The sequence below is a fragment of the Bacillus sp. D386 genome (assembly GCF_006346415.1).
This window is the reverse complement of record NZ_VEMV01000003.1, coordinates 230,685-288,355: the sequence shown is the minus strand read 5'-3', so window position 1 is coordinate 288,355 and position 57,671 is coordinate 230,685. Positions and strand designations below refer to the sequence as shown.

The window sequence follows — 57,671 nt, the reverse complement described above, 5'->3', positions numbered from 1 at the left end:
AACCACGTGTGACACCATATCCTTTACTTGATTTTCGTCTGATACATCTACTTTCAAAAATTCAACGTTTAACTCTTTGGCAGTTTGATTTCCCAACTCCTCGTTGAAGTCTGCAATAACAGGGATTCCACCTTTGTTGAGAATAGCTTTTACCGCTTCTTTACCAATTCCGTTTGCCCCTCCAGTTACAATAGCTACTTTACCTTTGATTTCAAACATACTAACTTCTCTCCCTTTTTCTTATTTAAATACTTTCTAAAGAAAGATTATTTGACCATTTATTATCCACAAATAGTAGAGCTATTGCTTGATTTTTTGGTCCCTGCATATAAACTTCACAATAGTAGACTTCAAGATAACTAAAAAGGGGCACAAACGCTTGGTGCTAATCTCCGTTTGTACCCCATTATATTGAAATTTACTATTCATATGGACTTATTCATGCTATCTATTACATCCGAAGAGAGATTCGAACTCCCGACCGACGGCTTAGAAGGCCGTTTATCTATGCCTTTACGTTATCTCGTTACTCCTCCCGCCCCACATTAAAATACCTAGCCTCCGGATGCGAAAAGACCATCGCGGAAACAGATGCTTCAGGATTCATCATAAATCCCTCTGTCAACTGAATTCCGATATCCTCTGGTTTCAGCAACCTGAATAGCTTTTCTTGATCCTCGAGATTCGGGCAGGCTGGATACCCGAATGAATAACGCTGACCGGTATACTTAGCACTCAATCGTTCTTTCATGGTCATATCGATAGAGTCATGGATTCCCCAAGCATCCCTCATAAGATGGTGGACTCGTTCAGCTAAGCCTTCTGCACATTCGAGTGCGAGTGATTGGATGACATGGCTCTTTAAATACTGTCCTTCTTTTTTCCATCCTTCTGCTATTTCTTTTATACCTTTACCTGCAGTGACAATCATCAATCCCACATAATCCTGTACACCTGACTCTTGGTCCTTCACATAATCAGATAAACACAGATAAGGCTTTTTGGACTGTCGCGGAAAATCAAATGTTTCGAGGACTTCATCCGGATTAGCTGGGGAACATATTTTTAGAATTTCTCCATCACTTTTTGCAGGAAAATATTGATACATCGCTGATAATTTAATCTGATTGTTTTCGAGAATCTCATCAACTATGGCTGCAAGTTCTAATAATTTTGGATTCTCTTCCTCAAACAACCGATCCACTTTCCCCTTCATCCCAAGGTGATGGCCAAATAACATTTGTTTATTCACATATGGGTACACCAGAGATAGTGGGTAATCCTGCAGAATATGCCGGTTTAAGTCCTCGGGGACTGGTATATTCTCTTGATCCTTCACTGTTTTATCACGGTTTTCTGTAACTTGAATATCCCTTTTCGTTTCAATCGAAATCACTGCTGCTTGCTCATTCGTTTCTGCCTCTAGCTGAGCGAGAAAGGATAGCCTTTTCTCATCGTCATGGAGCTGATTGATTAAATCGAGTCCATTCATGGCATCCTTTGCATAAAAGACCGGTCCATTATATTCAGGAGCAATTCGCCCTCTAGTAAATTTCCTGGTAAGAGCTGCTCCACCTACTACAATCGGAACATCAATTTCCGCTTCTCTTAAATCCTGAGCGGTAATAACCATCTGTTGGGCTGATTTTACCAACAAGCCTGACAAGCCAATAATAGTTGGGTTCTCATTTCGGACGGATTCAATCAAGGTTTGCGGAGCTACTTTAATGCCTAAGTCAACCACTTCATAGCCATTATTACTCATGATGATATCAACGAGATTCTTCCCGATATCATGTACGTCCCCTTTCACGGTTGCCAGCACCATTTTTCCTTTTGTAGACGTTGTACCTGATTTAGTCATCAATGGTTCAAGCTGCGAAACGGCTGCTTTCATGGCTTCCGCGCTTTGCAATACTTCAGCTACGATTAACTGGTTATCATTAAATAGTTCTCCAACCTTCGACATACCGGCCATTAATGGACCGTTGATGATATCAAGCGGCTCCATCCCTTTTTCAAGAGCTTCATCAATATCCTCCTTCAACCCGTCCTTTGTCCCTTCGATAATGTATTCAGGCAGGCGCTCCATTAATGGAAGTTTTTCTTTCGTTTCCTTTTGAACAGGCTTTTTTGTCCTATAAAAAGCAACAAACTCAGCAAGAGATTCTTCTGAGTTATGAAACAAAAGATTCTCTGATAATTTAACTTCCTCCTCAGGGATTAACGCAAATCGGGTTAATTTTTCTGTATTGACAATCGCATAGTCCAAGCCAGCCTTTGTACAGTGGTATAAATAAACGGCATTCAGGACCTCTCTTCCCTCATTCGGCAGTCCAAACGATACATTACTGATACCTAAAATCGTTAATGTTCTCGGAAGCTCTTTTTTAATGGCCGCCAGTCCCTTTACCGTTTCCGCAGCTCCTTCCCGGTATTGTTCATCACCAGTACCAACCGGAAAAACAAGCGGGTCAAAAATAATATCCTCCGGTACGATTCCATACTTTTCTGTTAACAGTTGATACGATCTCTGGGCAACCTCCAGTTTTCGTTCTTCTGTTACGGCCATCCCTTTTTCATCAATTGTTCCAACAACCAAGGCTGCACCATACTCTTTTGCCAATGGAACAATTTTCTCAAAGCGTTCTTCCCCATCCTCTAAATTTATCGAATTAATGATTGCTTTACCCTGAGAATGGCGGAGTGCTTTTTCGATGACCATTTCATCGGTTGAATCGATAACAAAAGGCACCTTTATTTTTTTAGCCGCTTCTTTCATGAATTCTTCCATATCAGACACTTCATCGCTATCTGGATCAGCTAGGCACACATCTATTACATGGGCTCCTTTTTTGACTTGCTGTCTAGCAATCTCGGAAGCTTCTTCAAATTTCCTGTCCTTAATCAGATTCTTAAACTTTCTGGATCCAATCACATTTGTCCGTTCACCTACAAATAAAGGTCTCATTGAATCATCATAGATTAAGGCATCAATACCAGAGACAGCATGATTACCCTGTTTGCCATTAATTTGCCTCGCTTCAATTCCGGTAACCGCTTCTTTAATAGCTCGAATATGATCAGGAGTCGTTCCGCAGCAGCCGCCAACAAGATTAATCCAACCTTTTTCGGCAAATTGCTTGATCTTCTTGCTTAGGGAGGAAGGCGATTCATTATATTGGCCATTTTCATCTGGTAATCCCGCATTCGGGTAACAGCTTACTGCAGCAGTGCTTAATTCAGATAAAGACCTGATATGGTCAGCCATGAACTCTGGACCAGTTGCACAATTAAGCCCGATTGCAAGAGGATTCATATGCTCACACGATATATAAAAAGCTTCAATGGTTTGACCGGCTAGAGTAGTCCCCATTGGTTCAATCGTTCCTGAGATAATTAATGGAACTTCCCTGCCTAAAGATGAGAATGCTCTTTTCATTCCAATATAAGCTGCTTTCACATTTAATAAATCCTGCGATGTTTCCAAGAGAAGCAAATCAACTCCCCCATCAAGCAGGCCCTTCGTTTGCTCTTCATATGAATCTGCCAATTGTTCAAAAGTGGCTCCGCCTGTTACGGATAAGGTTTTGGTCGTAGGTCCCATCGAACCTGCAACAAAGCGAGGGCTGTCAGGACTGTCAAACTGTTCTGTTGCTTTTCGAGCCAATTGAGCTGATTCTTTATTCAGCTGATATGCCAGGTGACCAAGATTATATTCATCCAGTACAATTGGAGTTGCCCCGAATGTGTTTGTTTCAATAATATCCGCACCTGCTGCCAAGTACTCTTCATGAATCGATTGGATTACATCCGGGCGGGTTAGCGTTAAATACTCATTACACCCATCGTATTGTTCCCCGCCAAAATCATCCTCTATTAATTGATGCGCCTGAATCATGGTTCCCATTGCTCCATCTAGAATAACTATTCTTTCAGCCAATAACTCTTTCAATTTTTCTGTTCTCATGATAGATGCACTTCCTTATTTACAACTGATTTCTGTTCTTTGATGTACCGAACCAAATGCCCGCTTAATTCATATTTCATAAAAGGTGTAATAATATAGATACCGTTAAATAGTTCACTTGCCGCGTCCACTAATTCTTTTGAAATGGCAAAGCTTTCGCGAGCACAGGCTTCCTTATCCGTTCCGGCTCTTTCCATCGCCTCTCTAACATGAACCGGCAATGAAATACCTGGCACTTCATTATGTAAAAACTCTGCATTCCGGTGACTCGTTAAAGGCATAATGCCAATAAAAATCGGCTTTGTTATATGCCTGGTTGCCGCGTATACTTCCTCTAATTTTTCAATACTAAACACGGGCTGGGTTAAGAAATAATCAGCTCCAGCCTGAATTTTCTTTTCCATTCGCTGTACGGCTTTATCTATGTACTTTACATTTGGATTAAAGGCAGCTGCGATATCGAAATTCGCCCGGCTACCCAGCGATTTTCCTGAATAGGAGCGCCCCTCATTCAATTGCTTAACCAATGAAATCAGGTCCATTGAAGAAAGATCATATACAGAAGTCGCGCCCGGAAAATCACCAATTTTTGAAGGATCCCCAGTCACCACCAACACCTCTGATAATCCAAGGGAATGCATGCCCATTAAATGAGATTGCAAGCCAATCAGATTATGATCTCGACAAGTTAAGTGAACAAGAGGCACCGTATTTAACTTTGATTGTAAAATCGACGCTACCGCAAGATTGGATATTCTCGGTGACGCCAATGAATTATCCGCAAGTGTAATCGCATCGGCACCCGAATCTAATAGGTAGCGACTTCCTATTAAAAAATCCTCCAGGCCGAACGTCTTTGGCGGGTCCAACTCCACGATAACCGTCGTTTGTTTTTTTGCCTTACCTGAAATTGTATCTGGACCTTTTCGTTTATATTGAATGATTTCATATGATATAGGCTGATGCTTCGGCTTGGCTACAAAATCTTTCACCTTTACAGGATGAAGATCTTCGATTCCTTTACGAATGGCCTGAATATGGGCAGGAGTTGTACCACAGCATCCACCTAGCAGCCGGACCCCCTGCTTCACAAGCTGCCTTGAACTATTAATGAAATAATCCGCTTCTGTCGAATAGACATATCTTCCATCTGATAAATCAGGTAAGCTGGCGTTTGGATAAGCCGCATAATAGGTATCTTCCAATAAAGGTACTTCTTCGTATGAGCGAATCATATGATAGGGACCCATCCGACAATTGATGCCTACCACATCAGCGCCTGTTTTTTTCATAAGAGAAAACGCCTCACTGACATGCATACCATTTTGCAAAAGGCCTGTTTCATGCAGAGAAATATTCGCGATAAGAGGAAGATCACTCATTTTTCTAGCCGACTCTATTACCGTTAATAATTCGTCTAAATCATAATAGGTTTCAAGTAAAATGCCATCCGGCTTTTCTTCCAATAAAGCGGTCAGCTGTTCATCGAAATATCCCTTAATTTCAGTTAATGTTAATTCTGATTTCCGGAAACTCCGTAAGCCGCCAATCGTCCCAATAACGAAGGTGCTTGGATCAGCCGCATCTTTCGCTATTTTAATTCCAGCTCTATTAATTTGAGAAACTTCCCTTTCAAGGCCATAGCGCTTTAATTTATGGAAATTTGCGCCGAATGTATTCGATTGAATCACATCAGCACCAGCTTCAATATAACTTCTATGCATCTTTTTGATCTGATTGGGGTTTGTCAAATTAAGCTCTTCAAAGCAACTATCAATTCCAAATGAATATAAAAGTGTTCCACTCGCCCCATCTGCGACTAGAATTTTTTCATTTAACGTTTCCAGTAGTTTCACTGTCTTTCCCCCTAATTAGTTGGTTAATGTCTCTGATGAGGAAAACAGACTAATAGAAAAGAGCTTTCATCATGAAAGCCCTCTTTCCTAAGGTCTCTCATCTCTCAAGCATTGCTTGCTGGATTTAGCACCTTGGATTACCATCCAGGTTGCTGAGATTTCAACGGGCCAGTCCCTCCATCTCTCTAGATAAGAATATGAAATTATATATTTACTTAATTTACTATAAATTTTCAGTTATTTCAATCTATTTTGATAATTAATCCAAAAGAGTTAACGATTTAGTATTTTGGGTATGTATGGGGTAGGAGTGATGTTAGATGAAGGAAATAATAACGAATCAGTTTAAAAATCCAACTGGTGTCCTCGGAAAGATTGCAGGTAAAATAATGGCCTATGAAAATGAGGAATTATACGAATGGACATTTGATCAATTGACTATTACCCCAAATGACACACTGCTAGAAGTTGGTTTTGGCCCAGGTGAAGGAATGCACATGCTTTTTGAGAAGTACCCTACCATCCAAATAGATGGTGTCGATCCATCAGAAGAAATGGTGAAAAATGCGAGCAAACGAAATCAAGAACAACTCAACCGCAATCAGCTTCGTTTGTTTAATGGAACTGTTCTCGGGATTCCCAATCCAATGGTGTACGATAAAATATTTAGTGTAAATAGCTATCCATTATGGGAAGATCAAGAGGCTTGTATTCAAAAAATACATTCTTTATTAAAAGAAAATGGAAAACTGACTATAACCGTGCAGCCAAGGCAGGAAGAAGCAACCGAAGAACAGGCTCATGCCTTTGCCGAAGAGATTAGAGAGGTGCTAACTAATACAGGCTTTAAGTCTATTAAGGTTCAAACGAAACCACTCAAACCGTGCTTATCTATAAATGTCACAGCCATCAAATAGCCCTTTTTATGAATATTAGAAATTCCACTCAAGCTTAGACACTCTTTCTATCTGACCCTTTTCAACCTATAAAAACCATAAGCTCCTCCATCAGTTTTGATTGAATTTCTATTATTTAGGGTATATTATAAACATATACACATATATTAAAAAACCAGAGAGCTGGATACTCCCTGGTACAACTACTAGCGAGTGGTATGCAAATAGTTTAGTTCTTAGAGGAACCACCCTTATGCTTTGGTCGGCGCGGGGTGGTTTTTCGTTTGCCCTTTAGCTGAAGATTGGCGAATCGCGTGGCGATGCCGGCAGCAAGGGTCGTGAAAAAGATCATTGCTACATCTTTTGCCAGAGCTATTAGAAAATCCATAAGTATATCACCTCCCTCCTCCTTTATATAAGGAAAAGAAGGTGCATACCACCCGCACCAAGTAGTTGCATGAAAATTATACCATATATGTTATTGATAACATAATGACTCTGGTTGTCTTTTTTAGGTGATTGAAAATTCCTATCCCTTGCTAATGGATCTCTTTTATTTGCTCTCTGTTCACAAGTATTGTTGCTGATGACTTAAAGAAAGACAGCTTTTTTATTGTCGCAATTATTCAACTAATGCCCCATGTTTTTCTCCTATTAAATTGATTTTTATCAATTCCTTATTCTTATGTAAAACTCTTTTTCGTTATCCTGAACCTTTACTGCCATAAGAAGTTCAACACAAAAAGGCATTCAACGATTATCACTTAATATTACCTTAATTAAAAATTATACTTTTTCTTCTTCAGCTATCCCAACATAACATCGTTAACCGATATTGCGGTTTTACCGCTACGCCTATTTCACACTGAAGTAACTAACTTTGGCTGCTGCATTAAGCGAAATGGGAACCCTATAAGAAAAGGAGCAGCCTAAGCAACCCCTTTTAAATAACATCAATAATTTCCCTTGTTCACAGGCCTAATAAGCACTCCTAATTTAACTATTAGTTTAAACACCCAATAAAAGAAAAAGAAGTTAAACAAAAAGCCAAACGAGACTAAAGAAAACAGCATTCCACCATGATAAACTAAAATATCAGCAGGAAAACCGAAATAATAATCACCAATACTCTTATCAAATCGATAACCTAAGGTAGGAACAACTACAACAATAATAGTTGATATAAGACTTACTATTGATAATTTTAGTTTTTGGGCATTAAATTTGTTGATGTTTAAAAACGCAACTATTACTAAACCATTGATTAACAACCCAATAATCAAATCAATCATACTAAAATCCCCTTGTTTACTTATTCCAGAATTTTTCTTTATAAATTATTATAACAAATATTTCCTTAGAAACCTTTTGTTATTTTCAGACAGCCAAGATTTCCATAAAAAATAGCCGTCCATAAGCCATTATGGCTTATGGACAGCCTATTACGATTTCGAACCTTTTGTTTTCCGATATTCCCCAAACGTAAATACAGTAGCAATGATAGCAAGCCATGCACATCCTGCAATATACCCTGCAATTACATCACTCGGATAATGGACACCCAAGTAGATTCGGCTGTAGCCCATCGTTAAAATCAAAAAAATACAAATCGCATAGACAGCCAATCTAATGGGCCAATTCTTCGTGATTCTGGTAGTTATGATCATAAGTGCGCCGTATAGGATAAAGGATGACATAGCATGACCGCTCGGAAAGCTGAAGCCATTTACCTCGATCAATGGATTCAATGTTGGTCTCTCCCGCTGGAAAATCCATTTTAAGTAATGGTTAACATAACCGCCCGATAATGTCGTGATGATTAAGAATATGACACTTAATACACGTTTTTTAAATAATAAAAACACAGAGAATAGGATAACCAATAGAATATTGCCATCAACTGATCCAAGATTAGTTATAAAGGTAAGTACTTTTGTGCTTAATTCATTAATACTCCCCTGCACAGCCTGGATGATTGTCATATCAAAATGATAAAGCTCATTCTCATTTATGTTCTCTGCAATATCTACGAATAGGATGGTACACACAATAAAGAGGGCGATTAATACGAAAAAGGTGATTACATGAACATTTAAAAAGGTATTCGTCTGCTTCTTCATTTCTGCCCTCCTATTCTAATATGTATTAGCTCAGCCTATTTTAGATTCTACAAATGCTTTAGCATGTTGTTGGAATGCTGAATAAGCATCTGCCTCTTCTTTATAGACTTTCCTTTCTCCAAAGCTAACATGTAGTGTATCCAAATTTAACTGAATAACCGTTTCATACTCATACGTTGCATTGCCAATCAAATCAATCCACGTTTCATCTGGCAAATCATGGACCTGGCACAGTACCATTCCGCCTGGATTATAGACGTGCAGAACTGCTTCATCAGCCAACTCATCAATCCATTTCGTAACAAGGCTTGAAGCTGACATTGCCGTTCCGCAAGCATCCGTAAAGCCAACACCTCGTTCAAATGTGCGAACAAAAATGGATCCTTCCTCCAGACGGGACACGAAGCTGACATTCACACCATCTGTAAACCAGTCATTCTCACCATTCAGCATAGTTGCTATTTTCTCTTGTTTATCCGAATGGATTACCTCTTTATCAACAAGACTGATCAGATGTGGATTTGGTACTGACAGGGTTGTGAACGTAAGATTCTCGTCAATAAACGGCAGTTTTTGATTGATGATTTCGTCCATTTCAGTATTCATGGGCAATGCACTCGTTGCCTTGATAACCGGAGATATTTCGACGCGGTATGTAGGGATATCCTTATACATGTCCGGCTCTTTCTTAACCTGCAGGGTGGCTTTCATCGTTTCTATCAGCAGGTTATTTTTCTTCAATTTTTCTTGAACATACCGACCTACACAACGGAGTCCATTCCCACACATGGATGCTTCTGAACCATCTGCATTAAAGACTCTCATTCTGGCATCTGAGGCCTCACTGTTTAACACAAAGAGAATTCCATCTGCTCCCTCTGTGCCCGTCCGCTTGCACATATTTATAGCCAATTGGCTTCGTTCTTCATCTGTTAATGACAGCTTGGTATCCATTTCATCGATTAAATAAAAATCATTGTTAGAACCATGTACTTTAATTATCTTTATATCCATTCTCCTGCTCCCTTCAAACAACATTCTCTTCACTATTTCACCATTATAAAACATATTGTGCAACAAGCTAAAGTTTAGCGACGTTTATAGGAGTGGTCAGTGGTTTTGCTGCTGAAGGTAATCAAGGCAAAAGCAATAGCCTATTCTCTTTTCATCCTCTGTTGCTCCTTCCGTAAATGTCAGGAGAGGTGTATTGGGATCAAGAAAATGTTTACTGTAGTATGCCGGCATCCATCCGCAAGAATAATGTACAATTTTCCGCTTATCATATGTTTGTTCAACAATGAATTCAGATCCATGAAGGATTTCACCGCCATATTGCCGGATTCCATATGGGTTTGCCACATTGCTTGTACTTTTTTTTCCCAGTTGTTTAGATTGCTTATACCTGCCTAATTGTTCTTTCTCAGACGTTAAAATTTCAATATCCCCATTTAACCCAAAACGGCTTCGATACTCACATAATACATGGCCGTTGCTGTCAGATAAGATATATCTTCTCGGTAAAAAAATAAGCAATGAAGCTGGAATAATCCACATCCAAATATTTTCCCGTTTATCTTTAAGAGATCCAACCAGATTACCTTCTGGTGAGAAAATAGCCATATGAAGGGTCGGGGCTGGTAAAAATCCAAGGAAATATTGGCTGTTCGTCAGCGGTGAGCCTTCCTCATCAGCCACTTTCGCTTCCGGAAGTTTCTTCATTCTGCTTTTCAGTCTGAAATTACGATTGATAGAAAAAAGAACCAGCACTATAAAAGGACAGGTAACACACGCAGCTAATATGATATCGAATCCATTCAACCAGGCAAACAAAAAACAGAGAAGACCGACTACAAAGTATGCAACTAATTCTGCTGTATATATGCTATGAATTTTTTGGTAATAATGCTTAGTAGTCAAGGATTTTTCACCGCCAATTTTTTAAACCTGATAACCATCCATACATTCTATGCTGGACATGTCCAAAATAGTAACGGATTTAAAAAAGACCCGGCAGAAATAATGCCAAGGTCTTTAGCTATTGCTATTTCAATATTCGAAGTGTTAATGGGATTTGATAATATTCTCCAGAATATGCCTTTACAGCAGCCACTATTGTAAATACCAACACATATATTCCAATCAGCCAAGCAAGGATAAAACCAATACCGATGAACGCCAATATAAATGCTATAAAGGTGTAAATCGTATAGCTGATTAAAAAGTTTAAATATTCCTTACCATGGTAATCGATAAAATCTGAATCATTCTTTTTAATTAACCATATAACGAGTGGCCCAACCAGCACTAAGAAAAAACTGCTGACATAGATGGCTACTGCCCATAATTTATCATTTGTATTTTGCATCATTAAAACCTCCCGTATCTTTATATAAATTTATGCGATTCATTCAACATTTAGGTTTCAAAGCTTTCATGATTTCTTTTAGTTCTTCATACACTCTATACAGAAACTATAGACAAGTATAAAAATTTGGTTTTGTAACCTGCATGAGGAGGCTGGCTAATTTGTTTGAAGAATGGAAAGCAATAGTACTGGGGATCATCCAGGGTCTTACTGAATTTCTCCCTATCTCCAGTACGGGTCATTTATATTTAGGGAGACATTTATTCGGTCTTGATGAAGCAGGATTATTACTGGATACCCTGCTTCATACAGGGACACTTATTGCATTGCTGATCTTTTATGGGCATGAAATTATAAAACTTCTTAAAAAACCATTTTCAAAAATGACATTCCTTTTGATAATCGGGACAATCCCTGCAGTATTAGCAGGTGTACTATTCAATGATTATTTTGAAGGCATTTCTAAATCCGGGGTTACAATTGGTTGGGAATTCCTTATAACTGGAATTGTTTTATGGTATGCAGATATTATGCCCAAACAAAATAAAAATTTAGAGAGCATTACTTATAAACAAGCGTTATTTATTGGAACTTTCCAGGCGGCCGCCATTTTCCCAGCCATCTCTCGATCCGGTTTTACGATGGCAGCTGGACTCTTCAGCGGGCTTAACCGTGAAACCGCTGCTTACTTTTCCTTCCTTCTCTCCATACCGGTAATATTCGGAGGAATATTATTTAAGAGTAGAGATTTATTGACAGGACCCGTCGAAGCAATTTCATTCCAAGGTTTATTTCTCGGTACAATTTTTTCTGCTATATTTGGTTATCTTGCTGTTTCCTGGATGATTAAATATATTAAAAATCATTCCTTAAAGCCTTTTGCTATCTATGTCATTCTATTGGGAGCTGTCATATTAATACTTCAGCACCTAAATATATTCTAACTTTATTTTTACGATAAATAGGCATTAAATTCCGTTAAAAAAATGTACAAAAAATGACGAAAAAAAACTATTTCATTTTACTAAAAAATCTTGTATGATACTTTCAGAAATAGTTTATTTTTGAAAATTGTATAAGCGAAAATTAGGGAAGGCAAATGGTGCGCCACCAGTAATGGTCCTAGTGGGTTCGATTCCCACCCCGAAATTTTTTGATATTACATTAAAAAATTTCGAGGGGAAATCGCAGTTAGCGGCTGCCCTCATACGGAGGGATCTGTATGTTGAAAAAACGTGAATTATCTGATTGTCCTGTATTGTTTGATTTAATGATTCACCCCGATGTCTTCCCTTTTGTGCGCCATAAAACGCATCAATATGAAGAATATCTCTTTCTTACTAAACAAATGATTGAAGCTGAGGAGCGTGGCGAACTGATTTCACGTACCATTCTCGATGAGTGGGGAAATCCAATTGGCACGATAACGCTTTATGATGTATCCAATCAGGCTGGCTTTTTAGGTACTTGGTTAGGGAAACCCTATCATGGAAAAGGATATAACCAATTGGCTAAACAGCATTTCTTTGAAGAATTGTTTTTTGAGCTTGAGATTGAAACGGTCTTTCTGAGAATAAAGAAAGAAAATATTCGTTCTTTTAAAGCAGCTCAAAAGATGCCCTATACTATGCTTGCAAACGAAAGTCGAAAAACCTTATATGAAGAAATCAACTCAGGGGAGTATTCATTTGATTTATTCGAGATAACAAAGGACCACTTCACTTTATCACAAATGCGACAACCAGCAGAGGTGTCTGTATTTGATATAAAAGAAGCTTAAAAAAGGTGTTATGCATAGTCTGCCTAATAGACTGTGCATACACCTTTTTTCGTAATAGCGGCCTTATTCTTTTGTTATCTTTTGCTGTTCGTATAATTTTCTCAAGATATATGTTTTGTACAACTCCAGCTTTCTCCGTTCAACAGGATGCCTTCTTATACCATTTTCTTTTAGCTTGGCCACATACCAACCCTTTGAACCTATGTATGCCATTCTCTCCTCACTCCACTCTGTTTTATTCGTTATACAATATATGAGTGATTTTAACTAATATGACACATAACTGAATAAACATAATCCAGCCAATTTAAGTAAAAATTAAAGTTTAAAAAGCAGAATTATTTTGTGGTATAATTTTTTATTGTCATACTTACTTTATACGGGGGGCATGGATATGAATTTATCTATTTTTACAAAGAGTAACTTTTCAAGAATAATTTCGGTATTCCTCCCGATATTAATTACACAGCTGGGACTGTTCGCTATCAGCTTTTTTGATACGTTTATGTCCGGGCAAGCAAGTCCTGAAGACCTAGCTGGAGTAGCCATAGGCACGTCTATATGGAGTCCTTTCTATAATGGACTTGCCGGCATTTTACTGGGAGTAACACCAATCGTCGCCCACTTAATTGGGGCTAAAGAAAAAGCGGATAAAATTCGCTTTTCTGTTATGCAGGCGATTTATGTAGCTGTCGCAATGTCCATCATTCTAATTGGCGCTGGTGCTTTAGTGCTTAAACCGATATTAACAGGCATGAATCTTGAGCCGGATGTTTATCAAATAGCCTATGGTTATTTAGTTGCTTTGGCATTCGGAATCTTACCAATTATGATTTACAATGTACTTCGTTCATTTATTGACGCACTAGGGAAAACTACCGTCTCCATGCTAATCACCCTTATTGCGATCCCAGTCAATGTGGTACTTAACTATATGTTTATCTATGGAAAGTTAGGTGTTCCGGCATTTGGCGGTATTGGTGCAGGAATCGCTGCATCAATTACTTATTGGGTTATCACTCTGGTTGCAGCAGTGATTATCATTAGATTACAGCCTTTCTCCGGTTTTGGCATTTTAAAATCATGGCCATTGCCCGTTTTTAAGGAATGGGTTGAATTAATGAAAATTGGATTCCCAATAGGTATGTCTATCTTTTTTGAAACCAGTATCTTTGCAGCAGTTACGCTGGCTATGAGCTCATATGATACGATTACGATTGCATCACATCAGGCTGCCATGAACTTCTCATCCTTCTTGTATATGGTACCACTTAGCTTTGCGATGGCATTGACCATCATTGTCGGCCATGAGGCAGGTGCCAAGAACTATAAAGCAGCTAAAGAATATTCAATACTTGGTGTTTTTTGTGCGATTGGTTTTGCAGGCATTAGTGCTATCTTCTTATTTATTTTCAGAGATTATATTGCTCTTCTATACACTAAAGATCCTGTGGTAGCTTCATTAACAGCTCAGTTCTTAATTTACGCCATCTTCTTCCAGCTTTCCGATGCTCTTCAGGCACCAATCCAGGGTGCTTTGAGAGGCTATAAGGATGTGAATATCACGTTCTTTATGTCCCTGTTATCCTATTGGATTATAGGGCTTCCACTTGGCATATTCCTTGCTAATTATACCGACCTTGGAGCATTTGGTTATTGGATTGGATTAATCTCCGGCCTAGCTGTTGGGGCAACTGGTTTAACATTGAGATTGTTATACGTTCAAAAAAGAAAATTTGTGCACACTTCAAATAGCTAACCATACAAAAAGTTCGCTTGAATAAACCAAGCGAACTTTTTTATTTACTATCTATTACGATGATTTTTCAGACAAAGTTACACATACTAAATTTTCAAGGCCAAGCTGCTTATCTGGTTTTTGATAAAACATCCTGCCCACCTGTTACTGGAATAACCGTTCCTGTAATAAAGTCAGCTTCTTCCGCACATAGAAACGAAATGACACGTGCGATATCACCGCCAGTTCCAGGCCTTCCAACTGGAACATTTTCTGATACTATACCTTCTTCTACACGAAAGCTTTCCTTCCAAGGATCCACAATATCCCCTGGACAAACCATATTGGCTGTGATTCCATACTCCGCCTCTTCCAAAGCCAGCGTTTTTGTCAAGGAGGTTAATCCCGTTTTGGAAGCAGCAAAAGCAGAACGGTATTTCCAGCCCGGAGCGTGGTCTGACTGATCAAACCCCATGGTAATAATTCTTCCCCATTTATTCACTCGCATATAGGGAATAACCAATCTGGCTAAGTAAAACATACTCGATAAATTCCCATTAATAAGATATTCCCATTCTTCTTCCATATATTCCATCATTGGTTTACGTTCCTGTATATATGGACCAGCATTATGTATCAGAATATCAATTCCACCACATAATTCATAGCATTGATGAATTAGTTTGCGATGATGATCTTGAACTGTTACATCATATGGCAAAGCATAAGCTTGCACGTTGTAGTTTTGAGCTAATTCCTGCATATCTTGGATGGCACTGTTTTGATTAGTACGATAGGTCGTAATGACATTTATCCCATCCATAGCTAATTGCCTTGCTGTAGCTCTGCCCAGTCCTCTTGCTGAACCAGTAATTAAAGCCGTTTTCCGAGTCAACTTCTTCTCCCCCTACAGGCAGTATTTACTATCTGTATTATACATTGAAAGATGACATTTCCGTTAATCAAAAGCTGACTTCTGCATTAACGACAATTACCCTTATCGCATATAGTAAGTTAACCTAATATGTCTCTTGAAAGTCGAGGTGATCAATTGTTTCCGTGGAACCTTTTTCCCAAAAATCAAAACCAAATGCCAGATTGGATGAAGTTCCTTAATCAGCCAGGTATGGAAAAGCAGATGGAACAATTATTCTCCATGCTATCACCTGATCAATTAGGAGGAATGATCAACCAACAATTTAAATCAAGTCCAGAACCAGATGAGCAAACGGTGGTCCATTCAAAACATTCCGTAGATATTCTGGAAACACATGATTATCTTTTCATTAGAATCCCAATAAAAGAGGATCATTTACCTAACGTTAAGGTATACCATACTTCTACAAAGCTTCTCCTATCCGGATTACCCCCGGATCCAGAGGAGAAACACTCTTTTCATCTACCTGCTCCGGTAAAAAAAAAGGGAGCGAAATCTTCATATCGGGATGAAATCCTGGAAATCATTCTCTTTAAGGTAAATGAATCAAACTATTCAGAAATTTCTATTCCTGAATGGTAAAAAAACTGGCTTGGATGACAGGGCCAGTTTTTTACTATCCTTCATTTTTCTCCCTGTAAAAATACAAGAACTTTATCTCCCGGTTTCCCATTGAATTCCACCTTCATATATTTAAGCCTGTTAGGGCAATCCAATATTTCTAATTTACCCTGGTTAACCAATCGCTTTTCAATCAAAGAGGCATAAATCGTGTTATCAGGGCTTACTGATAAGGAAACATGGATTCCTTTATCATTTGGATTTGCAGTTGCAACCGTAAAATACCTGAATTTGTGGACATCAAAAATGATATGTGCATTGCCGTTTGATTTAAAAAACAACTCTTTTTTTATATTAACAAATTCATGATTTTCCCTTTTTATATGCGCATTATTATTAAACTCTCCAACATCCAATCCTGCAATCTCTTTTATCCTGAATTCTGTTTGATTATGCGTTTCAGCGGTATATTGTTTTTCTTCCCTATGTAATTTGTACACCTGAGATGGTTCAATTACCTTTTTATCATTCTCCTGAATTGTCAAGATAGACCCTTCCTTTCTATCGATGCATAACGTAATTAACTATATGTGTATGCATCAATCTTTCGGAAAAGAAGGCATAAATGAATTCTTATCAGTGTCTACTTCTATAACTTTTTGACCAATAGAATATTTAAAATTTATGTTACTCATTTTTTATACAATATTATCACTCTCCTGGAGGAGAACATCTTCATTTAGACTGTAACTGTTCTAAACATGCTTATTGTGCTTACCTGACCAGTTTGTATTATAAGGAGTACAACATATAATGGGGCATTGATCCTACTTGGAGTAAATGTCTCGTTAACCATATTTCTATTTCTGATATTAATGCTCCGATGACTGTCCGTTTAGCCGAATAAGGCAAGATAAAGGAACAATCACACAAACATACATTTGAAAATCTCTACCCTAAGATATTCGCAGATTTCTTCTATTTATACGATTCTATTTTTAATAATTAAAATGATTCACACAGACTGTTTCTTATATTTTTCGCTTTGTAAAGCAAAGAAAACCCAAATTATCGTAATTAAAGTTACGTAACCTGTGCTATTTTCAATAGGTCTTCCGATAACCCACGCAATTATGTCTGCACTTAATAAAGCTAAAAAAGTAAGGGTGATAATAAGAATAACGGAATGAATTAACAGTTTAGTGAATCTAATCATTGTTAGTTTTGGGAAGTTAAACATTTAAAAACACCTCCTAATAATAGAGTCAGCATCAATAATCAGTAATAAAAGAAGATTATGGTACGTAAACAGAAAAAGGAGACAGCAAAGAAGCTGCTCCTCTATTTCAAACAATTAGCAATCATGGTTACGAAAGAGTAATCATCCTGAGATCATCCATTAATCGTTAATTAACAACAGTAAATTCTTTCTTTGGCATTGCATGCATTCCTCTTGCTGTCACATGAGGAATCATATAATAGTCCCCTTCCTGAAAGAATGACTTTTCAAGACTGTATATACCATCCTTTTTATGCTTAACGGCAATTTTCTCTTTATCCGAACCATCCTTTTTGCCAAATTCAAATTCGACAGATTCAGCATCCGTCACCTTATCATTCCCCTGTGTTACGGTCACCTCAAAAAGTACATTTTCATTCACTATGGCCGCCTCAGGTGAAAGTTTTACCTGGACATCAATGATAGCTGGCATTTCTTCATCCGCTTCTTTGTCCTGACATCCGAACAGGATTATTACTGTGATCATACATAGACTCAAAAATAATACATTCTTTTTAAACAACTTAATTCCAACCCCTTATCATTCACAATCCACTAATTCTAATCATACTCCAAAACTGGAATTAGAGACCAGTAATTAGTTGAAAAATTCACCAAATATTCAAGTTTTCTCTTTCTCATTTTTTTCTTTATTCCCTACTTGTATATTTCTGGATGAGGTTACAAAACCTATACTAAAAGGAGGTTAGACATGTGAGCCATCCATATTGTTGTCCAAACTGTAAAACAAACCGGTCACGTTTTAATGTGATTGAACAAACTCCCATTTACGTGAAACTTGATCCCCAATCAGGCACTGTTATTCAAATGTACGCAGACGATGAATTAGACGCCTTTCATTTACCCTATAATGGACCTGTCAGAAGAATCCAGTGCGCTGCCTGCGGTTTAATTGAAGATGAAAAAACATTTATTGCATTTGGTGAACGCTCGTTTAAATAATGTTGATTCAAAGCACATTCATATTCTTTCCTGAAACATTAACCAAAAAAATCGCCTCTCCTGGAATGGAGAAGCGATTTTTTTATTTTATATCCTCAGCCAATTTTTTCTTAGCTGCTTCTAGCTGTGGATCTTCTTCAGTAATTTTATTTCTTAATTCATTCATTAATTTATTTGTGGTGTCTCCCTGGATCACACCTGTTTCTTTTAAATCATGATCCTTTTGGAACTTTTTAACCGCTGTTACAGTGTTCTCATCAAAATATCCATCGGCTTTACCTGGATTATATCCAAGTGCTTTAAGCATTTTTTCAGCATTCTCAACTTCTGGCGACATTTTTGAAAGCTCTAGCTTTTCCTCAGGATCAATAAACGATAAATTTGCATAATCAGGCATTTTGACAGTAATGTCCGGCTTGATTCCTTTTTTATGAATCCAGTTGCCATCCGGTGTCAGCCATTTTGCATACGTAAACTTCAAATTGGATCCATCTGTGAAGTCCATTGCTGATTGAGCAGTTCCCTTCCCATATGACTTCACACCAATAATCGGAATATCAGCAGATTCATTTAACGCTGCAGCCACTATTTCAGATGCACTAGCACTGCCTTCGTCAATTAGTACAGCCGTTGACAATTTAAATTTATAACCGGTATCTGTCGCTTTTGCTACTTGTTTATTCCCGCTGCGGTCTTCAATCTGTACGAGATTTTCACCGGCTGGAACAAACATATTCGCTATTTTTTCAGCTTGGTCAAGCAATCCGCCCGGATTTTGTCTTAAATCAAGCACAATTCCCTTCATACCTTGCTCTTCCACTTCACGTAATACTTTTTCAAGCTCTTCAGCTGTATTCTCAGAAAAGCTGGTTATCTGTATGTTTGCAATATCATCCGTTAAGTTCTCTTTATAAACTGTATTTACAGGAATTGTATCACGTATTATTTTAACGTTCATTGTCTTACTTGCACCGGGACGCTGGATTACTAAATTAACCTCCGTCCCTTTTTTCCCACGGATTAAGAGCACGGCATCGCTGGACGACATCCCTTGCAGGCTTTTATCATTTACTTTTAAAATAATATCACCCGCTTTTAATCCGGCTTTCTCAGCAGGTGCACCTTTTATCGGTGAAACAATTACAATTTGTTCATTTTCTGACATTATTTCTGCCCCAATTCCCTCAAAAGAAGAGGAAATGCTTTCATGAAAGCTGGCGGCTTCTTCTTGTGTCATAAAGTCCGAATATGGATCATCAAGTGATTCTACCATTCCATTAATGGCACCATCAATTAATTTATCGCGGTCCACTTCTTGGAAATAACTATTTTCCAAGGTATCCATAGCACTTTTGATTTTCTCCATATCGTTTTTAGATCCGCTAAGCGGAATCTTGATTCCTGATGTTGATTGTTGCGTGTTATCCATTATGTACCTTGTTGCAAAAACACTAAGGATAATGAGTAAAGCTGATCCTAAAATAAGATAAATCCATCTAACTTTAATATAGCCCTTCGGCTTGTTTGCTTGTTCTTGATCTTGTTCTGAATCCAACTGGTTCACCACTTTCACTGAACTATACTGCCTTAAAATTAACTATATTATATCAGAACTCCAAATGATATCCTATTCTGTTGCCAGCTGGATGTATTCCTCCAAGGTCAAGCCACGTTTTTTCATATCAGTGGCATAGGCTTTTCCCACATATCTAATATGCCAGGGCTCATACATATACCCTGTTGTTTTCTCGTCACCCTTTGGATAGCGGATGATGAATCCATATTCTGCAGAATTTTGGGCAAGCCATTGTCCGGCTGTTGTAGAGCCAAAATCTTCATTAAGCTGATAATTATTCTCTGCACTCGATACATCCATTGTTAGACCTGTTTGATGCTCACTCTTACCAGGCTCCGCTACCGATTGTTGGGCATACTCTATACCGGATGCTTCAATTTCCGCATTATATAGCTGTACCTGTCTTTCATAGGAACGAAAACCTGACACGGCTGCTAATTGTACTCCCTCTTCATTGGCTGCAGTAAACATCTTCTCAAGCGCCTCTGCAGCTTCCTTTCTCATCAGCTGTTTTTCATGCTCTCCTACGAATGAAAAAGTAACATTCGGTTTCACCAAATCATCTGCTCGGTAACCAATCGGCAGACTATTTTCTTTATTTACCAACACAAGAATATTATCAGGATTTTGGATATAGTTCACTCCATCCTCAACCTTAATATCATTTAAGAATTCAGCAGCCAGATTCACACTATTATCATCCTCTTCCGACCCTTGATTCCCTTGTTCATTTCCAATCGTTTGCTGCGTATGGTTCTCATTCTCTTCTTTTTTCGATTGATCTGTGTCAATGGATAAATCATTACATGCTGTGAGTAATAAAGCCGTTGCCATCATCATCCCAAGAAGTATCTTTCTCATTTCTCGTCCCTCACAATTCTCTCTCTCTAGCTGTTTTTGTTTCAAAAAAAAACCCATTAAATCAGCCTATGTTATTTATTATTTTAGTAACTTTTTAAATTGATATGTTTTTAAGTTTTGTTTGTATTATACTAAGTTTCCGAAAATTCAAAAGGGCGTTGGTCATCAAGGAGTGTAATATTTGGTCACTCGAATACATTTGCTTTAAATAGTGATATATTGATGTTTCCGCTAATCCTTTTCAAGTATAGCTGAAATGTTCCAAACCTGCTCGGTTTTTTTTAAAAATCTAAGTTGATAATCCAATACAAAAATTCAAATAATACATCAATAGTACAATTATAAAAAAAAGCTCTGGTTTTCACCAGAGCTTTCTTGTTTTTATAATATTAAGATTCAATAGCAGTATTTAAAGCAACTTCGATCATGTCATTAAATGTCGTTTGTCTCTCTTCAGCTGTCGTTTCTTCACCTGTAAGGATATGGTCACTGACAGTAAGAATGGATAATGCTTGTCTGCCATATTTAGCAGCTAAAGTGTATAACGCAGTGGTTTCCATCTCAACGGCTAGGATGCCATATTGTGCCCATTTTTCATGGTCTGCTTTATCATTGTAAAATTGATCTGCAGTAAATACATTACCAACTTTTAAATTAAGGCCTTTTTCCACACCTGTGTCATATGCCTTTTTTAATAAGCCAAAATCAGCTGTAGGGGCAAAGTCGATTCCATCAAAAAGTAATTTATTCATATTGGAATCAGTTGATGATGTCATGGCTAAAATAACATCTCTCACTTTTACATCTTTTTGAATCGCACCGCATGTTCCTACACGAATTAATTTTTGTACACCATAGCTTTGCATCAATTCATTTACATAAATAGAGATGGATGGAATTCCCATACCTGTCCCTTGAACAGACACTTTTTTCCCTTTATAAGTCCCAGTATAACCAAACATGTTTCTAATTTCATTATAACAAACAGGATTTTCCAAAAATGTTTCAGCTATATATTTTGCTCTTAATGGATCTCCCGGCAATAGCACAGCTTCTGCGATTTCGTTTTCTTTAGCGCCTATATGTATACTCATGTTTGAATATTTCCTCCTTTATGTAAAGACAAAAATGTCTATATTCAACTATAACTATACCATAGGCTTTTTAAAAAGATAAAGTTACCGATAATTCAGATTTTAACAAACGTGAATTCGGTTCACTACAGCCCAACCGCCAGATTGAAGCTGGTAATAACTCTTTTTCTCGTACTTATCCCCGATCATAATGATATCACCACTTGATATGGTTCTTCCCTTATAATTCTCAGGTATTAAATCTCTTATATTAAACTTTCTAAACAATTTATTAATGACTTCCGTATGACTTTCTCCATCTATGTAGCCTTGATATACCTGTTTATATCCTTTCTTATCCCGAGGGTGTTCTGTTTGAAAAATGGCGATTTCATATTCTCTTCTTCGCAAAGCCGACCACTTTAAAATTCTTTGTTTAAGCATAATTTCCCTCCTAATACGTTTGTTATTTAAATTTACCCTTCCTATAACAAATTCCTGCAATGAAAAACTTCTAGTTTTGTCGAATCCTAAATTTATGAGTTTTGGCCTAGTCTTTTCTTATAAAGTATGCTGTTAAATGCTTACACCCCTGTGGTTAGAGAACAATTTACAATCTGCATATATTTGTTGAATCAAAAAACAGACCAGGAGAAGTCTGTTTTTTGTTTAGTGAGGCTCTTTTTTCTCTCTTGTTGTTTGATCGGCCACTAATTTTTCTAGTTTTTTTATAGCAGTTTTCATCACTTTCCCATAGGTTTCATCACCAAACATGTCACGTAAAATTCGATAATCATTATAAATATCGAGAAGATGATTAATTTTCTCTTGATGATCAGACTCCTGGTTACCATTTTTATTTAAATGTGCGAGCGGTGAGGGCTCTGTTAGTTTCTTATACTGATTTGATTTCAATTTTTGATTAAGAGCATGTTTCTTCAAAAATTGTTCTGCATCTTTCGCATCTGCAAGAAAAATCAAATCATCCTCATTGCATTCTAGCCATTCATTGTCTGTAATTCTAGATAATTCATAAATAATATCTTCCCACGATTCTTCTTTATATCTCCAAATTTCAGTTCGAAACCCAATGACTTTAAAGATTTCCTTTCCATACCCTTTCACTTGCACTAAATCTCCAAAAAAATACTTGTAATCAATATTTACATGTTCTGCTTCAAATAAAAGCCCTTCAAAATCCTCAACAAGCATTAAGGATGATTCCGTAAATACTCCATCAGCACCTTGGACCTCATATACATAGGTTTGATTAAATTCCTGAACAGACTTCACTTTACCCACGATTCCGTTCACTAGTATGACTACTGAATTACCAATTGCAAACTTCGGTTTATTACGCTTGCCCATTGCTGCCACCCCTCGCAGTTCGGGTAGAATTTTTATCAGTATATGCAGCTCTTTAATTGAGGGGAAGCCTATTATTTAAACTCTTTTAGCCATCTTCCCGAAAAAACAAGACTTGATTCAGTAAAAGGATTAAATTGGGGAAAGATTTATATTTTTGACTTTGGCTTAATTCACCGATTTAGACTGGATTTGTGACAGAGTTGGCTGCTTTCTTCCTGTCCCCTACTGTATTTACAGTAAATCAATTGTTACCCATTCTATGACTGTCGGAAAAAGACATAGTTTTTAATTTCAACTAATACAATCTTTTTCGTAAAAAAGAAAAGCAATCCACTTATTCAAGTAAATATGAATAAGCAGATTGCCATGAAATTTTCATGCGATAGTTAAGTAGAAATATCTTCATCGGAAGGAATGGTTAGAATAACGCTCGTTCCTTCTCCTTCTACGCTTGTTACTTCAAATGTACCTTTTAACTCTTCCATGATTTTCATGCTCGTTGCCAGTCCTAATCCGGTACCATTTTCTTTAGTCGTAAAGAATGGGGTACCAAGCTTGGATAACGTTTCTGCTGGAATACCCGGTCCATTATCCTTAATGATTAATTTCATTTTATTCTCAAAACAATCTGTTAAAATGCTGATCGTTCCGCCATCTTTCATAGCATCTCGAGAATTTTGGATTATATTTAAAATTACTTGATAAAGACGATTTCGATCTGTATAAATGATTCCTTCATGATGAATATCTTTTAATATTGTAATATTATTTTTATTTAACTCCGCTCTTTGCAGTAAAATAATTTCTTCAATCAACTCAGTAACTGAATATTTTTTCAAGAGTAATTGATATGGTTTTGATAGATTCAATAATTCGCCGACTATTCTATTCATACGGTTTAATTCTTCTATAATGATATCAATATAATTTTTAAATATTTTTTCATCATAGGGATGATCTCTTAATAGTTGGAAAAGCCCCCGAATCGTCGTAATAGGATTTCTGATTTCATGGGCTACTCCGGCCGCTAATTGGCCAACATATTTAAGCTTCTCCGTTCTGAGAATCTCCTTTTCCCGTTGTTCCAAGGTTTCTATCATGGAAATAAAGGCCCTATTAAGTACATTTAGCTCATGATATGTACTTTCAATTTGGTTATATTTTTTTCCGTTCGTATATCTCTCCACACCTTCTGCCATCCTGACAACAGGCTTAACTACTGTTTTAGATATATAATAGACAAATAGTAAAATACCAATCAGCAGTATTAACCCTATCATTAGATAACGATCAATTAATTGCAGCAATGGAGCATATACAACTTTTTTACTAGCTTCGGTAACCACATACCACTGCTCCTGGGCATCAGTTCTTTCCTTGATTGGTTTCACAGCAAATAACTGCTTGCCATCCTTAGATTGAATTAATTCATTTTGCTTATCAGAGTAAATCAATTCATCTAGTGAAAGATTATTTTCCTCCAGAAAGTTTGTTTTCATAATATTATCTTCATTTTGCTCTGATACAATCCAGCCCTCGTGATTAATCATAAACGCTGTATAAGGAAATTTTTCACGCTCAAGTGTTAAATTGGACTCTATCGTTTTCCACAGATGAAATAAATTAAATGTTGGAGCAAATACTCCATTTATTTCATTATCATTCGTATAAATTGGTGTGCTAATCAAAAAAAATGGCTTTTCACGATCTAATTTATACACTTTAGACAAATACTGAATGCCTGCACTTGATTTTTCGAAGGATTTACTATTTATAAAATAAGGAGTGATATCATTATACTCCTCCGAGGGAATTACATCCCCGTCCTTATTAACATAGATATATCCAGAGTAAATCGGCTTTGATTCAACATATTCCTTCAAAAAATTCAATGAATGCGTTTTATTGTCACTTTCTATATCGGAATGCCGACTTAAATAAACTAGATCACTGATTCTCTCATCTATAAAACGATCTGTTGTATCTGCCGCATGGTAAGCGGCCGTTCGCAATGTCATTCTAACTTGATTTTCAATTAACGATCGCTGGGTCGAATACGAAATAATCCCAAGGCATAGTAAAGGAACCGTTGAAATAATAAGAGAATAACTTAACAAACGGGTTTGTAATCGAACTGGCATAGGAACACCTGTTTCTTTCTGTTAAATTCAATTGCTAAAAAGCTAAGAATCCTACTAAAAATTTAATAAAGCTTTGATATGGTTAATCTGATTTTCTACAAACTATAACTCACCAATATGCTGAAGGTAAAGATTCCAGGCATCGTCAAATAGGCTCATGTCCAATATATAGTCAACATTCATTTCTAGATACAGACTTATTTCATGATAATCAGACGAATTCTTAGGAAAACCGGGATCATGAAAAACATTTTCAGCAAACATGGACATCTCACTTTTCTCCAGGGCATGCCTATATGTGTTTAAAAATCGATAAAAAGATTTCACTTGCTTTCGCTCCACTCATTTAACATTAATTATGCATTATACATATTACCTAAAAAAACTACATAATGCTATTATTTACCTTGTTGATTTGGGGTACTTCACGCGAATAATGATACGAATTACCTTCATTTATATAATAATTTTGTTAATCAACAATGACACCAAATCTTTTTGGTACTATGTATATTGCGGATAATTCTTCTTTCTATTCTGTAACAAGTATACATGAATACAATACATTTCCATATATTATAAAACAATTAAATGTTGCAGAATAACATTAATTCACAAAAAAACCTCGGAATAATCCGAGGTTTTCATTATACTAAAACCGGTTCTACTTTTACTTCCTGAACTTTACGGATAATATCACGCGCTACCCAGACCCCACAGGCACTTGCCTGCGCTAATCCCCTTGTAATACCGCCTCCGTCTCCACCTACATATAAATTTAATATGTCTGACTGAAAGTGCTCATCTAAATTTGGTCTTGCTGAGTAGAATTTTGCCTCTACTCCATAAAACAATGTGTGCTCAGATGCTAATCCTGGCGTTACTTTATTTAATGCTTCGGTCATTTCTATTAAACTTTTCATTGTATTGTAGGGTAAAACCAAGCCTAAATCTCCTGGAACTGCTTCTTTCAAAGTAGGCTCGATAAAACCTTCTTTTATTCTCTTAACAGTAGATCGTCTTCCTTTTAAAATATCGCCGTACTTTTGAATAATTAAACCGCCATTTGAAAGGGCATTTGCCAGTTTTGATATCTCATGGGCATATTCTGTAGGCTTATCAAACGGCTCAGAAAATTTATGGGATACCAGTAATGCAAAGTTTGTATTATCACTGCCAAGTTCAGGATCTTTATAAGCATGACCATTCGCCAGCATAATTCCAGAATGATTTTCAACTACAACATGCCCGGAAGGATTGGAGCAGAATGTGCGAACCTGCGTACCAACAGAGGTATTGTAGATAAATTTACCTTCATATAAATGTTTATTGATTTCTTCCATTACCACATTGGATGTTTCAACCCTCACACCAATGTCAACCTGGTTACTCGTCATTTTAAATTTACGTTTTTTAAGAATCTCTGTTAACCATTTGGAACCGTCTCTCCCCGGTGCGACCACGACATAATCAGAATATAGCTTTTCTCCATCTTTAAGAACAATTCCTTTGGCTACATATTGGTTATCCTGCTTTTCAGTTAATACATCTTCTACTTCTGCCTTAAAAACCATATCTATTCTGTCTTTTAAATATTCATAAATACTTTTTAAAATTTCAAGATTCTGTTCCGTTCCTAAATGACGTACATAAGCTCGCAATAGCTTTAACCCTGCTGCATAGCCTGACTTCTCAATTCGGCGCACTTCTTCACTCATTGGATTCGTAAGCGTATCAGTAGCACCATGCTTTATGTTAATTGCATCTACATATTTTATCAGTTCCACAACTTGATTTTTTGATAAATAATCTGTCATCCACCCGCCAAATTCGCTTGTAATATTAAATTTCCCGTCAGAATACGCACCAGCTCCACCAAATCCGTTCGTAATGGAACAAGCAGGCAAACAACCCGCAAAGCTCTTTCGATTAGTAGGTGGCGGACATTTAACTATTCTCTTCTGTAATATTGGGCAGTTCCGTCTATATATATCATGACCTTTATCAATTAAAAGAACCTTCGCTTCCGGTAATTTTAGAGTAAATTCGTAGGCAGCAAATATTCCGGCAGGACCGGCACCCACGATAATTACATCATAATTCGTTTTCATATGAGGATCTCCTCCATTTATAGGTCTGCTCCGCACTAAAAATCATACCAAAGCGAACATGAACCGTCAACAGAAAATACGAACATTATTTTTGTAAATTATATTTTTGTTCGCCTTTAAAGTGTTTATATGTAGTTTTTATCCAAACATAAGATGTTTTTTTACCAATCCATTAAAAAAGGACGGATAACCGTCCTTTTTCCCTTTAATCAGCAAGGGCTGCAGAAAGAAGCACCGATAATAATAAGGAGGATAAATAACACAACAATCAATGCGAATCCGGAACCAAAACCGCCTCCGTGTCCGTAACCTCCACCGTAACCATATCCACCGCAACCGCTGAAACATCCATCTTGACCACCGTAATACATTTGTTTCACTCCTTTAGAAGTTCATCATTACATTTTTACTATATGTGTTATTCGCCCTTTAGGTATGTGCATTCGCCTAATTTGATTGCCTTTTTTATGTAAATATTGTAACATTATTGTAACATCAGACTAGATTATAGAAAGAAAAATGGGGGTTAATCGTATTTTCAAACGCAAGCAAGGGTTATTACTTGTTGTGATGGTTGCCACAGGTTTATTGTTTTTTTTCAGTTTTAATGTATTTTACAGCAAAAGCCAAACACAAGGCTTAATGGATAAATTAGAGAATGGACAAAAAATTCGCTATTTAGTATTAGGTGACAGTATTGGTCGCGGATCGGGAGCAGAAAAGCCTGAACTTACTTGGTTCTCCCAATTAGAAAACATGATTCATGAGAAATATGGAAGCAAAATGAACGGACAATATATTGTTCAAAGCGGTGCCACTTCATTTGAAGGCATCTATAAATTGCAAGAAACAAAGGTTTCCCCATACACAGATTTAATCTTCATTGTTTTTGGTGAAAATGACAGGAAATACATGCTGAAAGACGATTTTGCCGAATTGTATGAGAATCTAATCAGGCACGCTAAAATCAGTGCACCACAAGCAAACGTAATAACTGTGATTGAGAGCAGCTTGCCGGATGAGGGGTTTGCCCAAACAATCAAGGATATCAGCCAGCATTATGGAGCTGTCCCAGTAGATATGCGACCAGTCTTTAAACAGTCGCCATTATCGATTTCTGAATTAACAAAGGACTCCGTTCATCCAAATGGAAAAGGGTACTCTTTATATGCGAATGAAATCTTTAACACCCTTAGTACATTGGATCACGCACAAAAATCAGTGACTCTGCCTAAAGCCAAATATATTCAAAACGAGTATCAATTAAAAATGAATGGTCGATACAATTATAATAACGGGTTTACGAAACATAATGGATTTCTCCATTCAAATAAAGAAAAGAGTCAATTAATCTATCAATTTAATGGACCAATTGTTGGCGCCGTTTTATTTCGCGGTCCAGATGGTGGTACGGCGAATATTTATATAGATGATCAATTTCATAGTACCATCAGTACTTGGTGGCCCTTTCAAAAAGAAAGATATATTTATCTGGCCAATAACCTCGGGGAAGGTACACATGAACTAAAGATTGTTCCTACCGGACTTCAAAGTAAATACAATTCAACGAACGAATCTTATATTAGGATTTCTGGGATACTTGAAAAGGATAAAGATTAATAAGGAACTACTGTTTGTTACGGTTTCTCTTTTTGAATTTAGAATCTCAATTCATTTTCCACTAGAAAAAATAACACGTAACAGCAAAAGAGGAAGCGAATATGCTTCCTCTTTTCAATTACTTTTCACCGCAAAAGCAATACTCATATTTACAAAAATTCATCCTGTGCTTCAAAAATGTTTGAAAAAATCCTATTTGTTCTTTTTCTATTTTAAAGTAGCCTGTAACTGGATGCTCTGCTGATAGGTTGAAAATCCTGCGATAGTCATCTAATGGAATAGATACTAGTTCCTCTTCACCAATAACGATCTTATCTTCATCACTAATTTCGTTCCATTGAATCATCCTAGTTGTTTCTTCCTCAGAGAAAAAATATGGCGACGTACATTGTTCAACAAACAGTCCATTACTTTCAGCAAATTGAATAGCGGATTGACAATTTACATTAGACCCAATATACATATAGTAATCATAGCCAAAGTGTATGAAGAATTGATCTTTACTATAGAGCTTACACCATATAAAATTTCGCAAAATCATTTTGCAAATCAAACGCAATTCATTTTTGTTTACCAACAGGTCTTCTTTGAGAACCAGCTTTTCAAATTCCTGTTCGTATAAAGGTGATGTAAGGTCTTCTTCAGAAATCTTCTTATCCAATTGCAAAATTCTTAGTGAATCAATATTACTTTCCTCCATGAATTTAATCATGGAATTTATATAAGCTGTCTCAACCTGAAGATATTCATGAAAAGTGAATTCCTTCCCATTAATAAATTCCCCTATTTCAGAAGGACAAGTCCATTCCTCCGCTATGGTATAGTACCCATTTTCATCCCTAAAATCAGGATTAAACTTTGTGACACACCACTGAAAATTTATTTGTTTAACCACCCTGCCCCTCCATTCTCCGTAAGTAAAGTATATCATTTACATTAAATTTCATATTTGAAATTCCAAATTGCAGGAGTTTGCTTTTTAACATCTCGTGTTTTGCAAGGGAATTTAAGGTTGTAAAAGCTCTTACAATGAAACGAGAACCCGTTAGGTATAATGATGTAAAAATATATCGTAAAGAAAAAATAACAGATTCACATTTTCCAAAACCCATTTGCTCTATTACGAATACGGATTACATAACAAAAAGGATAATCACCCAAGCAGGCAACGGTGTCCTCACTTAGAGAGATTATCCTTTACAATTTAATATCAGCTGAACAACTTTACATATCGCCCGTATCCTTCTTTTTCCAATTCTTCTTTTGGTATAAACTTTAGTGCAGCAGAATTAATGCAGTATCTTATCCCTGCAGGACCCGGACCGTCGGGGAATACATGACCTAAATGAGAATCCGCTTCATTACTCCGGACTTCTACGCGACGCATGCCGTGTGAATAGTCGTCCTTTTCGATTACTTCAGACTCATCAATAGGTTTTGTGAAACTTGGCCAACCACACCCCGCGTCATATTTATCCTTTGAACTGAAGAGTGGCTTTCCCGAAACGATATCCACATAGATCCCTTCTTGTTGGTTGTCCCAGTATTCATTTCGAAAAGGCGGTTCTGTACCACTTCGCTGGGTTACGTCATATTGCATAGGTGTTAGTTCTTTTAGACGATCAGAATAATTGGTCAATTATTTTCACCCCAATGCTCTTTAATAAACCCAGAACGCCCTGAACCTACTTGATAGGATTCATAATGATCTTTATTCTTCTTATAGAAATGCTGATGGTACTCCTCAGCTGGATAAAAGGTTTTGGCAGGAAGAATCGGTGTTACAATTTCCTTTGTAAATCTACCGCTGTTACCCAACTCTTTTTTGGATTGCTCCGCAATTTCCTTTTGTTCCTCGGTTGTATAGAAAATGGCTGTCTTATAGGAGTCTCCTCGATCACAAAATTGTCCGCCTGCATCTGTTGGGTCAATTTGCTGCCAGAATAACTCCACAATTGATTTATATTTTATAATAGCGGGATCAAATGTAATTTCTACTGCTTCTACATGTCCAGTACTACCTGAACAAACTTCCTCGTAAGTAGGATTTTCTTTATGTCCGCCTGTATAGCCTGAAATAACACTTTTTACTCCTGGAAATGTGTCAAAGGGTTTTACCATGCACCAAAAACACCCACCGGCAAATATTGCTTTTTCCATCATCCTACCCCCTTTTGAGTTTATATTTATAAACGTATAGATATTCTACCCTTTTATTGTTAATTAAGAAAATGGTTTGCTTAAGACTTTTCTCATATAAAGACACATGCCTAAGCTCTCTTGCATATAGCTAGAATATAATTTGGAAGTGCAAGGAGTGAGACCAATGTCCTCTATGAATGGACAAAGCTATTATCAGAAGGCAAAGGAATACGATTTACTCTCCCAGTATTACAAATATACAAATCCTGATTTGTATATTAAGTATTACTACAGACATCTGCATTATATGGATCAGTTACTTCATCAAGGGGCAGGAAATGAGCGGACTACGCTTGGTAAGATAAGGTTTTTCCATGCCCTTCCATCTGTAAAAAGCATAGATTTATATATAAATGGAACACGGATTTTCAAGAACGTCCCATCTAAATCTGTTAGTCATTATTTATCACTGCCTGAGGGGAAATATGAATTTGACCTTTATCCGAGCGGCCAATCACATTCCGCTTTGTTAAGCAGAAAAGTAGACATTAAAGAAGGAACCCCTTATACCATTATTGCTGCAGCGAATCAAAATGGATATTCTCTCTTTTCAATCGAGGATAATCTTACTCTTCCGACCAGGGAGACAAAGTTAAACTGTTTAAATCTAAATCCTGATTCGGCTGGTATCGATATCGCTGTAACAGGTGGAGATACCATATTTTCTAATTTAGCCTATAAAAAGCCCAGCTCTTATCTTGGATTGACTCCGATGACAGTAGAATTTTTAGTGAAATGTTCAAAATCGAAAGAAATGATTCTTGATCCTTTTTCCGTCACCCTCCATCCCGACCAAATATACACAATGCTTATTTTAAGCTCGGGAAACGAACATAAAGACCCGGAAATTGTGTTTATTTAAAAAATGAGAGGAATTGCATCCATGGACTCATGGTACAATTCCTCTTTTTACAATTATTCTACCGGAACTAACAAACTTAACTTAATTTCATCATTTTTGAGATCAAAAGACTTTGCTTTAACTGTGATTCCACTCTTAAGATCCATTTGGCTTAATGCCAAATATATGTTTTTTTCTTTAGGTCGTATCATAACCCATTCAGGTGTATCATATTTTTCGTTAATGTAATTCAATACAAACGTTGCCGGCAAGCTCATACCGCCAATTTGAATAGCTTCATGCTTTAAAAGTAAATCCCCATTTTCGAGTGTAACTGGTTCAAATAACACCTTGATTTCGACATTTCTGCCAAACGCGGATAATGTTCCGTACAATTCAAGACTTTCCTTTAAAAGCACCTCATATTTAATTGGACTATCTGAGCTTTCTTCCTCAATATAATAATTAATAATCCGATTAAGGTCTTCCTTATTGGATGTAAACGGTATCTCCACTTTTTCATCGTTAGTGGCTAGTTTATTTAATGATTCTTCATCCTTTATCGGACGAGTCGTCCAATAAATCAGGATACAGGCTGCAATTAGGTTGATTGCCAATAGCCCCAAAAAAAGTCCTTTCCACTTGTTATCTATTTTGAAGATTCTCCTCATTCTTCTCCCCCTCTTGTACCATCCTCATCGTATTTATGTTTTTAACAGTACTCTCTTTCATTTTCTCATATATACGTGAAGCAATAATCTCATAGCCCCTGTCATTCGGATGAAAATAATCCTCTTTGTATAAAAGATTTTCATTTGATTTTGAGAATGCATCATCAATTCGGATGAAAAAAGCATTTGGATCCTCAGAAACTATTCCCTCACTGACGCTATTCCAATCATCCATGATAATATCCAGTTCCTGAAATGCAGATATCCATTTCCCGAAAGGGTTATACAAGCCAACAAAATAAATTTCTGCTTCTTTATTATATTGTCTAATTATACTAAAGATTTCTTTCAGTCGCTCTTCATATTGAATAGCCTCCAGATTAAAATCCTTCATGGTTAAATTTGTAAATTGTTCTTTTACAACTCTCATGATATCGTTTCCGCCAATCGTAATGATAATGGCATCAGAAGTTTTTATATCCGATATTAATTGCGGTGTTTTCAGCCGTCTTAAAAGATCTGCAGTTCGATTGCCGCGTATACCGTGATTGGTAAATTCCGCTTCTCTTATCCCCTTATTTTGTTCTAAATAGGAGACTAAATATGGAATATATCCCCCTTGATCACTGCTATCCCCAACACCCTGGGTCAAGGAATCCCCCAGTGAAACTACCTTCACATCGGCAGGAAAGAAATCATTCGGAATTTCCCGTTTTAATGCTTTTGTTATAGAGGAGGCTGAATGTTCTTCCACTTGCTTTCCAAAAAAATATTGATAAGGACTGCATCCTGAAAGCATAAATATCATAATCACAGTTATCAAGGTTTTCCAAAACATAAGTGTCACCTGCCTAAAGATTACTCATTATTATATTCATTATAGTTACAATAAATATCCTTATGATATAAAAAAAGACAGGTTTCCCCTGCCCCTAATTTGACTGTAGTATTTTTATATGTTTAATAATATCCTCGAATGGAATACCTTCAACACCAGAATATTGCTGAACAACTGTGCCCTCTTGATCGACCAATGAAAAGCTCGTTCCATGAATTACCTGGTCCCCTTCTGCAGGCTTCTGCACCAATACTTTAAAGCTATCCTTCGCCAGGCTTTCAATCGTTTCTTGGTCATACCCTGTTAAGAAGCTCCAATTATCGAAATTCGCCTGAAAGCTTTCCCCGTATTTTTTCAAAATAGAAGGATTGTCTACTTCCGGATCGATACTAAAGGAAACAAAATGTACATCTTCAAGACCTTCTTCAGTAATCATATTTTGAAGCTTTTTCATATTGGAAGTCATCGGCAAACATACTGTATTGCAATTTGTAAAGATAAAATCAGCAATCCATACTTTTCCTTCTAAATCACCTTTTGATACTTTTTGTTCATTTTGGTCCGTAAAGGTAAAATCCTCCACCTTCCAATTTACCGCATTGGGTATTTCTTGTTGAGAGCAACCATTAACAACTAAAATCAGAAAAAATACCATTGCTATTTTGCCTAAATAGTTCATGAATTAACCACCCTGCGTTTAATCTCTAATACTGTTAATTTTATCAAAATCTGTATTTTCACAAAAGTATTTTGCCTTTGATTGACGGATTGTCTTATCTTTTTAATTGAATTAAAATTATTCAAAGCTCATTATATGAACAAGGTGCTTTAAATCCTAGCTATAACATCCCTTTGTGCACTATTATATTTTGAGATTTAAACACTGATAATTTCGTTTGAGTTTCTTTGACTCGTTATAAAACCCTACTCGAACTGAATTTGAATCGTCACAATTTCAGAGCGTGTACCAATCCGAATAGGCGGTCCCCAAAAACCAAAACCGGATGTTACAATTGAGTTCATCTGACCCTTTTTTAAATAGCCCCAATCATTTTCATATATCGCTTCAGTGATTAGATTTCCCGGAAAAATCTGACCGCGATGGGTATGACCGGAAACCATTAAGTCAACGCCTTCTTGCTGCGCAATATCAAGTTCATAGGGCTGATGTTCCAACAAGATGGCGGGCTTTTCGAGATTTACACCACTTATTAATTTTTCTAAAGGCAACCTATCTTCCTCAGTTCGATCCTTGCGCCCAATGAGAGTGAACTCTTCTTTAACCTCTACGGTTTCATCGTACAGTACTTGAATTCCGCTGCGCTCTAACGCTTCAATCAGTTCCTGCATCGTACCATCGTGCTTATCATGATTTCCAAGGGATGCATACACCCCATATGGTGCCTGTAGCTTGGAAAATATCCGATCGATTTTCTGATCAAGGAATGGTTGAACATCATCGTCAAATAAATCTCCAGGCAAAAGGATTAGATCAGGATTCAGCTCGTTAACTTTCTTTACAAAACGCTCCGCATGGTCTTTACCCGATAGCAACCCAAAATGTGTATCTGCAGCCATTACGATATGTAAGTTTTCAAGGGACGAGGAACCTTTATCCATCTTAAGTTCATAGTTGCGTACGACTGGGCTATAGGCATTATATGTACCGTATATCATAAATGTTATTAACAGCCCTACAGTGATGATCCCTGCCCAAAACTGCGTTTTGGGCCGATGCAGCCGTGTCAGGCGTAGGAGAATAACTGTAATATGAGCAAGAGGAACTAGCATTAACAGTAAGTAAAAGCATGCCATCCAATAAGCACCAACAATATTTAAAAATGTCAGCCCAGAAAAGCGGCCAATTATAAATGAGCTTGCTGCAAGTATAATGATGAAGCTGTATAGGATCTTAAATCGCCGGCTTGAAGATTCCGGTCGTAGCCAACGATATCCCCGCCAGCCTATATAGTAGACGAGGCCACCATAAAGCAGCAGTGCAATAATCAGAATAAGAATGAACATATGTATTCCGAAAGACTCCTTTTTACATAATTTTTATCGTTTTAGTTTAATAAGGTAACATCCTACTTTATTATGACTTACCTATTCTTGATTGTTAATTTATTTGATTTTTATTTTATTCCATATCAACTAAAAGGGACATAAACTTTAAATGTTGTACCTTTGTTTTTCTCACTTTCGACTTCAATTTTCCCTTTCATTCTCTCGATAACTTGATAACAAACCATCAATCCAATGCCGGTTCCTTTATCTTTTAATGAGTAGAAGGCTGTGCCTAAACGTTTTATTTGTTCCTCACTCATGCCAATACCTGTATCTGATATCGAAAAGACTATACACTCTCCTTCTTTCTGAATGGATAAAGTCAGTTCGCCGCCATCCTTCATTGCCTCAATCCCATTTTTCATAATATTGATTAATACCTGTTTCACTTCATTTGTATTTATGTATATTTCCAAGTCGAAATCCAATTCGAAGTGTAAATGAATATTGCTGACCATTAAGGCATATCCGTTCATTAAATCAACAATATGAGCGGAGAACTCTGATAACATCACATATTCCTTCGATCCTAAGTCCGGCTTGGCAAGAGATAGATAATCGTTAATAATTCCTTCAGCCCGATTGATTTCGTCCACCATTAATTTTATATATGATAATTCCTCTTCAGATAACTTGCTTTTATTTTGGAAGATTTGCAGAAATCCTTTCACAACGGTCATAGGATTTCGAATCTCATGAGCAACAGATGCTGCTAATTGTCCAATGGCATTCATTTTTTCAGCTTGTTGCAGCTCTTTTTGGATACTCGTCCTATATACAATATTATCAATTTCCTTTATGGCTTCATCAAAATTATTAATCAGCATTTCATTATCAGATTTGGAACCAATTTGTACTGAAGTAATTGAAAGCTTTTCAAATAAAATATGAAGCTGATGAACCATAAAGTTGAATTGTTCAAAAAGCTCCTCAAAATCTGTTGAGGAATCTTCGGTTAACTTTATATTAAACTCACCCTGACTTACCTTCGTTATCCCTTTAATCAGCTTATGAACAGGGCTCATTAATTTATTTATATAATGATGAAGGACACCATATGCCATACAAAAAATGATCAATATACTTCCAATGAATAGGAGTGTCCAATACAAGTTTTTCGTGAGCACTTCATCTGCATTGATTGTCACCGCTAATATAGCTTTATTAGACCCTTCTAATCCATCAATCCCAGCATAGGCATTGACCCATTTATTCGAAGATTCCTTATATATTTCTGTTATTTGCGGATTTTCACCATGTATGACCTTTTGAATATAAGGTAGGGTTCGTTTGCTTGGCATAAAGGGGGACCCCTCCTTTATACCATTAGGTTGAGTACCATCTGATGCACTGATGATTTCATAATGCTTTTTATTTTCGTTATATAAAATAATATGTCCGGAATATAAGTGATTACTCTGTTTATCCATTTCGTTTAGATAGGTTTTCAGTTTAGACCTTGCACCAATTGAGGAATCAGTATTAACTGAAGCTTCATTTATTAATCGGGAGGAAATCATTGATGAGCCAACCATAACCATCCCCTTACCTCTTTCATACAATATATCTTCTGTATAAGCATTAATTAATTTATACCCAATAATTGAGATAAGAATGATAGTAATGAGCATTATCAAAACTATTAGCGTCAAAATTTTGCGTTTGATTGACATCGGCTTTTTTATATTCTTCATAGATCCCTCACACAATTTCATAGTATCTATCTATAATTAGACAAAATTAGGCAGTTTTCCTGTAATAAATATAAAATAATAACAAAATCCAAAAAAAATACACTATCTCCATCTTGGATAGTGCATTTCTTTTACTGTTAAATTAGTCGGCGTAATACATAAAGCCGATTGCCCCAATTCCCGTATGTGTACTAATAATCGGTGTTGTTTCATAAATTGGTACATCATCTATACCAAGTTCACGGATTATCATTTCTTTCAATTTTGTTGCAAGTTCCATTGCATCTGCGTGGGTTATACCAATCCCCTTTAGAACTTTCCCCTCAATATCCTGCATAAGCTGCTTCACTAAGAATTTCACGATTTGACCTTGACTTCTCACTTTCGCTACAGGGGTATACTCTCCCGTATCAAGTGAAGCAATCGGTTTGATATTTAAGAGAGAACTTAACATTGCTTTTCCTTTTCCAATTCGGCCGCCCTTAACTAAATTCTCAAGGGTATCCACCACAACAAAAAGTCGAGTATTTTCCCTAATATGATCCAATCGTTCAACAATCTCATCCATCATTTTACCTTCTCTTGCCATTTCAGATGCCGCTAGTACCTGGAATCCTAATGCATTGGATATATACTTGGAATTAACTACAGTAACTTTCCCATCAGCCATTCTGGCAGCAGTTTGAGCCGATTGTACAGTACCGCTCATTTGAGCAGTCATATGAATAGACAACACTTCACTTCCATCTTCTGTAAGCTTATTATATACTTCCAGAAATTCACCCGCTGGGGGCTGTGAACTTTTTGGCAATTCTTCTGATTGCTGCATTTTGGTAATAAATTCTTTAGATGTAATATCTACTCCATCAATGTATGTTTCGCCATTTATTGTTATTGAAAGTGGTACAACTGTTATGTCATTTTCTGCGATGATCTCCTTTGGCAGATCAAGCGTGGAATCAGTAACAATTTTAATATTTGGCATAGTTTCACTTCCTATATGTATGACTAATCATATTATACATGGTAGAAAATTAAATTTAAATGAATTTCATTTTCCTTAATATAAGTTTATGAAAAATTCTTATAATTCAAATACTCAATTCCAGCAAATCCTACCATGTAAATTTGTTAATCGATTTACGTTAAACGAAAGCATAACTGGCATGCAGCTGTACTAAATATATATTTCCTAAATTTAACTATTTATTATTTCCCCTCATCATGTATATAAACTCCAAGCTATTCTATTATTAAAAATAAAAAGAGTGTGAATCACTGTAGATTCACACTCTGCTGCATTCAAATTTCGTACTTAATTTAAATCCTGTTCCAGTTCGTACTGTTCTGCTTTTATTAGCTTTCGTTTATATACAAATTTTGATAGTGAAATGCTGATTTCATATAACAGCAATAACGGAACTGAAACTACAAAATCAGATAAAAATTCAGGCGGTGTAATAATAATCGCAACCACGATTAACACAAAATATGCGTATTTCCGATACTTCGCCATAATATACGGATTCAAGATACCCAAGGACGTCAAAAACATCATGACGACTGGCAATTCAAAGAGAAATGCAAACGGCAATGACATATGAATAATAAATTTCAAATATTTATCTGCCGTATAGGATGTCGTCATCACATCATTACCCAAATCTGTCAAGAAACTCATAACGATTGGAAAGATGACAAAATAGCCAAAGGATAATCCTGCTATAAACAGAAGAAATAATGCAGGTATATAGGATAATGCAATTTTTTGTTCGTGTTTCAAAAGTGCAGGTTTAATAAACAGCCAGAGTTGAATTGCTAGAACAGGTATTGTACAGGCAATAGCCACTATGGAGGCTATTGTAAAGTAAATCCACATAACATCACTAGGGCCAAGTACAATAAGCTTCTCATCTACATTACGAGTAAAAAATTTATATATGTCTTTAACGAAGAAAAAAGATACACATAAAAACAGTATAAAAGCAGTTACTGTGATGATTAACCTTGTTCTCAATTCATCAAGGTGCTCTATCATATTTAATTCTTTCTCTTCCAAACTAGAGTCACGCCTTTCTGAATCCCTTTAAAGAGGTGCAAGAATAAATTCTCACACCTCTTTTAAATAAACTATTAAATTATTTATTGATCTCTTTTTTAACATCCTTTATATCATCCACTACATCACTGGTTAAATCTTTTGTAGAATTTTTAAATTCACGTAATGTTTGACCGAAAGCTCTGCCGATTTCAGGTAGCTTTTTAGGTCCAAAGATAATCAGGACAAGCAAAAGGATTAACAGCAATCCTGGTACACCAATATTTGAAAACATTCTTTTCTCCCTCCCAAGCTGAAATGAATCTAATTCTATTATAATTGTTTTAAAGGTAAAGAAAAGTAATAATTTCATATACAAACAGAATATACTAACTTTTACTTATTTAGGAATTCGTTTTGTTAAATAAATCTACCATTCTAACTTATATTAAAAATTGATGAAGGCTGCTTCCTTTCTTTACTTCAACAAACTGGAATCCTTTAGTCTCCATTCGCTGCATCAGTCCATTATAATCCTCTCTTTTTTGCAATTCGATGCCAACAAGTGCAGGACCATTGTCTTTATTATTCTTCTTCGTATATTCAAACCTGGTTATGTCATCATTCGGTCCAAGCACCTCATCGAGAAATTCTCGCAGAGCACCCGCCCGCTGTGGGAAATGAACAATGAAATGATGCAGGAGACCTTCATATTGAAGAGAGCGGTCTTTAATATCCTGCATTCTCCCAATATCATTATTGCCACCGCTAATGATGCACACGACCGCTTTTCCCACCAATTGCTCTTGATACAAATCCAATGCTGCAACGGACATAGCTCCAGCCGGTTCAGCCACAATCGCGTGCTCATTATATAATTCCAGAATCGTGGTACATACCTTTCCTTCCGGCACAGTAACCACATCCTTAAGCAAATCACGGCAAATAGCAAATGTTTTCTCTCCAACCTCTTTTACGGCAGCTCCATCAACAAAGGAATCAATTTGCGGAAGTTTAACCACCTGCCCCTCTTTGATTGCTGTTTGCATAGATGGTGCCCCAACCGGCTCTACGCCAATACAGGCAGTAGCGGGAGATATACTCGCACTGTACGCAGCTATACCTGACATCAATCCGCCGCCGCCAACACTACCAAAAATATAGTCAACGGGTACGTCTATATCATGAAATATCTCTACAGCTACCGTACCTTGTCCAGAAATGACATTTTGATCATTAAACGGATGAATGAATGCTCTATTTTCTGCTTCCTCGCACTTCCTTGCTTCTATAAATGAATCATCAAACGTATCACCAATCAGGATAATTTCCACATATTCTTTTCCAAATAACTCCACTTGATTAACTTTTTGTCTTGGAGTGGTTGTAGGCATGTAGATTTTACCCATCACCTTTAATTCATTACATGCGTAAGCTACTCCCTGAGCATGATTGCCGGCACTGGCGCATACTATGCCATTTTGCAATTCCTCTTTCGATAGATTTAGCATCGCATAAAATGCCCCACGCAATTTAAAAGAACGTACATATTGAAGGTCTTCTCTTTTCAAATAAACATTACAATGATACTTTTCTGACAACCTCTTATTTCTTTGCAAAGGAGTGTGAGCAACCTTGTCTTTTAATTGCTGATACGCAATTAAAATTTGTTCAGGTGATACTCCTTCATTTGTTTTCACCAGATGCCTCATATGCTCTCCTCCATTACTTTTATTAATTTATAAAATTATAGCAGGTACGAATAATAAATCAACAGAATTTTTAGAAAAATCAATATAATAGAATTTAACTGATATACTTTTAATAATTTACAAATTAATTCCGTGTGATTAATTTTGCTACATTGATGACTTGATGAAATGCTGACCACTTTTTCAAAGCTTCAAAAAACGACAAAACGGGTAGAATTTTCTCCACCTGTTTTGTCGTTCTAGCACTAATGATACGTATGCCTTTGATTTGATTTATGCACCCTTTAACAGATTGCTTCTTTCCTCTTTGATTCTAGTATGAATATGTTCAGCCACTGCTGTCATTCCCTCTTCTTCGTATTGTTCAGAGGTAATCGCAGGCAATATAACAAGTTTAACCTTCCCAGGCTTTATCTTATTATTGTTATTCTCAAACAAGTCCGCAGTACCTGTAATCATAAAAGGTACAATCGGCACCCTAGTATCTTTAGCAAGACGCAATGAGCCCGCTTTAAATTCACCAATCTCCTTACCTCTGTTGCGAGTACCCTCTGGAAAAATGAGAATTGAGTGGCCATCCTTTAATTTCTGTACCCCTTCTCTAATAGCCTGTATAGAAGCACGTCGATCCTTACGATCCATAAACACGCAGCCCATTACTTCCATCCAGCCAGCAACAATCGGAATTTTTTTTACTTCAATTTTTGAAATAAAGCCAAACGGCTTGGAGATACCAGCCATTAATACGGGTATATCAAAATCCCCTTCATGATTTCCTACAAATAATACTGGCCCATCCGGAATATTTTCGGACCCTACGACTTCCAGCTCACAGCCTGAATTCTTTAAAAATCCTTTTGCCCATTTTTTCGGAATTTGTTGAATTTCCACATCGTCATGAGCATTATTTTTCTCATAAACCTTCTTCATTTTAGATAGTCCTGGTAAGCTGTACAATAAAAAGCCGCATAAATAAATAACCATATAAATTAACCGTAGCAATGTAATAAACCTCCTGTATCGAACCCTACTTGCGTATGTATTCTTTAAAATAATAATCGTATGGATTTCTTTCGTCTTTTGGTCCTTTTTCAGATGAAAGCAATTCCCATTCTTCATCATAATTTTGAACCGGGAAGAATGTATCTCCTTCAAAATTATGATCAATATATGTCAAATAGATTTTTGAAACATACGGAAGAAGCTGTTCAAATAATACTTGTCCCCCGAATATGACACATTCAGTATCGGTATCTCTTTCTATTTGAAGAATTTCATCCACTGAGTGTACGACTTTTACTCCATCAACGACCCAAGATGGATCTTTCGTTAAAACGACATTCGTTCTGCCAGGAAGAGGCTTTCCTATAGACTCAAACGTTTTTCGACCCATAATTAAAATTTTACCCATCGTGGTTTGTTTCACATGGGCCATGTCGGCAGGAATACGCCATGGAAGATTATTATTAATACCGATAACTCGATTTCGATCATGTGCTACAACAATTGAAAACATCTTAATCCCCCTTTTGTTTAATCTTCTCTTGTTAAATTTTAAATATCCGTCTTTGAAAAATCATTGCGAATTTCATTTTATCTCATATATTGAGTATCATATAAGATAGAAAAACCGAACCACAGTCGGGAACGGTTATATTGACTTGGATATTTACGACTAACAGACTACTAAAAGTCATTTACTACTTGATATACGAAACAATTAAATATTACTGACTTCTTAATCGTCAATGGACCTATTTAACCATTTAAATAACGGATTTGCAAGGTCAAATTTCTAACAATCTATACATGTTTATTCAGTAACATGATATAAACTTCTTTCAAAATCCCCTCCGGTAGATGATTTAGATTTATTGTGTTTTTAGAAATAAAAGGTTTTTGGAATTCCTTAGTTACATAACGGGCATTATATTTTATGATTTCGTAAAATGCTAACCTCAGGTCCTTGTTGTAAAGATGGTCATATTTATGGAGTAATTGATTAATATCTCTTATTGTTACTTGCTCGCTAATCAGCTCTAAACTCATAACATACACTTCAATTGAAGGATGTTTATCCATGAAATAGCGATAATTTAGTAAGGATTCCTGTAATCTTTTCTTGTTAACTTCATGTTCTTGATGAATTGTCCCCACAGCACGATCCACTTTAAATGTAGCACCACACTGGTGGAGCCTGTACCCTAATTCCCAATCTTCCCATCCATAGCCAATAAACTTTGGATCAAACCATCCCGCCTGGTCTAATAGAGTACGCTTCACAGAAAGATTACCACCCATGCAGGCAACCCAAGGAATCAGAAATTTATCCAATTCATCCCCATAGGGGACAATGATATTCGAATAATAATAATCTTTAAAACGGATTAATTTTTGAAATTCTTCACTTAAGAAGTTTATATTCTGGTCCACGATTTTTTTTTGGGCTCTTTGAGTTATAAAATAATAATACATAGCACCAGTTAAAACCAAGTTTTTACATTTCTCATGCCTTTTAACATGATTTTCAATATAGTCAGGATAAACCAACATCTCCGCATCAAGAAAAAGGATTAAATCCCCATCTGTATTGGCAATCCCTTTATTCCTTGTTTCTGCAAGTCCCATTTTTTTATTATTTCGAATCATACGAAAATGATTCGGAAGATCAATTGTACTGGTGCGATCATCTGATGCGTCATCCACAATCATCACTTCATAATTATCATAACTTTGTTTCCGTAATGCTTCAATTGTATTTTTAAGCTGTTCATACCGATTGTGACTCGGAATGACAATTGATACTTTCACGATTTTTCAACTCACTTACCTAATCATATTTTCCGATATCAATCCAACTTTCATTCTCCAAGCCCATCAATATAAGCCAGAAACAGCACATCTACATTTTCATTAATCTATCTAACCCGATTATTTCATTGATCCAAGAATCAGTAACAATTTCATCCGTAATAAATGTCTGCATTCCTGAACCTATATCGAATGCTACTTTTCCATACCTGGATGCTATATATGGGGTAAGGATAAGTGCATTTATTCCTGCTCCTAAAAAACATATATCAAAATCGATTGTTTTAAGCTGTTTTTTTACAGTTGGTATATCATCATAGGAATAGATAGGTAGTGCTCCCACTACTTTTACACCTAATGTTTTTCCATACTTATCTTCCATACCCTTTTTAGCTTTTTCAGCCAGTGATCCAATTAATAATACTTTTCTGTTACGTAATATTTCTTCAAACTTATCTTTTTGCGACTTCATAAAAACTCTTCTAATATTAGCTTCAAAATACTCTTTTGGTTGGATATTATAAATTGAAAAAACACGCTCCGTGATTTCCTTGGAATTTTCTTCAATTGTGTTATAACCCACAATATCAGCACTATTCACCGCGGCAATCCCTTCCATTTGAGCAATGGGGTTTGGAAACCTTATTCCACGATGATAAAAGCCTTCTTTCACATCTTTATTGGCTATCTTTTTTTCCTTTCTATAATGGCCTTGAAATTTATTTAAAATAGGATCCTTATCGAATTGATCTTGTCCCATCACAACGGCTTCGGTTTGACCGACTGATACAATCGATAGAGGCCTTTGTTTTTTCAAACTTCTTAAAATACGGTCCATTATTTCACCGCTTGATAATTGGTTTGACAAATTTCTCTCTCCCTTCGCTAAAAAAATCACATATATTAGATTATTTTTCTATCCATTTACAGTAGCTTAGTAAATCATTTACATGCTTTGTAACCCATGATTGCTCAGGAGTTCTCCGACTATTATTCTCAAATTTATTTAAATACCATTGAATTAAATAACATTTATAAAGGATTCGTGCTGCGAGATAACTACCATAAAATGGTTCCCACTTAACTTGCTGTGAACTGTATTTATTCCATCCGTCAACATAGGACCTCAAAGCTGTTTCATTTAACTGACTTGCAGGAACATGAATATCTTCCTCACCAATATATTCCATCAATAAAGTCATCGGTCCAATTTTCATATTCTCAAAATCAATAATTAAAACCTGGTCATTAGAATAGCTGATTAACGTATTAAACTTCGAAACATCACCAGGATGCAATGTACATGGTACTCCGTATAATTTATGGATTATTTGCAATATCCATTTTTGATCCATTCTTTTAATTAAATCTAAAAATTCAGATCCACCAATCATTTTCAAAAGATCTTCTCTGCTTTCACGGAATTTAATGCCCTCATAGATTTCATCAATATGGTTACGAATAGATATTTTGTCAATAAAGTGATCTAACTTCCCTCTATAATCTTCGTTCGTATTTATCAATTTATCAATCTTATCATTATCAAACTCATTTATTTGATTTCCCCACTTAGCTGCAAACTTCCCATAATCTTTATAAACCCTTTTAACGATTGCTTGATCACTAAAATCTGGGTTTACTCCTTCTATCCACTCTAGAATCAGGACCTTTACATTATTATGGGCATCATAGGCTATGATTTTTGGGATTTCTTCTTTTACAGAGTTAGATAATTTACTATAAAAAAGCACCTCAACCAGTATCGCTGAATCTCTTCCATATTTAATTAATATTTGTTCGGGTATAGCATTTTTATTTTCCCGCCATTTGATACGCTCTATTCTCTTTGAGGCGTCAAGTATCAACTCTCTTTCCAAAATCTCAAACGAATCCAAGCTCAGAATCTTTGCAATCTCATCAGAATTAAGTTCAGACATTCAATTCCTTCCTCTCATAATAAGCACAAGCATTTATGATTAATCTATCTTCCTTACTTCTGTTCATTTGTTATTATTTCCTGAATCAACTCGACAAATTGTTTTGCACGCTTTTTCGTCGTATGGTGTTCATGAACCATCAAATAGCCTTGTTTAGAAATCTTATACCTTTCTGATTCATTCTCCAGATAATACTGCGCCTTTTCCTGAAAATTATCTTCATTGATCTCCACAAAATGCACTCCTGGTACAAATCCCATGTCTTCTAACTCGTTCGATGAGGGAGCTAGCAACAAAGTCCTGGAGGCCGGTACTTCTAAATATTTTGTAAGAACATACTCATATCTTGAATTACATGTAAAAAACATTTTGGAGCGGTTTATTTCTTTTGCATATTTTTCACCAGCAAATACATTCTCTTCGTCATCATCTATATTTCGATAACCAGGATGCTCATGATAAACAAATCCAGGCTTATCTTTCATAGCTTGTACAACTTTATGTCTAATCGGATAGACCCGATGGTGTACCGCCCCCATTAACAAATAATCTATTTCTTTTTCTAACTTATAATCTTTAAAAATAGCTGGATTAATATGTTTGGGCAGCCATTTCATCATATGCGCAAACTCCGGATACCACTCGAGAAACTTATCGCGATAATACACAAATATATGCTTTACATTATCAGCATGGAGAGCTTCTTTCCTATCCTTAATATGATAATGAATATCATATAAATTAACTGCAAAAGGGATTTCCAAAGTGCTGAGGCCTGTAATTTTTGGAGAGTTACTTTCTCCGAATTCATTTATGAAAATAAAATCCGGTTGAACTTCTACTTTTTTCAGAATATCCTTAATATCGCCTGACTCATGCCAAACAGTTAAATTTGTTAGCTTGGCTACCTCCATCAATAAATAGTGAAACTCTGGGGATATATATTTGCTGAAATCACCAGTCGTCACAAGAAGGTTTATTTTTCGCACTTGTTTCCCTCCTTAAAAATATTAGAAATTACAACTTGTCTTTTCATACTATGAATAACTTCGCAAAAGGTAACTATAAATACCCAAATCGTGTATTTAGAACTGCTAAACTAATTTTTTTAAATTATTTCTGGCAAAAAAACAGCTGCCGATTTTGTCGACAGCCACAGATATAGATAAGGTGTTCATATCCTTATCTATCTCTTCTATTCGAAATAATTTCATTTACCGTAAACAGAAATTCCTCTACTCTCTTTTCCATAGAGTGTCTTTCTGCAACTAATTTATAGCCTTTATCAATTATTTGTTTTCTTTCCTCTTCATGCTCTAAATAATAATTCACTTTTTCAAGTACATTATATTCATCTACTTCAACAAATGTTTCCCCATCAATAAATCCCAATTCTTTTAACTCATTTGATCCCGTTCCCATCAATAATGTTTTGCAGGCCAGGCATTCGAAATATTTCATAAGAGGCAGCTTTTCAACAGAATCACATGTTACAAATATTTTTGCTCTTGATAATTCTTTGGCATATGTTATTCCTGTTAAACGATTCGAATTTGCTGGTAATTCTCCATAACCTGGATGATCGAAATACTTAAAGCCTGGATAATTTAACAACTGCTCATACATAGCAAATCGTTTTGGATATACCCTTTTGATTAGAATCCCCATCATTAAACAGTCAATATCCCGCTCTTGCCCATAGTCTCTGAAAATATCAAGTGGAACAAAATGGGGCATCCAAATGTACCGTTCCTTTAATTCGGGGAGGATACGGTTGCTTGCATCCCTATAATGTGTAAAAATATGCTGAATGTACTCCCGCTCATAAAACAGTCTGCGACGGTAAGGTTTATATTTAATCTCATGTAATATAGCCCCTACAGGTATAGAGGTATCCCTTATACCACGTATTGTAGGTGTATAATCCGGCTTAAAATCATTTAAAAGAATAAATGAAGGTGACTGCGGCAGTCTACTAAGTATTCCGCTTAAATCACCATCATTTTCCCATATATATAAGTTACATTGTTTTTGAAGTTCTGAGACAAAGTATTCTGTACTTTTATTAACCCGATTATGGAATCTTTTTGTAATAAATAAAATGGTTAATTGTTTAATCAAACGCATATCCTCCTTAAAGCGGCTTCATGTGTTTATAAAAACCACATGAAGCCACATTATCTTTAAATAACTTAAGGAAGTTCAAGAGAAGTGATTTGATTAAATCTTACGATAAATGTCCTTCCTCCAAATGAAGAATCAACTTGTCTAAATTCAGCATAATCATTGCCTACATTAACAACTTGTACATTAGTTAAATCAGGTTCTCCATTAAATTGAGATCTATTGACATGAACTTCTGCAATTTCTTGACCCGTTCTTAAATAATGTCGTAGTAGCTGTCTAAAGGATACTCTTGCAATAGACCTTGATAGGGTCGATTCAGAATTATTCCTGGCCATTTCTTGAGTCGTTGTTATATACTCTGTTAACAGTTGTTTTAAGGAAGCACTTGTAATAGCTCCAGATGGAGTCTGCTTAGATTCAGGGTTCCACTCTGCCATTTTTGTTCACCTCACATATGTTTCAGCTATAATTAGCCGTAATTTAATTATATGGAGATTTTCTATGATAGCTTGTTTGCTTGTCCTATAACTTTTAAAGAATTTATTATGTAAAATGACCATTTTTATTGATGATGTACTTCACCCTAAAAGTTAGAGTTGAAATCTAACTTTTAGAGGTCACCTTATGAATCATTAGAAAATTAAACTTTTATCGAAGCTTTACGCAACTTCTTAACTGAAGTAATATTTATTCTTCTGAATTTAACTTTCCAATAATTGTTTCAATTACCGAACCAATCCCAGCTACAGACAAAACCATCAATAAAAAATAGCTAACTACTGGAATATAATAATCGACCATTACTAAGCCTATACTAACCCATATTCCAGTACACCAATGACAACTTAGTAATTCTCCGAAAAAATGTTTAATCCCCTTTTCTTTAACTATATAAAAAATGATTTCATTACCTTCTTCATCAACTTCACTGATTTCCTCAAAAAATGGCTTTCTGATAAATTCAGTGATTTTATCAAACACAAATAAGCGTGTTAATCGAAAAGCTGCTAATCCTATTATGAATATTTTTACAATATCTAGCTCCATTATTAATCCCCTTTTTCTTCAATTTTTATAAATACATTTAAAAATAGGCTATATACTCAAACAACTATACTCTTATTTTCATAACCTGTTAGAGAAATGATTTCATCAAGGAGGAGAAGATATGAGCTGCGGTTCTGAATTTGAAACATCCAGTTGTATTTGTGATACTTTACTAGCTATTGTGGAAGCTCAAGATTTAGTAAAACCCGATGAAGAAACTCTTGGAAAAGGCTGCGAAAGAGCAATTAACGAATTAAATAATGGTAAACTTTTTGGAGGATACAAATATAACACGATTCCAATTATGCTTACTGTATTTAACACCGGAGAACTATTTGAGGGGCATGGAACAACTAAAAAGAAGGGAAAATGTTATTTTGTTGAATCCAAAATTTTCCGCATCGACAATGTTGATTCTGATTCTTGTTGTGCAACCTTAGAATTATTAAAGAAAAAAGATCATTTTCCAAAAGGTATAGACTCAGATGACCATCATTATGAAAATCATAAAGATGATTATAAAGATAATCATAAAGAAGATCATTATTTTGAGGAACTCGAAGGAACCGATGCTTATATTACTGTTGATTTGAAGATGTTTGGTGCAGTTACTTGCCTTTGTCCTGTAGCTATCCATCATGATTGTAAATAAACTGGCAGGTTATATTTACTTTCATATATTTACAGCCTGGGGGTATCTCCTCAGGTTTTCTTTTTGTACTGTTTGATTTTTATTACCTTCATTGCGATTCGATTTATTCTTTAGGCTTATCCTCTTTAGGCTTATCCTTTCCTTCTGATACATCTTATGAAATTTACCTTTTTTTGATTAGGCGATAGCCAACATATTCATAAAAAGATGACCTATTTTTCAATTTCAAGAAAAATAAGGTCATTGTTATGTTTAATCTATATAATAGAAAGTTCATCAACATCATCTATGGCAATTAATCTAATTTTTTCATCTACTTTTACCTTTAAAAATTCTCCACGTTTACTCTCTATTTGCCCAACAAGGGTTTCTCCCTCAATTTTTATTTCACAGAAAGGCTTCTCCACTACTGATGGATACCTTGCTAACCTTATTAATTTCATACGAAGATCATCTTTTAGAGGATCACTTTCGACTTGAACCTCAATATTTTCATCCGACTTGAAATTTTCTTCACCTTGGCTTGTTTTTCCAAAAAACAAATTTTCTGTGATATTATCAGTATCTTTTTTTAATGCTTCTTCATGCAACTTCTCTGTAAGTTCATTTTTTACAGCTGCTTCGTCCTCTTGTAGACTATATTCTTCTTGTAATTTATTATCCTCTTTTTCTTTGATACTTCCCTTACTGTGATAAACTTCCTGCATATTCTGAGCAATCAATTTACCTTTATTCACTGGTTGGATAATATAAAATATCGGTTCTTTTTTATTATTTTCCATTTCATTATCATTCATTGTTTTTCTTCCTTTCCTTAATGGGTCATTTTTATATGTATGCATATGGCCTTTGTCCTTTGACAAATTAGTTGTAACAAACAAGCCTTATCATTTAGCCTAAAGGACACATTTTCTGAGACAAGAAGTGAGGTGTGAATTGGTTTACGTCTTGTTTTTGTTATAACAGTGGTAACCTTATCTTCTTATGCTTTAAGGATAGAAACTCACCCTATCGACACAGAAAAGCCGATTGCAAGTTAAAGCAATCGGCCTTGTTCTCTTTATTTTCTCACTTCTTCCCAGATAACCGCCTGTTCTTCATCCCCTCTAGCAATTTCTGTTGAAGGCGCAAATATTCAAGCAGTTCATCTTTGGAAAGTACCTCGAATAGTTCTAAAAAAATCGATTCACCAATCTTTTGGGCCTCGTTTAAAGCTATACATCCCTGCTCGGTAATCTTTAAATAAACAGTGCGTCGATCTCCTTCATCATATAGCCGCTCAGCCAGCTCAAAATGAACGAGTTTTGAGGCAATATGCGTGACTGCTCCTTTGGTGTAGCCAAGCATATCAGCGAGTTCACTTTGCCTTAATGTCTTGCCATCACTAAGTTCAGCCAGAACGAGTACTGCCGATACACCGATTGGATAAGAGTAACGCGATGTGAAATCCACGATGTGCTCATTGGAGACTTGTTCAATGGAATGAATTAAGTCAAATAGATTATCTTGTTCCATCATCATCACTTCTTAACGAAGCATAGTTGCTCCACCATCGACCATGATGGTTTGCCCAGTAATATATTGAGAGTCTGCGCTCGCTAGGAAGACTGCCACACGGCCGATATCTTCCTCTACATCGCCGAAGCGGCCAAGCGGAATTTTATTCACAACAGCCTGGTAGTATTCCGGCTGCGCTTTTGCCCATGTACGTACGCCTTCAGAATCAGCAATCGGACTGATCAGGTTAACATTAATACCATAGCGTCCCCATTCATTAGCGGCAACACGAGTGATTCCGCGGATAGCTTCTTTCGCAGCTGCATAGGCAGCTTGTGTTTGGTCACCATTAATACCCGCTCCAGAGGCAAAGTTAATAATGTTTCCTTTTGTTTCCTTCAAATAAGGAAGGGCTGCCTGCATCAAGTAGAATGTAGGATAGAATCCTGTTCCAAGTGACAGCTCTAAGTCCTCATGTGTAATCTCTTCAAATAATTTTTGTTTAGATGCATGTGCATTATTGACTATCACATCCAGTTTGCCATACTTATCAACAACTGTTTGAATAATATTTGGTAAGTTTTCACGATCCATTAAATTAGCTTTCACAAACATGGAGTTTGGAGAGATGTCCTGCAGAATTTTTTCCGCCGCTTTGCCTGTTTCTTCATTTACATCGACAATCGCGAGGATAGCACCTTCCTTGGCCATTGCTTTCGCCATACCAAGCCCAATACCCCCTGCACCACCTGTAATAATGACAACTTTTTCTTGAAGTTTCCCCATAACAATTTCCCCTTTATTTTCTTATTAAACTATATTTTAACAATAAACTATTTATTAATAAACTAATACGCTTTCATTTTTAATAGCTTGCTTGGTTTTTCATTTATAAAAACTTCTTCATAAAATAAAACGTGCTGGCATAATAAAAGCAAGAAACCTATATGAGCTTTCTTGCTTCATAATTAATTTGCTTTTAACATAATACACATTTACTGATTGAGCACTTTACTTACATAAGGATATCCATCCAAAGCTTAACCGCTGTAGCTGCAATGATGACTGCAAGAATCCACTGCAAAACTTTTGTATTCATTGATTTGCTCACCCTTGCTCCAAGTGGTGCAGCAATGATACTTGCGATTATCATGATCAAAGCTGGTCCATAATCAACTTGTCCTGTCAGAATCTTACCAGTGCTTCCACCGACAGAGGAAATGAATGTAACCGCAAGGCTTGTTGCGATTGTCATTCTTGTTGGTATTTTTAGAACAACAAGCATGATTGGTACAAGCATAAATCCTCCTGCTGCACCAACAATTCCTGAAGAAATCCCGACAATAAAGGCAAGAATAGCGGCGAGTGGCTTGTTAAACGTATCTTCATTAAGCGGCTGGCCATCGATTTGTTTTTTAGGAATAAACATCATAATTGCCGCGATAACGGCCAACAAAGCATATACAATATTGACAGCACTCTCTGATAAAAAAAGAGAACCATAGCTTCCTATAAAACTTCCCGCCAGAATGGATCCCCCCATATTAAGAATGAGCTGCTTGTTTAAGTAACCGCCCTTTCGATAAGCCCAGACACCCGAAATGGAGGCAAATAATACTTGGACTGCACTAATACCGGAAACTTCATGCGGACTAAATGCGGCAAGACCGAATAATGGCGGAATATATAAGAGCATCGGGTATTTGATGATTGAACCGCCAACCCCCAGCATCCCTGAGATAAAAGAACCGATGAAACCTATCATAAAAATAACTACTAAAAATAAAATATCCATATGCATTACACTCCTTTCCAATAAAAAAAGCGGACTTCCAAAGTTACGGACGTCCGCTATATTCTTATGCCTTCTGAATATAGAATTTCAGTACTCCGGCTTCTTCTGTTTGCTCTACGATGGTGTGCCCGCCAGATTTAGACCATGCGGTAAAGTCGTTCAACGCACCCTTATCTGTGGCAAGTACCTCCAGTACCTCTCCGGATTGAATTGCTGCTATTGCCTTCTTTGTTCTAACAATTGGCATTGGGCAAGCCAGCCCTTTTGCATCTAATGTTTTAGTGATTTTCATATCAATCTCTCCCTTTGTTAAATTAGCGAACTGCACAGCGGTTTGGACCAATTTCCATTTCAGTTTGTTCATCTAGTTCGGGTATAATTTTACCCATATTCACTTGACGGATTTGCTCATATGCATTTGGCTGCGGTGGCAGATTTTCTGTGACTATCTTACGGAATTCATTTTCATTATCAATATTTAAACCATGATTTTCAGTCAGCAAAGTTCTAAGCCGTTTGGCAACAGTACCGTCTTCGTTTACTTCATCCATAATCATGAAATGAGCAGGAAGGACAATTAATTCATCCGCAAGCACACGGTATCGTTCATACAATGTTTCACGTAAATCGTCCACCCAATCCTCGGCAAGACCAGCTAAATCCGGGCGCCCAATTGAATCGATGAAAAGAATATCCCCCGTAAGTAAGTAACTTCCGCCAATGACAAAAGAAGTGGAGCCGATTGTATGCCCCGGTGAGTATATAGCATTGACTTCAATCTCTGATTCGCCAAGCTTCACCGTTAACCCGTCTGTTAATGGCGTATAATTATATACAACTTCCTCAGCATCCTGCTGTGGAAGATAATACTGTGCACCTGTCTGTTCAGCAATTTGGCGCCCACCAGAGATATGATCAGCATGCAAGTGTGTGTCAAATACATGCTTGATTTTCACTCCCTTTTCTCTGGCAAAGTCGATAAATACATCCGTGAATCGGACTGCATCGATGATTGCCGCTTCCTCACCAGAGATGACCATATAGGAGAGACAGCCTTTGCCAAGGCGTACAAATTGATAGATCTCTCCTCCACCTTTCAAATCATCTACCTTTACAGGCTCAAGGTGCATACTCCATGCCTTCATACCACCTTCCAAATAGGCAACAGGTCGGCCAGCCTCTAACAGCATTTCAGCAACCATGACAGATGATCCTTCTTTTGCACATACTACAAGAACTTCTTTATTCACCGGGATTTCAGAAAGAATTTCCTCTACACCATCTAGTAATTCAAAATAAGGTATATTCATATATTCAAAGCTCTTAGCCTCAATCTTCCAATCCTTAAATGCATCTTGATTACGAACATCCAAAATAAATAAGTCCTTATGTTCAATCACATATTTAGCCACATCGGTAGCTGTCCATTTCAAAACTTTCATTTTCAGTTACCTCCTGACGTGATTTTATTCGTTTCTTTTATTAATTCGCCTTTCCAATCTTTCATGCCAGGGAATACATTGAATACTTTTTGAAATCCGCTTTCGACAAGTTTGTGAGCAGCTAGTTCACTACGTCTGCCTGTACGGCAAATGACGTAAATATTTTGATTGGAATCTAGTTCACTCATTCTTTCCTCCAATTCCCCAAGAGGAATTGACTTTGCCTGAGGCACATGCCCAAAGGCATACTCGGCTTCCTCACGAACATCTAAAATGATACCCTCACTTGTTGCAAGATCTTCATTTGTTATTGTTCGTTCAAATGGTTTATCAACCTCGCTATCTGCACCACCCTTACGGATATAATGAATAAGGATTTCGCCATCTTCATTTGTACCAATATATTCATGGCCAGCTGATCCCGCCCAGGCAGCAAGATCGGCCTTTGATCCCTTATCTGTTGCCGTAATTTTCAATACCTTGCCCACAGCTAATTCTTTCATCGCTTTCTTCGTTTTCACGATAGGCATTGGGCACGCGAGTCCTTTTGCGTCCAAGTGAACATCTGCTTTGATTGACATTATGAGACCTCCTATACTCCATAGGGTATACTATTGTTTAAAAATTTTTGACCGTCTTCCCTTTCCAAACAAGCATACCTCCAACCATATTAGTTGCCTGAAATCCAATCGATTCCAGATAAGAGGCAGCATTGCCACTTCGAGCGCTTGAACGGCACACGAGAATGTATTCCTTATTTTTATCCAGTACACCAATACGGTCCTGAAGCTCACTAAGCGGAATATGGATAATGCCTTCAATATGAGCCTCAGCCACCTCTTCTGGCTCTCGTACGTCAATTAAATTTAGTAGCTTCCCTGCTTCTAAGCGTTCTTGAACTTCTCTTGCTGTAATTTCCTTCATTTAGCTCACCCTTCCTCAAATCCTTACAAGTATTAAATTAAACCTTAGAAAACTAACAGATCTAACTAACAGATCTTACTTGAATTTAAATAAACAAGTTGACTGCTCCATTTTCTGCGTCTGCAAGATAGGCGGCAACTCCGGCATAATGAACGTCATCCAGCAACTCTTCTTTTTTTAGACCCAATAAATCCATTGTCATTGTGCACGAAACTAGCTTGATCTCTTGTTCCTGTGCCATGTCAATCAAATCTGTTAAGGTGAGTGCATTATGTTTCTTCATGACATGCTTAATCATTTTTGGTCCCATGCCCATCATATTCATTTTAGAAAGCGCTAGTTTTTCAGCACCTCTTGGCATCATAAAGCCAAACATTTTCTCAAGGAGGCTTTTCTTTACTTTCATTGGCTCCTGTTTACGTAATGCATTGATTCCCCAAAATGTATGGAAGATTGTCACTTCATGGTCATAGGCAGCCGCTCCGTTTGCAATAATATAGGCGGCCATCGCCTTATCATAATCCCCGCTGAATAAAATGATATTAGTTGATTTCTGTTCCATTGCTCCTCCTTAGAATACATATACCCATATAGGTATTTATTATTGTAAAAAAATATAATCTTTTCCTGTTATCTGCTTTTAACGAGCAAGTTTACCGCCTGTCCAATTAATTCATTCATCTGTTCCTCATCTCCATCAATCGCACGTACACATTCAATTAAGTTTTCACTGACGACGATACCAATTGTTCGCTCTATTCCGGAACGTACCGCTGAAAGCTGGGTGATCACATCCTTACAATCCTGTCCTTCATCCATCATACGTTGTATGCCACGAAGCTGACCTTCCATTCTTCTTAATCTCACTTTCGTTTTATCATCATAATTCATTCATCATTCCCCCTCTCAGTTGTATTATATCGATATGCCCATCGTATACCCCTATGGGTAATTGGTCAATCAGAATGCTCAATAAATTCTTCACATCCTTTCATGCCCTAAAAAAATACTGACATTCTAGATTAAAAGTACCTGCTTAGATTCATATTTTATATTCATTAGTTGCCATGTATTTGTTTATGTTATGGGCTTTTTAAACACTAGCAAACCGTATATTTTTAAAAAATTTGGCCATACTATGCTTAACTTTGTTTGATTTTTCAAGGAGAAATTTATGTATAGAGGTATTATATTATTGGATGAGAAATGTCCTATTATCCAAGTCCCAAATTTTGTGAAACATTGCCCATTAAAATCTGTCAATGATTTTATCTGTCAAAAAAATATAGAAATTGCAACCTTAAATCCCCATCAGCTTACCAGCTATTATACACGCCCGTTTGCCTTATATTTTGATTTAAAAAAAACCAGAAAAGATCGTAAGGTTACTTATGATTATTTAGTAATAAATCTTCACGAAGCTTTTCAAAAATTTACGGATACCTATCCGGAATATTGGAATGAAATACAAAGTTCGTTTCACCATATCCACTTAATTAAGTGACTTAGTAACTGAGTAACCCTTTAGTCTAATCCAATTGCATCACAATATCTCTATTATTTCCACCCGATAAATGAATAGATAAAATTCGAGTACTCATTACTTTTTGAAATTATGAAACAAACTCATATCCCTGCAGTTTTATATAAAAAGGCGTACAGAATATCACTATTCTGTACGCCTTTTTGCTATCAGTTATGAGGCTGTCCGTAAGCACTCTAAATTAAACAGCAATCGGTGCTTTGATCGTTGGATGCGGGTCATATCCTTCAATTTTTATTTGATCCAGATTCATATCAAAAATACTTGTAAATGAAGAGTCAATCACCAGCTCAGGAAGCGATCTTGGTTCTCTTTCCAATTGAGTCTTCACTTGTTCTACATGGTTTAAATAGATATGTGCATCACCAAGAGTATGGACAAATTCACCAACCTCCAGACCACATTCAGCTGCAATTAAATGAGTCAGCAATGCATAGCTGGCAATATTAAATGGTACACCGAGGAAGATGTCTGCACTTCTTTGATACAGCTGGCAGGACAGCTTGCCGTCTGCCACATGAAACTGGAATAAACTGTGACATGGCGGCAAAGCCATAGTTGGTACATCCTCCGGATTCCATGCAGATACAATCAATCTTCTGGAAGATGGGTTTCTTT

The 57,671-nt window shown here is 36.5% G+C and carries 64 protein-coding genes, 1 tRNA gene and 1 riboswitch (2 of these 66 cut by a window edge); of the genes, 10 read left to right on the top strand and 55 right to left on the bottom strand.

Going from position 1 to position 57,671, the window contains the following annotated elements:
• The 4 genes from FHY45_RS10290 to FHY45_RS10280 all read right to left on the bottom strand — a co-directional run.
• Positions 1-219: the start of an SDR family NAD(P)-dependent oxidoreductase gene (locus FHY45_RS10290; RefSeq protein WP_066107046.1), read on the bottom strand. The gene continues 528 nt to the left of window position 1, outside the view; only the first 219 of its 747 coding nucleotides appear in the window; the start codon lies at positions 217-219; the stop codon falls past the left edge of the window.
• Between the two features lie 239 nt (positions 220-458).
• Positions 459-528, bottom strand: a tRNA-Ser gene (locus FHY45_RS20535).
• Positions 527-3,970, bottom strand: coding sequence for a methionine synthase (metH, locus tag FHY45_RS10285; protein ID WP_139891817.1), 3,444 nt, complete (start codon positions 3,968-3,970; stop codon positions 527-529). The genes FHY45_RS20535 and metH overlap by 2 nt, the downstream gene beginning before the upstream one ends.
• Positions 3,967-5,826 carry a bifunctional homocysteine S-methyltransferase/methylenetetrahydrofolate reductase gene (locus FHY45_RS10280; protein WP_139891816.1) on the bottom strand — a complete coding sequence of 620 codons (1,860 nt, stop codon included), beginning with the start codon at positions 5,824-5,826 and terminating at the stop codon, positions 3,967-3,969. Before FHY45_RS10280 ends, metH begins: the two co-directional genes overlap by 4 nt.
• A gap of 94 nt (positions 5,827-5,920) precedes the next feature.
• A riboswitch (SAM riboswitch) is annotated at positions 5,921-6,022 on the bottom strand.
• Positions 6,023-6,146: 124 nt separating this feature from the next.
• On the opposite strand from FHY45_RS10280, the gene FHY45_RS10275 reads away from it, so the two are divergent.
• Positions 6,147-6,743 carry a class I SAM-dependent methyltransferase gene (locus FHY45_RS10275; RefSeq protein WP_066107055.1) on the top strand — a complete coding sequence of 199 codons (597 nt, stop codon included), beginning with the start codon at positions 6,147-6,149 and terminating at the stop codon, positions 6,741-6,743.
• Positions 6,744-6,951: 208 nt separating this feature from the next.
• Here FHY45_RS10275 and FHY45_RS20530 read toward each other — a convergent pair whose 3' ends face one another.
• From FHY45_RS20530 to FHY45_RS10250, 6 genes are all read right to left on the bottom strand, one after another.
• The gene (locus tag FHY45_RS20530) at positions 6,952-7,110 is read right to left on the bottom strand and encodes a hypothetical protein (RefSeq protein ID WP_175354299.1); all 159 of its coding nucleotides are present in this window, start codon (positions 7,108-7,110) and stop codon (positions 6,952-6,954) included.
• A 565-nt stretch (positions 7,111-7,675) separates the two neighbouring features.
• A complete protein-coding gene (locus FHY45_RS10270) occupies positions 7,676-8,014 on the bottom strand; it encodes a hypothetical protein (protein WP_139891815.1) in 339 nt (112 codons plus the stop codon).
• A gap of 150 nt (positions 8,015-8,164) precedes the next feature.
• Positions 8,165-8,842, bottom strand: a complete 678-nt coding sequence (locus FHY45_RS10265) for a phosphatase PAP2 family protein (protein ID WP_139891814.1) — start codon at positions 8,840-8,842, stop codon at positions 8,165-8,167.
• 30 nt (positions 8,843-8,872) lie between these two features.
• Positions 8,873-9,856, bottom strand: a complete 984-nt coding sequence (gene dapF, locus FHY45_RS10260) for a diaminopimelate epimerase (protein WP_139891813.1) — start codon at positions 9,854-9,856, stop codon at positions 8,873-8,875.
• 96 nt (positions 9,857-9,952) lie between these two features.
• Complete coding sequence (locus tag FHY45_RS10255) at positions 9,953-10,759, bottom strand: hypothetical protein (RefSeq protein ID WP_139891812.1); 807 nt, start codon at positions 10,757-10,759, stop codon at positions 9,953-9,955.
• A gap of 124 nt (positions 10,760-10,883) precedes the next feature.
• Entirely contained in the window at positions 10,884-11,207 is a 324-nt protein-coding gene (locus FHY45_RS10250; protein WP_225983579.1) for a DUF4870 domain-containing protein, read from the bottom strand.
• A 161-nt stretch (positions 11,208-11,368) separates the two neighbouring features.
• Here FHY45_RS10250 and FHY45_RS10245 point away from each other — a divergent pair, with 161 nt between their 5' ends.
• Together FHY45_RS10245 and FHY45_RS10240 are read left to right on the top strand one after the other, a co-directional pair.
• Entirely contained in the window at positions 11,369-12,151 is a 783-nt protein-coding gene (locus FHY45_RS10245) for an undecaprenyl-diphosphate phosphatase (RefSeq protein ID WP_257469022.1), read from the top strand.
• A 278-nt stretch (positions 12,152-12,429) separates the two neighbouring features.
• Positions 12,430-12,987, top strand: coding sequence for a GNAT family N-acetyltransferase (locus FHY45_RS10240; protein ID WP_066107075.1), 558 nt, complete (start codon positions 12,430-12,432; stop codon positions 12,985-12,987).
• 63 nt (positions 12,988-13,050) lie between these two features.
• Here FHY45_RS10240 and FHY45_RS10235 read toward each other — a convergent pair whose 3' ends face one another.
• Positions 13,051-13,200: a YflJ family protein gene (locus FHY45_RS10235; RefSeq protein ID WP_077248137.1), complete on the bottom strand. Its 150-nt coding sequence runs from the start codon at positions 13,198-13,200 to the stop codon at positions 13,051-13,053.
• A gap of 181 nt (positions 13,201-13,381) precedes the next feature.
• On the opposite strand from FHY45_RS10235, the gene FHY45_RS10230 reads away from it, so the two are divergent.
• Positions 13,382-14,746 carry an MATE family efflux transporter gene (locus tag FHY45_RS10230; RefSeq protein WP_066107078.1) on the top strand — a complete coding sequence of 455 codons (1,365 nt, stop codon included), beginning with the start codon at positions 13,382-13,384 and terminating at the stop codon, positions 14,744-14,746.
• A 109-nt stretch (positions 14,747-14,855) separates the two neighbouring features.
• On the opposite strand, the gene FHY45_RS10225 is transcribed toward FHY45_RS10230, so the two are convergent.
• Complete coding sequence (locus tag FHY45_RS10225; RefSeq protein WP_066107081.1) at positions 14,856-15,620, bottom strand: SDR family oxidoreductase; 765 nt, start codon at positions 15,618-15,620, stop codon at positions 14,856-14,858.
• Positions 15,621-15,749: 129 nt separating this feature from the next.
• On the opposite strand from FHY45_RS10225, the gene FHY45_RS10220 reads away from it, so the two are divergent.
• On the top strand, positions 15,750-16,244 hold the full coding sequence (locus FHY45_RS10220) for an Hsp20/alpha crystallin family protein (RefSeq protein ID WP_139063858.1): 495 nt from the start codon (positions 15,750-15,752) through the stop codon (positions 16,242-16,244).
• A gap of 41 nt (positions 16,245-16,285) precedes the next feature.
• Here FHY45_RS10220 and FHY45_RS10215 read toward each other — a convergent pair whose 3' ends face one another.
• Positions 16,286-16,768: a DUF6385 domain-containing protein gene (locus FHY45_RS10215; RefSeq protein WP_066107089.1), complete on the bottom strand. Its 483-nt coding sequence runs from the start codon at positions 16,766-16,768 to the stop codon at positions 16,286-16,288.
• A gap of 861 nt (positions 16,769-17,629) precedes the next feature.
• Positions 17,630-17,989 (bottom strand): FixH family protein, encoded by a 360-nt coding sequence (locus FHY45_RS10210; protein WP_139891809.1) that lies wholly within the window; start codon positions 17,987-17,989, stop codon positions 17,630-17,632.
• A gap of 227 nt (positions 17,990-18,216) precedes the next feature.
• Here FHY45_RS10210 and FHY45_RS10205 point away from each other — a divergent pair, with 227 nt between their 5' ends.
• A complete protein-coding gene (locus FHY45_RS10205; protein ID WP_066107097.1) occupies positions 18,217-18,465 on the top strand; it encodes a DNA alkylation repair protein in 249 nt (82 codons plus the stop codon).
• Positions 18,466-18,547: 82 nt separating this feature from the next.
• Here FHY45_RS10205 and FHY45_RS10200 read toward each other — a convergent pair whose 3' ends face one another.
• From FHY45_RS10200 to FHY45_RS10160, 9 genes are all read right to left on the bottom strand, one after another.
• Positions 18,548-20,029 (bottom strand): S41 family peptidase, encoded by a 1,482-nt coding sequence (locus tag FHY45_RS10200; RefSeq protein WP_254654731.1) that lies wholly within the window; start codon positions 20,027-20,029, stop codon positions 18,548-18,550.
• 63 nt (positions 20,030-20,092) lie between these two features.
• Positions 20,093-20,902, bottom strand: coding sequence for a M15 family metallopeptidase (locus FHY45_RS10195; RefSeq protein ID WP_139891808.1), 810 nt, complete (start codon positions 20,900-20,902; stop codon positions 20,093-20,095).
• A 389-nt stretch (positions 20,903-21,291) separates the two neighbouring features.
• Complete coding sequence (gene deoD, locus FHY45_RS10190; RefSeq protein ID WP_139891807.1) at positions 21,292-21,996, bottom strand: purine-nucleoside phosphorylase; 705 nt, start codon at positions 21,994-21,996, stop codon at positions 21,292-21,294.
• A 102-nt stretch (positions 21,997-22,098) separates the two neighbouring features.
• Positions 22,099-22,419: a YodL domain-containing protein gene (locus FHY45_RS10185; protein WP_066107108.1), complete on the bottom strand. Its 321-nt coding sequence runs from the start codon at positions 22,417-22,419 to the stop codon at positions 22,099-22,101.
• Positions 22,420-22,644: 225 nt separating this feature from the next.
• Complete coding sequence (locus FHY45_RS10180; RefSeq protein ID WP_066107111.1) at positions 22,645-23,343, bottom strand: hypothetical protein; 699 nt, start codon at positions 23,341-23,343, stop codon at positions 22,645-22,647.
• A 386-nt stretch (positions 23,344-23,729) separates the two neighbouring features.
• Positions 23,730-25,484, bottom strand: a complete 1,755-nt coding sequence (locus FHY45_RS10175; RefSeq protein WP_139891806.1) for an ATP-binding protein — start codon at positions 25,482-25,484, stop codon at positions 23,730-23,732.
• Between the two features lie 102 nt (positions 25,485-25,586).
• Positions 25,587-25,811 (bottom strand): YozE family protein, encoded by a 225-nt coding sequence (locus FHY45_RS10170; RefSeq protein ID WP_077248138.1) that lies wholly within the window; start codon positions 25,809-25,811, stop codon positions 25,587-25,589.
• Between the two features lie 320 nt (positions 25,812-26,131).
• Positions 26,132-27,595 (bottom strand): NAD(P)/FAD-dependent oxidoreductase, encoded by a 1,464-nt coding sequence (locus tag FHY45_RS10165; protein ID WP_066107115.1) that lies wholly within the window; start codon positions 27,593-27,595, stop codon positions 26,132-26,134.
• A 209-nt stretch (positions 27,596-27,804) separates the two neighbouring features.
• Complete coding sequence (locus tag FHY45_RS10160) at positions 27,805-27,966, bottom strand: YjcZ family sporulation protein (protein WP_066107118.1); 162 nt, start codon at positions 27,964-27,966, stop codon at positions 27,805-27,807.
• 148 nt (positions 27,967-28,114) lie between these two features.
• On the opposite strand from FHY45_RS10160, the gene FHY45_RS10155 reads away from it, so the two are divergent.
• Positions 28,115-29,215, top strand: a complete 1,101-nt coding sequence (locus tag FHY45_RS10155; RefSeq protein WP_139891805.1) for an SGNH/GDSL hydrolase family protein — start codon at positions 28,115-28,117, stop codon at positions 29,213-29,215.
• Between the two features lie 118 nt (positions 29,216-29,333).
• Here the strand turns inward: FHY45_RS10155 and FHY45_RS10150 are convergent, their stop codons facing one another.
• From FHY45_RS10150 to msrA, 3 genes are all read right to left on the bottom strand, one after another.
• The gene (locus tag FHY45_RS10150) at positions 29,334-30,110 is read right to left on the bottom strand and encodes a DUF7683 domain-containing protein (protein ID WP_139891804.1); all 777 of its coding nucleotides are present in this window, start codon (positions 30,108-30,110) and stop codon (positions 29,334-29,336) included.
• 315 nt (positions 30,111-30,425) lie between these two features.
• Positions 30,426-30,815, bottom strand: a complete 390-nt coding sequence (msrB, locus tag FHY45_RS10145; RefSeq protein WP_066107820.1) for a peptide-methionine (R)-S-oxide reductase MsrB — start codon at positions 30,813-30,815, stop codon at positions 30,426-30,428.
• 35 nt (positions 30,816-30,850) lie between these two features.
• Positions 30,851-31,375 carry a peptide-methionine (S)-S-oxide reductase MsrA gene (gene msrA / locus FHY45_RS10140; RefSeq protein ID WP_373925470.1) on the bottom strand — a complete coding sequence of 175 codons (525 nt, stop codon included), beginning with the start codon at positions 31,373-31,375 and terminating at the stop codon, positions 30,851-30,853.
• Between the two features lie 166 nt (positions 31,376-31,541).
• Here msrA and FHY45_RS10135 point away from each other — a divergent pair, with 166 nt between their 5' ends.
• On the top strand, positions 31,542-32,279 hold the full coding sequence (locus tag FHY45_RS10135) for a DUF4397 domain-containing protein (protein ID WP_139891803.1): 738 nt from the start codon (positions 31,542-31,544) through the stop codon (positions 32,277-32,279).
• 53 nt (positions 32,280-32,332) lie between these two features.
• Here the strand turns inward: FHY45_RS10135 and FHY45_RS10130 are convergent, their stop codons facing one another.
• The 18 genes from FHY45_RS10130 to FHY45_RS10045 all read right to left on the bottom strand — a co-directional run bounded on the left by FHY45_RS10130 (position 32,333) and on the right by FHY45_RS10045 (position 49,200).
• Entirely contained in the window at positions 32,333-32,929 is a 597-nt protein-coding gene (locus FHY45_RS10130) for a YpmS family protein (RefSeq protein WP_066107139.1), read from the bottom strand.
• A complete protein-coding gene (locus FHY45_RS10125; RefSeq protein ID WP_139891802.1) occupies positions 32,904-33,767 on the bottom strand; it encodes an SGNH/GDSL hydrolase family protein in 864 nt (287 codons plus the stop codon). The genes FHY45_RS10130 and FHY45_RS10125 overlap by 26 nt, the downstream gene beginning before the upstream one ends.
• A 94-nt stretch (positions 33,768-33,861) precedes the next feature.
• Complete coding sequence (locus FHY45_RS10120; protein WP_257469021.1) at positions 33,862-34,446, bottom strand: SCO family protein; 585 nt, start codon at positions 34,444-34,446, stop codon at positions 33,862-33,864.
• Between the two features lie 245 nt (positions 34,447-34,691).
• The gene (locus FHY45_RS10115; protein WP_139891801.1) at positions 34,692-35,792 is read right to left on the bottom strand and encodes a metallophosphoesterase; all 1,101 of its coding nucleotides are present in this window, start codon (positions 35,790-35,792) and stop codon (positions 34,692-34,694) included.
• Between the two features lie 125 nt (positions 35,793-35,917).
• Entirely contained in the window at positions 35,918-37,528 is a 1,611-nt protein-coding gene (locus FHY45_RS10110; RefSeq protein ID WP_180349950.1) for an ATP-binding protein, read from the bottom strand.
• A 142-nt stretch (positions 37,529-37,670) separates the two neighbouring features.
• Complete coding sequence (locus tag FHY45_RS10105) at positions 37,671-38,513, bottom strand: DegV family protein (protein WP_139891799.1); 843 nt, start codon at positions 38,511-38,513, stop codon at positions 37,671-37,673.
• A 330-nt stretch (positions 38,514-38,843) separates the two neighbouring features.
• The gene (tatC, locus tag FHY45_RS10100; protein WP_066107156.1) at positions 38,844-39,587 is read right to left on the bottom strand and encodes a twin-arginine translocase subunit TatC; all 744 of its coding nucleotides are present in this window, start codon (positions 39,585-39,587) and stop codon (positions 38,844-38,846) included.
• A gap of 79 nt (positions 39,588-39,666) precedes the next feature.
• Entirely contained in the window at positions 39,667-39,861 is a 195-nt protein-coding gene (locus tag FHY45_RS10095) for a twin-arginine translocase TatA/TatE family subunit (protein WP_066107160.1), read from the bottom strand.
• A gap of 148 nt (positions 39,862-40,009) precedes the next feature.
• A complete protein-coding gene (gene ilvA / locus FHY45_RS10090) occupies positions 40,010-41,278 on the bottom strand; it encodes a threonine ammonia-lyase IlvA (protein WP_139891798.1) in 1,269 nt (422 codons plus the stop codon).
• A gap of 273 nt (positions 41,279-41,551) precedes the next feature.
• A complete protein-coding gene (locus tag FHY45_RS10085) occupies positions 41,552-42,280 on the bottom strand; it encodes a lysophospholipid acyltransferase family protein (RefSeq protein WP_257469020.1) in 729 nt (242 codons plus the stop codon).
• A 25-nt stretch (positions 42,281-42,305) separates the two neighbouring features.
• On the bottom strand, positions 42,306-42,794 hold the full coding sequence (locus tag FHY45_RS10080; RefSeq protein ID WP_139891797.1) for a dihydrofolate reductase: 489 nt from the start codon (positions 42,792-42,794) through the stop codon (positions 42,306-42,308).
• A 287-nt stretch (positions 42,795-43,081) separates the two neighbouring features.
• Positions 43,082-44,089 (bottom strand): glycosyltransferase family 2 protein, encoded by a 1,008-nt coding sequence (locus FHY45_RS10075; protein WP_180349949.1) that lies wholly within the window; start codon positions 44,087-44,089, stop codon positions 43,082-43,084.
• A gap of 91 nt (positions 44,090-44,180) precedes the next feature.
• Positions 44,181-44,957 (bottom strand): GT-D fold domain-containing protein, encoded by a 777-nt coding sequence (locus FHY45_RS10070; protein WP_066107169.1) that lies wholly within the window; start codon positions 44,955-44,957, stop codon positions 44,181-44,183.
• Between the two features lie 40 nt (positions 44,958-44,997).
• Positions 44,998-46,026, bottom strand: a complete 1,029-nt coding sequence (locus tag FHY45_RS10065; RefSeq protein WP_139891795.1) for a hypothetical protein — start codon at positions 46,024-46,026, stop codon at positions 44,998-45,000.
• A 53-nt stretch (positions 46,027-46,079) separates the two neighbouring features.
• On the bottom strand, positions 46,080-47,015 hold the full coding sequence (locus tag FHY45_RS10060) for a glycosyltransferase (protein WP_066107176.1): 936 nt from the start codon (positions 47,013-47,015) through the stop codon (positions 46,080-46,082).
• Positions 47,016-47,208: 193 nt separating this feature from the next.
• Positions 47,209-48,147 (bottom strand): glycosyltransferase family protein, encoded by a 939-nt coding sequence (locus tag FHY45_RS10055; RefSeq protein WP_180349948.1) that lies wholly within the window; start codon positions 48,145-48,147, stop codon positions 47,209-47,211.
• 71 nt (positions 48,148-48,218) lie between these two features.
• Positions 48,219-48,590 (bottom strand): hypothetical protein, encoded by a 372-nt coding sequence (locus FHY45_RS10050; RefSeq protein WP_139891793.1) that lies wholly within the window; start codon positions 48,588-48,590, stop codon positions 48,219-48,221.
• 250 nt (positions 48,591-48,840) lie between these two features.
• Entirely contained in the window at positions 48,841-49,200 is a 360-nt protein-coding gene (locus tag FHY45_RS10045) for a DUF1360 domain-containing protein (protein WP_139891792.1), read from the bottom strand.
• Positions 49,201-49,321: 121 nt separating this feature from the next.
• Here FHY45_RS10045 and FHY45_RS10040 point away from each other — a divergent pair, with 121 nt between their 5' ends.
• A complete protein-coding gene (locus FHY45_RS10040; RefSeq protein ID WP_139891791.1) occupies positions 49,322-49,852 on the top strand; it encodes a CotY/CotZ family spore coat protein in 531 nt (176 codons plus the stop codon).
• A gap of 257 nt (positions 49,853-50,109) precedes the next feature.
• Here the strand turns inward: FHY45_RS10040 and FHY45_RS10035 are convergent, their stop codons facing one another.
• From FHY45_RS10035 to FHY45_RS09985, 10 genes are all read right to left on the bottom strand, one after another.
• A complete protein-coding gene (locus FHY45_RS10035; RefSeq protein WP_139891790.1) occupies positions 50,110-50,649 on the bottom strand; it encodes a hypothetical protein in 540 nt (179 codons plus the stop codon).
• Positions 50,650-50,920: 271 nt separating this feature from the next.
• Entirely contained in the window at positions 50,921-51,367 is a 447-nt protein-coding gene (locus FHY45_RS10025; protein ID WP_139892006.1) for a MarR family winged helix-turn-helix transcriptional regulator, read from the bottom strand.
• 12 nt (positions 51,368-51,379) lie between these two features.
• Positions 51,380-52,135, bottom strand: coding sequence for an SDR family NAD(P)-dependent oxidoreductase (locus FHY45_RS10020; RefSeq protein WP_139891789.1), 756 nt, complete (start codon positions 52,133-52,135; stop codon positions 51,380-51,382).
• Positions 52,136-52,364: 229 nt separating this feature from the next.
• Positions 52,365-53,144, bottom strand: a complete 780-nt coding sequence (locus tag FHY45_RS10015; RefSeq protein WP_373925469.1) for a sulfite exporter TauE/SafE family protein — start codon at positions 53,142-53,144, stop codon at positions 52,365-52,367.
• A gap of 64 nt (positions 53,145-53,208) precedes the next feature.
• Complete coding sequence (locus FHY45_RS10010; protein ID WP_066107202.1) at positions 53,209-53,436, bottom strand: sulfurtransferase TusA family protein; 228 nt, start codon at positions 53,434-53,436, stop codon at positions 53,209-53,211.
• Positions 53,437-53,458: 22 nt separating this feature from the next.
• Complete coding sequence (locus FHY45_RS10005) at positions 53,459-54,586, bottom strand: MBL fold metallo-hydrolase (protein ID WP_139891787.1); 1,128 nt, start codon at positions 54,584-54,586, stop codon at positions 53,459-53,461.
• A 2-nt stretch (positions 54,587-54,588) separates the two neighbouring features.
• Positions 54,589-55,167 (bottom strand): sulfurtransferase TusA family protein, encoded by a 579-nt coding sequence (locus FHY45_RS10000; RefSeq protein ID WP_066107211.1) that lies wholly within the window; start codon positions 55,165-55,167, stop codon positions 54,589-54,591.
• Positions 55,168-55,204: 37 nt separating this feature from the next.
• Positions 55,205-55,510: a rhodanese-like domain-containing protein gene (locus FHY45_RS09995; protein WP_139891786.1), complete on the bottom strand. Its 306-nt coding sequence runs from the start codon at positions 55,508-55,510 to the stop codon at positions 55,205-55,207.
• A gap of 85 nt (positions 55,511-55,595) precedes the next feature.
• A complete protein-coding gene (locus FHY45_RS09990; RefSeq protein WP_066107219.1) occupies positions 55,596-56,072 on the bottom strand; it encodes a DsrE/DsrF/DrsH-like family protein in 477 nt (158 codons plus the stop codon).
• 68 nt (positions 56,073-56,140) lie between these two features.
• A complete protein-coding gene (locus tag FHY45_RS09985; protein WP_066107222.1) occupies positions 56,141-56,401 on the bottom strand; it encodes a metal-sensitive transcriptional regulator in 261 nt (86 codons plus the stop codon).
• A gap of 283 nt (positions 56,402-56,684) precedes the next feature.
• Here FHY45_RS09985 and FHY45_RS09980 point away from each other — a divergent pair, with 283 nt between their 5' ends.
• A complete protein-coding gene (locus FHY45_RS09980) occupies positions 56,685-57,014 on the top strand; it encodes a hypothetical protein (protein ID WP_066107225.1) in 330 nt (109 codons plus the stop codon).
• Between the two features lie 220 nt (positions 57,015-57,234).
• On the opposite strand, the gene FHY45_RS09975 is transcribed toward FHY45_RS09980, so the two are convergent.
• Positions 57,235-57,671: the 3' portion of a thymidylate synthase gene (locus tag FHY45_RS09975; RefSeq protein ID WP_139891785.1), read on the bottom strand. The gene runs 520 nt beyond the window's last position; 437 of the gene's 957 nt are visible here — the last part of the coding sequence; the start codon falls outside the window, past its right edge; the stop codon is at positions 57,235-57,237.

Coding starts and splice junctions, on each gene's coding strand:
- ilvA (WP_139891798.1), bottom strand. CDS start 41,278: ATGAGGCATCTGGTGAAAACAAATGAAGGAGTATCACCTGAACAAATT.
- FHY45_RS10175 (WP_139891806.1), bottom strand. CDS start 25,484: ATGCCAGTTCGATTACAAACCCGTTTGTTAAGTTATTCTCTTATTATT.
- FHY45_RS10095 (WP_066107160.1), bottom strand. CDS start 39,861: ATGTTTTCAAATATTGGTGTACCAGGATTGCTGTTAATCCTTTTGCTT.
- FHY45_RS10125 (WP_139891802.1), bottom strand. CDS start 33,767: ATGTTTTGGAAAACCTTGATAACTGTGATTATGATATTTATGCTTTCA.
- FHY45_RS10265 (WP_139891814.1), bottom strand. CDS start 8,842: ATGAAGAAGCAGACGAATACCTTTTTAAATGTTCATGTAATCACCTTT.
- FHY45_RS10000 (WP_066107211.1), bottom strand. CDS start 55,167: ATGTCAATCAAAGCAGATGTTCACTTGGACGCAAAAGGACTCGCGTGC.
- FHY45_RS10040 (WP_139891791.1), top strand. CDS start 49,322: ATGAGCTGCGGTTCTGAATTTGAAACATCCAGTTGTATTTGTGATACT.
- FHY45_RS10110 (WP_180349950.1), bottom strand. CDS start 37,528: ATGAAGAATATAAAAAAGCCGATGTCAATCAAACGCAAAATTTTGACG.
- metH (WP_139891817.1), bottom strand. CDS start 3,970: ATGAGAACAGAAAAATTGAAAGAGTTATTGGCTGAAAGAATAGTTATT.
- FHY45_RS10240 (WP_066107075.1), top strand. CDS start 12,430: ATGTTGAAAAAACGTGAATTATCTGATTGTCCTGTATTGTTTGATTTA.
- FHY45_RS10220 (WP_139063858.1), top strand. CDS start 15,750: ATGTCTCTTGAAAGTCGAGGTGATCAATTGTTTCCGTGGAACCTTTTT.
- dapF (WP_139891813.1), bottom strand. CDS start 9,856: ATGGATATAAAGATAATTAAAGTACATGGTTCTAACAATGATTTTTAT.
- FHY45_RS10160 (WP_066107118.1), bottom strand. CDS start 27,966: ATGTATTACGGTGGTCAAGATGGATGTTTCAGCGGTTGCGGTGGATAT.
- FHY45_RS09985 (WP_066107222.1), bottom strand. CDS start 56,401: ATGAATTATGATGATAAAACGAAAGTGAGATTAAGAAGAATGGAAGGT.
- FHY45_RS20530 (WP_175354299.1), bottom strand. CDS start 7,110: ATGGATTTTCTAATAGCTCTGGCAAAAGATGTAGCAATGATCTTTTTC.
- FHY45_RS10010 (WP_066107202.1), bottom strand. CDS start 53,436: ATGAAAATCACTAAAACATTAGATGCAAAAGGGCTGGCTTGCCCAATG.
- FHY45_RS10005 (WP_139891787.1), bottom strand. CDS start 54,586: ATGAAAGTTTTGAAATGGACAGCTACCGATGTGGCTAAATATGTGATT.
- FHY45_RS10180 (WP_066107111.1), bottom strand. CDS start 23,343: ATGGGCAAGCGTAATAAACCGAAGTTTGCAATTGGTAATTCAGTAGTC.
- FHY45_RS10065 (WP_139891795.1), bottom strand. CDS start 46,026: ATGTCTGAACTTAATTCTGATGAGATTGCAAAGATTCTGAGCTTGGAT.
- FHY45_RS10275 (WP_066107055.1), top strand. CDS start 6,147: ATGAAGGAAATAATAACGAATCAGTTTAAAAATCCAACTGGTGTCCTC.
- FHY45_RS09995 (WP_139891786.1), bottom strand. CDS start 55,510: ATGAAGGAAATTACAGCAAGAGAAGTTCAAGAACGCTTAGAAGCAGGG.
- FHY45_RS10135 (WP_139891803.1), top strand. CDS start 31,542: ATGTCCTCTATGAATGGACAAAGCTATTATCAGAAGGCAAAGGAATAC.
- FHY45_RS10210 (WP_139891809.1), bottom strand. CDS start 17,989: ATGATCACAGTAATAATCCTGTTCGGATGTCAGGACAAAGAAGCGGAT.
- FHY45_RS10235 (WP_077248137.1), bottom strand. CDS start 13,200: ATGGCATACATAGGTTCAAAGGGTTGGTATGTGGCCAAGCTAAAAGAA.
- msrB (WP_066107820.1), bottom strand. CDS start 30,815: ATGCAATATGACGTAACCCAGCGAAGTGGTACAGAACCGCCTTTTCGA.
- FHY45_RS10165 (WP_066107115.1), bottom strand. CDS start 27,595: ATGAAAACGAATTATGATGTAATTATCGTGGGTGCCGGTCCTGCCGGA.
- FHY45_RS10115 (WP_139891801.1), bottom strand. CDS start 35,792: ATGTTCATTCTTATTCTGATTATTGCACTGCTGCTTTATGGTGGCCTC.
- FHY45_RS10185 (WP_066107108.1), bottom strand. CDS start 22,419: ATGCTTAAACAAAGAATTTTAAAGTGGTCGGCTTTGCGAAGAAGAGAA.
- FHY45_RS10250 (WP_225983579.1), bottom strand. CDS start 11,207: ATGCAAAATACAAATGATAAATTATGGGCAGTAGCCATCTATGTCAGC.
- FHY45_RS10045 (WP_139891792.1), bottom strand. CDS start 49,200: ATGGAGCTAGATATTGTAAAAATATTCATAATAGGATTAGCAGCTTTT.
- deoD (WP_139891807.1), bottom strand. CDS start 21,996: ATGAGTATACATATAGGCGCTAAAGAAAACGAAATCGCAGAAGCTGTG.
- FHY45_RS10015 (WP_373925469.1), bottom strand. CDS start 53,144: ATGGATATTTTATTTTTAGTAGTTATTTTTATGATAGGTTTCATCGGT.
- msrA (WP_373925470.1), bottom strand. CDS start 31,375: ATGGAAAAAGCAATATTTGCCGGTGGGTGTTTTTGGTGCATGGTAAAA.
- FHY45_RS10035 (WP_139891790.1), bottom strand. CDS start 50,649: ATGAATGATAATGAAATGGAAAATAATAAAAAAGAACCGATATTTTAT.
- FHY45_RS10020 (WP_139891789.1), bottom strand. CDS start 52,135: ATGGGGAAACTTCAAGAAAAAGTTGTCATTATTACAGGTGGTGCAGGG.
- FHY45_RS10155 (WP_139891805.1), top strand. CDS start 28,115: ATGGGGGTTAATCGTATTTTCAAACGCAAGCAAGGGTTATTACTTGTT.
- FHY45_RS10195 (WP_139891808.1), bottom strand. CDS start 20,902: ATGAGAAAGATACTTCTTGGGATGATGATGGCAACGGCTTTATTACTC.
- FHY45_RS09980 (WP_066107225.1), top strand. CDS start 56,685: ATGTATAGAGGTATTATATTATTGGATGAGAAATGTCCTATTATCCAA.
- FHY45_RS10080 (WP_139891797.1), bottom strand. CDS start 42,794: ATGTTTTCAATTGTTGTAGCACATGATCGAAATCGAGTTATCGGTATT.
- FHY45_RS09990 (WP_066107219.1), bottom strand. CDS start 56,072: ATGGAACAGAAATCAACTAATATCATTTTATTCAGCGGGGATTATGAT.
- FHY45_RS10230 (WP_066107078.1), top strand. CDS start 13,382: ATGAATTTATCTATTTTTACAAAGAGTAACTTTTCAAGAATAATTTCG.
- FHY45_RS10105 (WP_139891799.1), bottom strand. CDS start 38,513: ATGCCAAATATTAAAATTGTTACTGATTCCACGCTTGATCTGCCAAAG.
- FHY45_RS10050 (WP_139891793.1), bottom strand. CDS start 48,590: ATGGCAGAGTGGAACCCTGAATCTAAGCAGACTCCATCTGGAGCTATT.
- FHY45_RS10270 (WP_139891815.1), bottom strand. CDS start 8,014: ATGATTGATTTGATTATTGGGTTGTTAATCAATGGTTTAGTAATAGTT.
- FHY45_RS10130 (WP_066107139.1), bottom strand. CDS start 32,929: ATGAGGAGAATCTTCAAAATAGATAACAAGTGGAAAGGACTTTTTTTG.
- FHY45_RS10025 (WP_139892006.1), bottom strand. CDS start 51,367: ATGGAACAAGATAATCTATTTGACTTAATTCATTCCATTGAACAAGTC.
- FHY45_RS10120 (WP_257469021.1), bottom strand. CDS start 34,446: ATGAACTATTTAGGCAAAATAGCAATGGTATTTTTTCTGATTTTAGTT.